The organism is Fructilactobacillus sp. X1R3C1 (genome assembly GCF_059901545.1).
Genome location: NZ_JBWXUT010000001.1, coordinates 344,820 through 402,490 on the forward strand (window position 1 = coordinate 344,820; position 57,671 = coordinate 402,490).

Annotated in this window: 65 protein-coding genes and 1 tRNA gene (2 of these 66 cut by a window edge); 59 read left to right on the forward strand and 7 right to left on the reverse strand. The window is 37.9% G+C overall.

Features of this window, described 5'->3' with window-relative positions:
- The 29 genes from rpsC to AC6UD8_RS01910 form a co-directional block, all read left to right on the forward strand.
- A protein-coding gene (rpsC, locus tag AC6UD8_RS01770) for a 30S ribosomal protein S3 (protein WP_500693548.1) crosses the window boundary here: on the forward strand, positions 1 to 470 show its 3' portion. The gene continues 196 nt to the left of window position 1, outside the view; 470 of the gene's 666 nt are visible here — the last part of the coding sequence; the start codon falls outside the window, past its left edge; the stop codon is at positions 468 to 470.
- A 2-nt stretch (positions 471 to 472) separates the two neighbouring features.
- Positions 473 to 907 (forward strand): 50S ribosomal protein L16, encoded by a 435-nt coding sequence (rplP, locus tag AC6UD8_RS01775; protein ID WP_500693549.1) that lies wholly within the window; start codon positions 473 to 475, stop codon positions 905 to 907.
- On the forward strand, positions 897 to 1,091 hold the full coding sequence (gene rpmC / locus AC6UD8_RS01780) for a 50S ribosomal protein L29 (protein ID WP_500699276.1): 195 nt from the start codon (positions 897 to 899) through the stop codon (positions 1,089 to 1,091). Before rplP ends, rpmC begins: the two co-directional genes overlap by 11 nt.
- Before the next feature lie 29 nt (positions 1,092 to 1,120).
- On the forward strand, positions 1,121 to 1,387 hold the full coding sequence (rpsQ, locus tag AC6UD8_RS01785) for a 30S ribosomal protein S17 (protein WP_039144781.1): 267 nt from the start codon (positions 1,121 to 1,123) through the stop codon (positions 1,385 to 1,387).
- 50 nt (positions 1,388 to 1,437) lie between these two features.
- On the forward strand, positions 1,438 to 1,806 hold the full coding sequence (rplN, locus tag AC6UD8_RS01790; RefSeq protein WP_039144780.1) for a 50S ribosomal protein L14: 369 nt from the start codon (positions 1,438 to 1,440) through the stop codon (positions 1,804 to 1,806).
- 31 nt (positions 1,807 to 1,837) lie between these two features.
- The gene (gene rplX, locus AC6UD8_RS01795) at positions 1,838 to 2,146 is read left to right on the forward strand and encodes a 50S ribosomal protein L24 (protein WP_500693550.1); all 309 of its coding nucleotides are present in this window, start codon (positions 1,838 to 1,840) and stop codon (positions 2,144 to 2,146) included.
- A gap of 29 nt (positions 2,147 to 2,175) precedes the next feature.
- A complete protein-coding gene (gene rplE / locus AC6UD8_RS01800; protein WP_500693551.1) occupies positions 2,176 to 2,718 on the forward strand; it encodes a 50S ribosomal protein L5 in 543 nt (180 codons plus the stop codon).
- 11 nt (positions 2,719 to 2,729) lie between these two features.
- Positions 2,730 to 2,915: a type Z 30S ribosomal protein S14 gene (locus AC6UD8_RS01805; protein WP_010022727.1), complete on the forward strand. Its 186-nt coding sequence runs from the start codon at positions 2,730 to 2,732 to the stop codon at positions 2,913 to 2,915.
- Positions 2,916 to 2,947: 32 nt separating this feature from the next.
- Positions 2,948 to 3,346, forward strand: coding sequence for a 30S ribosomal protein S8 (rpsH, locus tag AC6UD8_RS01810; protein WP_010022729.1), 399 nt, complete (start codon positions 2,948 to 2,950; stop codon positions 3,344 to 3,346).
- A gap of 28 nt (positions 3,347 to 3,374) precedes the next feature.
- Positions 3,375 to 3,914 carry a 50S ribosomal protein L6 gene (gene rplF / locus AC6UD8_RS01815; RefSeq protein WP_500693552.1) on the forward strand — a complete coding sequence of 180 codons (540 nt, stop codon included), beginning with the start codon at positions 3,375 to 3,377 and terminating at the stop codon, positions 3,912 to 3,914.
- Positions 3,915 to 3,946: 32 nt separating this feature from the next.
- A complete protein-coding gene (gene rplR, locus AC6UD8_RS01820; protein WP_500693553.1) occupies positions 3,947 to 4,303 on the forward strand; it encodes a 50S ribosomal protein L18 in 357 nt (118 codons plus the stop codon).
- Between the two features lie 21 nt (positions 4,304 to 4,324).
- Positions 4,325 to 4,828, forward strand: a complete 504-nt coding sequence (rpsE, locus tag AC6UD8_RS01825; protein ID WP_500693554.1) for a 30S ribosomal protein S5 — start codon at positions 4,325 to 4,327, stop codon at positions 4,826 to 4,828.
- Positions 4,829 to 4,845: 17 nt separating this feature from the next.
- Positions 4,846 to 5,028 carry a 50S ribosomal protein L30 gene (gene rpmD / locus AC6UD8_RS01830; RefSeq protein WP_500693555.1) on the forward strand — a complete coding sequence of 61 codons (183 nt, stop codon included), beginning with the start codon at positions 4,846 to 4,848 and terminating at the stop codon, positions 5,026 to 5,028.
- 31 nt (positions 5,029 to 5,059) lie between these two features.
- Positions 5,060 to 5,491, forward strand: a complete 432-nt coding sequence (gene rplO, locus AC6UD8_RS01835; RefSeq protein ID WP_500699278.1) for a 50S ribosomal protein L15 — start codon at positions 5,060 to 5,062, stop codon at positions 5,489 to 5,491.
- Positions 5,491 to 6,807 carry a preprotein translocase subunit SecY gene (gene secY / locus AC6UD8_RS01840; RefSeq protein ID WP_500699280.1) on the forward strand — a complete coding sequence of 439 codons (1,317 nt, stop codon included), beginning with the start codon at positions 5,491 to 5,493 and terminating at the stop codon, positions 6,805 to 6,807. The genes rplO and secY overlap by 1 nt, the downstream gene beginning before the upstream one ends.
- A gap of 13 nt (positions 6,808 to 6,820) precedes the next feature.
- Positions 6,821 to 7,480 carry an adenylate kinase gene (locus tag AC6UD8_RS01845; RefSeq protein ID WP_500693558.1) on the forward strand — a complete coding sequence of 220 codons (660 nt, stop codon included), beginning with the start codon at positions 6,821 to 6,823 and terminating at the stop codon, positions 7,478 to 7,480.
- Between the two features lie 105 nt (positions 7,481 to 7,585).
- On the forward strand, positions 7,586 to 7,804 hold the full coding sequence (infA, locus tag AC6UD8_RS01850) for a translation initiation factor IF-1 (RefSeq protein WP_010022742.1): 219 nt from the start codon (positions 7,586 to 7,588) through the stop codon (positions 7,802 to 7,804).
- A 26-nt stretch (positions 7,805 to 7,830) separates the two neighbouring features.
- Positions 7,831 to 7,950: a 50S ribosomal protein L36 gene (rpmJ, locus tag AC6UD8_RS01855; RefSeq protein ID WP_010022743.1), complete on the forward strand. Its 120-nt coding sequence runs from the start codon at positions 7,831 to 7,833 to the stop codon at positions 7,948 to 7,950.
- A 30-nt stretch (positions 7,951 to 7,980) separates the two neighbouring features.
- Complete coding sequence (gene rpsM / locus AC6UD8_RS01860) at positions 7,981 to 8,343, forward strand: 30S ribosomal protein S13 (protein ID WP_500693559.1); 363 nt, start codon at positions 7,981 to 7,983, stop codon at positions 8,341 to 8,343.
- 24 nt (positions 8,344 to 8,367) lie between these two features.
- Positions 8,368 to 8,757: a 30S ribosomal protein S11 gene (gene rpsK, locus AC6UD8_RS01865; protein WP_010022745.1), complete on the forward strand. Its 390-nt coding sequence runs from the start codon at positions 8,368 to 8,370 to the stop codon at positions 8,755 to 8,757.
- Positions 8,758 to 8,818: 61 nt separating this feature from the next.
- On the forward strand, positions 8,819 to 9,769 hold the full coding sequence (locus tag AC6UD8_RS01870) for a DNA-directed RNA polymerase subunit alpha (protein WP_500693560.1): 951 nt from the start codon (positions 8,819 to 8,821) through the stop codon (positions 9,767 to 9,769).
- Positions 9,770 to 9,787: 18 nt separating this feature from the next.
- Complete coding sequence (gene rplQ, locus AC6UD8_RS01875; RefSeq protein WP_500693561.1) at positions 9,788 to 10,171, forward strand: 50S ribosomal protein L17; 384 nt, start codon at positions 9,788 to 9,790, stop codon at positions 10,169 to 10,171.
- A gap of 175 nt (positions 10,172 to 10,346) precedes the next feature.
- Complete coding sequence (locus tag AC6UD8_RS01880; protein WP_500695228.1) at positions 10,347 to 11,180, forward strand: energy-coupling factor transporter ATPase; 834 nt, start codon at positions 10,347 to 10,349, stop codon at positions 11,178 to 11,180.
- A complete protein-coding gene (locus AC6UD8_RS01885; protein ID WP_500706318.1) occupies positions 11,159 to 12,022 on the forward strand; it encodes an energy-coupling factor transporter ATPase in 864 nt (287 codons plus the stop codon). Before AC6UD8_RS01880 ends, AC6UD8_RS01885 begins: the two co-directional genes overlap by 22 nt.
- A gap of 13 nt (positions 12,023 to 12,035) precedes the next feature.
- Complete coding sequence (locus AC6UD8_RS01890) at positions 12,036 to 12,818, forward strand: energy-coupling factor transporter transmembrane component T family protein (RefSeq protein WP_500699284.1); 783 nt, start codon at positions 12,036 to 12,038, stop codon at positions 12,816 to 12,818.
- On the forward strand, positions 12,819 to 13,619 hold the full coding sequence (gene truA / locus AC6UD8_RS01895; protein ID WP_500699286.1) for a tRNA pseudouridine(38-40) synthase TruA: 801 nt from the start codon (positions 12,819 to 12,821) through the stop codon (positions 13,617 to 13,619).
- A gap of 119 nt (positions 13,620 to 13,738) precedes the next feature.
- Positions 13,739 to 14,182 (forward strand): 50S ribosomal protein L13, encoded by a 444-nt coding sequence (rplM, locus tag AC6UD8_RS01900; protein WP_500693566.1) that lies wholly within the window; start codon positions 13,739 to 13,741, stop codon positions 14,180 to 14,182.
- A 13-nt stretch (positions 14,183 to 14,195) separates the two neighbouring features.
- A complete protein-coding gene (gene rpsI, locus AC6UD8_RS01905) occupies positions 14,196 to 14,588 on the forward strand; it encodes a 30S ribosomal protein S9 (RefSeq protein ID WP_010022758.1) in 393 nt (130 codons plus the stop codon).
- Between the two features lie 66 nt (positions 14,589 to 14,654).
- Positions 14,655 to 15,236 carry an ECF transporter S component gene (locus tag AC6UD8_RS01910; RefSeq protein WP_500699288.1) on the forward strand — a complete coding sequence of 194 codons (582 nt, stop codon included), beginning with the start codon at positions 14,655 to 14,657 and terminating at the stop codon, positions 15,234 to 15,236.
- 28 nt (positions 15,237 to 15,264) lie between these two features.
- On the opposite strand, the gene AC6UD8_RS01915 is transcribed toward AC6UD8_RS01910, so the two are convergent.
- Complete coding sequence (locus tag AC6UD8_RS01915) at positions 15,265 to 15,576, reverse strand: DUF2187 family protein (protein WP_500693568.1); 312 nt, start codon at positions 15,574 to 15,576, stop codon at positions 15,265 to 15,267.
- 119 nt (positions 15,577 to 15,695) lie between these two features.
- On the opposite strand from AC6UD8_RS01915, the gene AC6UD8_RS01920 reads away from it, so the two are divergent.
- The 10 genes from AC6UD8_RS01920 (at position 15,696) to rlmD (ending at position 28,675) form a co-directional block, all read left to right on the forward strand.
- On the forward strand, positions 15,696 to 16,307 hold the full coding sequence (locus tag AC6UD8_RS01920; RefSeq protein WP_500699290.1) for a glycoside hydrolase family 73 protein: 612 nt from the start codon (positions 15,696 to 15,698) through the stop codon (positions 16,305 to 16,307).
- A 30-nt stretch (positions 16,308 to 16,337) separates the two neighbouring features.
- Positions 16,338 to 17,471: an ATP-grasp domain-containing protein gene (locus AC6UD8_RS01925; protein ID WP_500699292.1), complete on the forward strand. Its 1,134-nt coding sequence runs from the start codon at positions 16,338 to 16,340 to the stop codon at positions 17,469 to 17,471.
- Positions 17,472 to 17,559: 88 nt separating this feature from the next.
- Positions 17,560 to 19,824, forward strand: a complete 2,265-nt coding sequence (gene pcrA, locus AC6UD8_RS01930; protein WP_500699294.1) for a DNA helicase PcrA — start codon at positions 17,560 to 17,562, stop codon at positions 19,822 to 19,824.
- Between the two features lie 22 nt (positions 19,825 to 19,846).
- Positions 19,847 to 21,865, forward strand: coding sequence for an NAD-dependent DNA ligase LigA (gene ligA / locus AC6UD8_RS01935; protein ID WP_500699330.1), 2,019 nt, complete (start codon positions 19,847 to 19,849; stop codon positions 21,863 to 21,865).
- Entirely contained in the window at positions 21,846 to 23,003 is a 1,158-nt protein-coding gene (locus AC6UD8_RS01940) for a CamS family sex pheromone protein (RefSeq protein ID WP_500699295.1), read from the forward strand. The genes ligA and AC6UD8_RS01940 overlap by 20 nt, the downstream gene beginning before the upstream one ends.
- Positions 23,004 to 23,034: 31 nt before the next feature.
- A complete protein-coding gene (gene gatC, locus AC6UD8_RS01945; RefSeq protein ID WP_500693573.1) occupies positions 23,035 to 23,343 on the forward strand; it encodes an Asp-tRNA(Asn)/Glu-tRNA(Gln) amidotransferase subunit GatC in 309 nt (102 codons plus the stop codon).
- A gap of 2 nt (positions 23,344 to 23,345) precedes the next feature.
- Positions 23,346 to 24,800, forward strand: coding sequence for an Asp-tRNA(Asn)/Glu-tRNA(Gln) amidotransferase subunit GatA (gene gatA, locus AC6UD8_RS01950; RefSeq protein WP_500693574.1), 1,455 nt, complete (start codon positions 23,346 to 23,348; stop codon positions 24,798 to 24,800).
- 2 nt (positions 24,801 to 24,802) lie between these two features.
- Positions 24,803 to 26,224, forward strand: coding sequence for an Asp-tRNA(Asn)/Glu-tRNA(Gln) amidotransferase subunit GatB (gatB, locus tag AC6UD8_RS01955; protein ID WP_500693575.1), 1,422 nt, complete (start codon positions 24,803 to 24,805; stop codon positions 26,222 to 26,224).
- 12 nt (positions 26,225 to 26,236) lie between these two features.
- Positions 26,237 to 27,256, forward strand: a complete 1,020-nt coding sequence (locus AC6UD8_RS01960) for a diacylglycerol kinase (RefSeq protein ID WP_500696543.1) — start codon at positions 26,237 to 26,239, stop codon at positions 27,254 to 27,256.
- A 42-nt stretch (positions 27,257 to 27,298) separates the two neighbouring features.
- The gene (gene rlmD, locus AC6UD8_RS01965) at positions 27,299 to 28,675 is read left to right on the forward strand and encodes a 23S rRNA (uracil(1939)-C(5))-methyltransferase RlmD (protein ID WP_500699297.1); all 1,377 of its coding nucleotides are present in this window, start codon (positions 27,299 to 27,301) and stop codon (positions 28,673 to 28,675) included.
- Between the two features lie 26 nt (positions 28,676 to 28,701).
- On the opposite strand, the gene AC6UD8_RS01970 is transcribed toward rlmD, so the two are convergent.
- Both AC6UD8_RS01970 and gntK read right to left on the reverse strand, forming a co-directional pair.
- Positions 28,702 to 30,042, reverse strand: coding sequence for an APC family permease (locus AC6UD8_RS01970; RefSeq protein ID WP_500693578.1), 1,341 nt, complete (start codon positions 30,040 to 30,042; stop codon positions 28,702 to 28,704).
- 107 nt (positions 30,043 to 30,149) lie between these two features.
- Positions 30,150 to 31,715: a gluconokinase gene (gntK, locus tag AC6UD8_RS01975; protein WP_500696546.1), complete on the reverse strand. Its 1,566-nt coding sequence runs from the start codon at positions 31,713 to 31,715 to the stop codon at positions 30,150 to 30,152.
- 205 nt (positions 31,716 to 31,920) lie between these two features.
- Between gntK and AC6UD8_RS01980 the strand changes: the two genes are divergently transcribed.
- The 7 genes from AC6UD8_RS01980 to AC6UD8_RS02010 all read left to right on the forward strand — a co-directional run bounded on the left by AC6UD8_RS01980 (position 31,921) and on the right by AC6UD8_RS02010 (position 38,662).
- Positions 31,921 to 32,733, forward strand: a complete 813-nt coding sequence (locus AC6UD8_RS01980; protein ID WP_500693580.1) for a GH25 family lysozyme — start codon at positions 31,921 to 31,923, stop codon at positions 32,731 to 32,733.
- On the forward strand, positions 32,726 to 33,721 hold the full coding sequence (locus tag AC6UD8_RS01985; protein WP_500693581.1) for a Gfo/Idh/MocA family protein: 996 nt from the start codon (positions 32,726 to 32,728) through the stop codon (positions 33,719 to 33,721). The genes AC6UD8_RS01980 and AC6UD8_RS01985 overlap by 8 nt, the downstream gene beginning before the upstream one ends.
- Position 33,722: 1 nt before the next feature.
- Entirely contained in the window at positions 33,723 to 34,991 is a 1,269-nt protein-coding gene (locus AC6UD8_RS01990) for a DEAD/DEAH box helicase (protein WP_500699299.1), read from the forward strand.
- Between the two features lie 50 nt (positions 34,992 to 35,041).
- Positions 35,042 to 35,114 (forward strand) — tRNA-Arg (locus tag AC6UD8_RS01995).
- A 144-nt stretch (positions 35,115 to 35,258) separates the two neighbouring features.
- Positions 35,259 to 36,146 (forward strand): GRP family sugar transporter, encoded by an 888-nt coding sequence (locus AC6UD8_RS02000; RefSeq protein ID WP_500693583.1) that lies wholly within the window; start codon positions 35,259 to 35,261, stop codon positions 36,144 to 36,146.
- A 132-nt stretch (positions 36,147 to 36,278) separates the two neighbouring features.
- Positions 36,279 to 37,166: a GRP family sugar transporter gene (locus tag AC6UD8_RS02005; protein WP_500696550.1), complete on the forward strand. Its 888-nt coding sequence runs from the start codon at positions 36,279 to 36,281 to the stop codon at positions 37,164 to 37,166.
- 134 nt (positions 37,167 to 37,300) lie between these two features.
- Positions 37,301 to 38,662 carry a gluconate:H+ symporter gene (locus tag AC6UD8_RS02010; RefSeq protein WP_500693612.1) on the forward strand — a complete coding sequence of 454 codons (1,362 nt, stop codon included), beginning with the start codon at positions 37,301 to 37,303 and terminating at the stop codon, positions 38,660 to 38,662.
- A 96-nt stretch (positions 38,663 to 38,758) separates the two neighbouring features.
- Here the strand turns inward: AC6UD8_RS02010 and AC6UD8_RS02015 are convergent, their stop codons facing one another.
- Positions 38,759 to 39,697, reverse strand: a complete 939-nt coding sequence (locus tag AC6UD8_RS02015) for a glycosyltransferase family 2 protein (protein WP_500695212.1) — start codon at positions 39,695 to 39,697, stop codon at positions 38,759 to 38,761.
- A gap of 192 nt (positions 39,698 to 39,889) precedes the next feature.
- On the opposite strand from AC6UD8_RS02015, the gene wecB reads away from it, so the two are divergent.
- Entirely contained in the window at positions 39,890 to 40,993 is a 1,104-nt protein-coding gene (wecB, locus tag AC6UD8_RS02020) for a non-hydrolyzing UDP-N-acetylglucosamine 2-epimerase (RefSeq protein WP_500699332.1), read from the forward strand.
- A 3-nt stretch (positions 40,994 to 40,996) separates the two neighbouring features.
- On the forward strand, positions 40,997 to 41,920 hold the full coding sequence (locus AC6UD8_RS02025; protein WP_500696552.1) for a YihY/virulence factor BrkB family protein: 924 nt from the start codon (positions 40,997 to 40,999) through the stop codon (positions 41,918 to 41,920).
- Positions 41,921 to 41,941: 21 nt separating this feature from the next.
- On the opposite strand, the gene AC6UD8_RS02030 is transcribed toward AC6UD8_RS02025, so the two are convergent.
- Positions 41,942 to 42,391: a flavodoxin gene (locus AC6UD8_RS02030; RefSeq protein ID WP_500693587.1), complete on the reverse strand. Its 450-nt coding sequence runs from the start codon at positions 42,389 to 42,391 to the stop codon at positions 41,942 to 41,944.
- An 84-nt stretch (positions 42,392 to 42,475) separates the two neighbouring features.
- Here AC6UD8_RS02030 and recX point away from each other — a divergent pair, with 84 nt between their 5' ends.
- The 7 genes from recX (at position 42,476) to AC6UD8_RS02065 (ending at position 51,088) form a co-directional block, all read left to right on the forward strand.
- Complete coding sequence (recX, locus tag AC6UD8_RS02035) at positions 42,476 to 43,291, forward strand: recombination regulator RecX (RefSeq protein WP_500693588.1); 816 nt, start codon at positions 42,476 to 42,478, stop codon at positions 43,289 to 43,291.
- A 14-nt stretch (positions 43,292 to 43,305) separates the two neighbouring features.
- Positions 43,306 to 44,469, forward strand: coding sequence for an AI-2E family transporter (locus AC6UD8_RS02040; protein WP_500693589.1), 1,164 nt, complete (start codon positions 43,306 to 43,308; stop codon positions 44,467 to 44,469).
- Positions 44,470 to 44,575: 106 nt separating this feature from the next.
- Positions 44,576 to 44,986 carry a glycerol-3-phosphate cytidylyltransferase gene (gene tagD / locus AC6UD8_RS02045; protein WP_500693590.1) on the forward strand — a complete coding sequence of 137 codons (411 nt, stop codon included), beginning with the start codon at positions 44,576 to 44,578 and terminating at the stop codon, positions 44,984 to 44,986.
- Positions 44,987 to 45,045: 59 nt separating this feature from the next.
- Positions 45,046 to 45,921 (forward strand): hypothetical protein, encoded by an 876-nt coding sequence (locus tag AC6UD8_RS02050; RefSeq protein WP_500699301.1) that lies wholly within the window; start codon positions 45,046 to 45,048, stop codon positions 45,919 to 45,921.
- 9 nt (positions 45,922 to 45,930) lie between these two features.
- On the forward strand, positions 45,931 to 47,955 hold the full coding sequence (locus tag AC6UD8_RS02055) for a CDP-glycerol glycerophosphotransferase family protein (RefSeq protein ID WP_500699303.1): 2,025 nt from the start codon (positions 45,931 to 45,933) through the stop codon (positions 47,953 to 47,955).
- Positions 47,956 to 48,030: 75 nt separating this feature from the next.
- Positions 48,031 to 49,608 carry a peptide chain release factor 3 gene (locus AC6UD8_RS02060; protein WP_500699305.1) on the forward strand — a complete coding sequence of 526 codons (1,578 nt, stop codon included), beginning with the start codon at positions 48,031 to 48,033 and terminating at the stop codon, positions 49,606 to 49,608.
- A 58-nt stretch (positions 49,609 to 49,666) separates the two neighbouring features.
- Entirely contained in the window at positions 49,667 to 51,088 is a 1,422-nt protein-coding gene (locus AC6UD8_RS02065; RefSeq protein WP_500699307.1) for a C69 family dipeptidase, read from the forward strand.
- 30 nt (positions 51,089 to 51,118) lie between these two features.
- Here the strand turns inward: AC6UD8_RS02065 and AC6UD8_RS02070 are convergent, their stop codons facing one another.
- Complete coding sequence (locus AC6UD8_RS02070) at positions 51,119 to 51,982, reverse strand: MucBP domain-containing protein (protein ID WP_500699309.1); 864 nt, start codon at positions 51,980 to 51,982, stop codon at positions 51,119 to 51,121.
- Between the two features lie 90 nt (positions 51,983 to 52,072).
- The gene (locus tag AC6UD8_RS02075) at positions 52,073 to 54,088 is read right to left on the reverse strand and encodes an ATP-dependent Clp protease ATP-binding subunit (protein ID WP_500699311.1); all 2,016 of its coding nucleotides are present in this window, start codon (positions 54,086 to 54,088) and stop codon (positions 52,073 to 52,075) included.
- 163 nt (positions 54,089 to 54,251) lie between these two features.
- Here AC6UD8_RS02075 and ykzS point away from each other — a divergent pair, with 163 nt between their 5' ends.
- From ykzS to AC6UD8_RS02095, 4 genes are all read left to right on the forward strand, one after another.
- Positions 54,252 to 54,446: a protein YkzS gene (gene ykzS, locus AC6UD8_RS02080; RefSeq protein WP_500699312.1), complete on the forward strand. Its 195-nt coding sequence runs from the start codon at positions 54,252 to 54,254 to the stop codon at positions 54,444 to 54,446.
- Positions 54,447 to 54,559: 113 nt separating this feature from the next.
- Complete coding sequence (locus tag AC6UD8_RS02085) at positions 54,560 to 54,826, forward strand: phosphocarrier protein HPr (protein WP_500693598.1); 267 nt, start codon at positions 54,560 to 54,562, stop codon at positions 54,824 to 54,826.
- A gap of 1 nt (position 54,827) precedes the next feature.
- The gene (gene ptsP / locus AC6UD8_RS02090; protein WP_500699314.1) at positions 54,828 to 56,558 is read left to right on the forward strand and encodes a phosphoenolpyruvate--protein phosphotransferase; all 1,731 of its coding nucleotides are present in this window, start codon (positions 54,828 to 54,830) and stop codon (positions 56,556 to 56,558) included.
- Positions 56,559 to 56,660: 102 nt separating this feature from the next.
- Positions 56,661 to 57,671, forward strand: the 5' portion of a protein-coding gene (locus AC6UD8_RS02095; protein ID WP_500693600.1) for a glycosyltransferase family 4 protein. The gene runs 174 nt beyond the window's last position; only the first 1,011 of its 1,185 coding nucleotides appear in the window; its start codon is at positions 56,661 to 56,663; the stop codon falls past the right edge of the window.

The following is a 57,671-nucleotide window of genomic DNA, read 5'->3' on the forward strand; positions in this document are numbered from 1 at the left end:
TTTCTATCCATACTGCCAAGCCAGGAATGGTTATCGGTAAAGGTGGAGCAGAAGTTGAAAGTCTTCGTAAAGAATTAAACAAATTGACGGGACGTCGGGTTCATGTCAATATTGTTGAAGTTAAAAAACCTGATTTAGAAGCTGATCTTGTTGGTGAAAACGTTGCAAGTCAGCTTGAAGGTCGGGTAGCATTCCGTCGTGCAATGCGTCAGGCAATGCAAAGAGTTATGCGTTCTGGAGCTAAGGGTGTTAAAGTTCAATCTTCAGGTCGTTTAAATGGTGCTGATATGACACGAATTGAAAGATATTCAGACGGAAGTGTTCCACTTCATACACTTAGAGCTGATATTGACTATTCATGGAATGAAGCAGATACTACTTACGGTAAAATCGGTGTTAAGACTTGGATCAACCGTGGTGAAGTTTTGCCCGATAAACCGGAGGAAAAAACTGAAAAAGGAGGGAAATAAGCATGCTAGTACCTAAACGTGTTAAGTTCAGAAGACAGCACAGAGGTAAGTTGCGTGGTCACTCAAAGGGTGGAAACACTGTTACTTTTGGTGATTATGGTTTGCAAGCACTTGATTCACATTGGATCAGTAACCGACAAATCGAAGCTTGCCGTGTTGCCATGACTCGTTATATGAAACGTGGTGGAAAAGTTTGGATCAAAATTTTCCCTCAAAAATCATATACTGAAAAAGGTATCGGTGTTCGAATGGGTAAAGGTAAAGGTACCCCAGCTGGTTGGGTTTCAACTGTCAAGCGCGGAAAGGTTCTTTTCGAAGTTGGTGGTGTTTCCAAAGAAACTGCTGAAGAAGCTTTACGTTTAGCTTCAATGAAGTTGCCTGTTAGAACCCGAGTTATTAAACGTGAGGAAGTAGGTGGCGAATCAAATGAAGGCTAAAGAAATTAATGAATTAACCACTGATGAAATGCGGGCTAAGGAACAAGATTACAAGAAAGAATTGTTTAATCTTCGTTTTCAATTAGCCACTGGTCAATTGGAAAATACTGCTAGATTGAAGACTGTCAGAAGGACAATCGCTAGAATCAAGACGGCACTTAGACAACAAGAACTGAAGAAATAGAATACGATAGAAAGGAAGGTTAATACTTTATGAGCGAAGAACGTAACGAACGTAAAAGTTACAGAGGTCGTGTGGTTTCAGATAAGATGGACAAAACCATTACTGTTGTCGTTGAAACTTACAAGACTCATCCAACTTACGGGAAACGTATTAAATATTCTAAGAAATATAAAGTTCAAGATGAAAATAACGAAGCAAAAGTTAACGATATTGTTGACATCATGGAAACTCGTCCATTGTCTAAGACTAAGCGCTTCCGTCTAGTAGACGTTGTTGAAAAGGCAGTTATTATCTAGCTTTTTTATCTATCGTATTCTGATTTTAAGTTGAAGGGAGGACACTAACCATGATCCAACAAGAGAGTCGTTTAAAGGTTGCTGACAACTCTGGAGCACGTGAACTTTTGACTATCAAAGTTTTAGGTGGTTCAAGAGTCAGATATGCAGGTATCGGTGATGTGATTGTTGCTACTGTTAAACAAGCAACACCAGGTGGCGTTGTCAAAAAAGGAGACGTCGTTAAAGCCGTTGTAGTCAGAACTAAGTCTGCTGCACATAGAACTGACGGTTCATATATTCGTTTCGACGAAAATGCCGCTGTTTTGATTAACGATGATAAGAGTCCTAAAGGTACCCGTATTTTCGGTCCGGTAGCTCGTGAATTACGTAGTAATAATTTTATGAAGATCGTTTCATTAGCGCCTGAAGTACTTTAATACTATTGGAAAACAAGGAGGTGCCAGGATTATGTTCTTGAAAACTGGTGACAAAGTTCGTGTTATTAGCGGTAAAGACAAGGGTAAAGACGGCAAAGTCGTTAAAACCATTGCTGCTAAGAACCGTGTAGTTGTTGAAGGAATCAACAAGATCAAGAAACATCAAAAAGCTTCACAAGACAATCCCCAAGGTGGAATTGCTGACGTTGATGCTCCAATTGATGCTTCAAATGTAATGTTAATTGATCCATCTACTAACGAACCTACAAAAGTAAGCTTCGTGGTTAAAGATGGTAAAAAAGTTCGTATTTCAAAAAAATCACAAAAACCAATCGATTAGATTGGAACTGAAAGGAGGAAATTAATCGCATGGCAGCTCGCTTAGAAGAAAGATACAAAGAAGATATTCTCCCAACGCTCGTTAAGAAATTTGATTACTCATCAGTTATGGAAGCCCCAAAACTTGACAAGATCGTTTTAAACATGGGTGTTGGTGATGCTGTAACAAATTCTAAAAACCTTGATGAGGCGGTTCATGAATTAAGTTTAATTTCTGGACAAAAGCCTATCGTAACTAAGGCTAAAAAATCAATTGCCGGTTTCCGTCTTAGAGAAGGAATGCCAATTGGTGCCAAAGTTACATTAAGAGGAGAAAGAATGTATGACTTCTTGGATAAGTTAGTTAATGTTTCATTGCCACGTGTTCGAGATTTCCACGGTGTAAGCAACAAATCATTTGATGGTCGTGGAAATTACACATTGGGTATCAAAGAACAACTAATTTTCCCAGAAATTAATTACGATGATGTTAACCGTGTTAGAGGTTTAGATATCGTACTTGTAACAACCGCTAATACGGATGAAGAATCACATGAATTGTTAGCTCAATTCGGAATGCCATTCGCTAAATAGGAGGTTTAATATTGGCTAAAAAATCATTAATTAAAAAAAGTGAACGTCCAGCTAAGTTCTCAACACAGAATTACACTCGTTGTGAACGTTGTGGTCGACCTCGTGCGGTTTACCAAAAGTTTCACTTATGCCGAATTTGTTTAAGACAACTTGCCCATAAGGGTCAAATTCCTGGCATGAAAAAAGCTAGTTGGTAAAATAATAAAACTGAAAAGGAGGTTTCACGTTTATGTCCATGACAGATCCAATTGCAGACTTTTTAACTCGAATTCGTAATGCCAATATGGCAAGACACGATTCAGTTGACGTTCCTGCATCAAAAATCAAAAGAAACATTGCCGAAATTTTGAAGCGTGAAGGCTTTGTACGCGATGTGGAATACATCGATGACGATAAACAAGGTGTTATCCGTGTATACCTTAAGTATGGAAAAGATAATCAACGTGTAATCACTGGTTTGAAGCGAATTTCAAAGCCAGGATTACGTTCATATGTTAAATCAGATGATGTTCCTAAAGTTTTAAACGGTTTAGGAATTGCTATCATTTCAACTTCAGATGGTGTTATTACTGATAAAGAAGCTAGAGACAAAAAAGTCGGTGGCGAAGTATTAGCATACGTTTGGTAAAAATTAAAAAAGAATTGGAGGTGTTAATATGAGTAGAATTGGTTATAAAACTGTTGATCTTCCAGACGGTGTTGAAGTAAATCATAGAGGTACTAACGTAACTGTTAAAGGACCAAAGGGTACTTTAAATGCTACAATTTCACCAGAAATTAAAATGCAAGTTAAAGGTAACGAAGTGAACTTCACTCCAACTGGTAAGTATGACAACAAAGAACGTGCCCTACACGGTACAACACGTGCTAACTTCAATAACATGGTTGAAGGTGTTACAAATGGATTCCACAAGACACTTAAGCTAGTTGGAGTTGGATATCGTGCTCAATTAAAAGGTAGTACTTTGACTCTAAACGTTGGTTACTCAAACCCCGTTGAAGTTCAAGTTCCAGAAGATCTTACCGTAGCTGTTCCAGATAACACTACTATTAACATTAGTGGGATCAACAAGCAACATGTTGGTGATTTTGCTGCCGAAGTTCGTTCATACCGTTCACCAGAACCTTACAAGGGTAAAGGAATTAGATATGAAAATGAACATATTACCCTCAAGGAAGGTAAGACTGGTAAGTAATTTAACAATATAAAAAATAAGAGGTGACTATTTTGATTTCCAAACCAGACAAGAATAAAACACGTAAAGTTCGTCATAATCGTGTTAGAAGTAAAATTTCTGGTACTGCTGAGTGCCCACGTTTGAACGTTTTCCGTTCTAATAAAAACATTTACGCTCAAGTTATTGATGACGTAAAGGGTGTAACGCTAGCTAGTGCCTCAACTGTTGACAAGGAAGTTTCCGGAGACAACAAATCAGAACAAGCCGCAAGCGTTGGTGCTTTAGTTGCTAAGCGTGCAGTTGAAAAGAATGTTAAGAATGTTGTTTTTGATCGTGGTGGATACTTATATCACGGACGTGTACAAGCCCTTGCAGATGCAGCACGTGAAAATGGACTTGAATTTTAAAAAAGGAGGAATATAACGCACATGGCAAAGTTTATTAATCCAGACAAACTGGACTTAGAAGATAACGTTGTTGCTATCAACCGAATTACTAAGGTTGTTAAGGGTGGTCGTCGACTACGTTTTGCTGCATTAGTTGTTGTTGGTGACAAGAATGGCCACGTTGGCTTTGGTACTGGTAAAGCTCAAGAAGTTCCTGAAGCGATCAGAAAAGCCGTTGATAGTGCCCAAAAGAACTTAATTGAAGTTCCAATCGTTGGAACTACTATCCCTCACGAAGTTATCGGTCGTTTCGGCGGTGGAAAGATTATGTTGAAGCCTGCTGAAGAAGGTTCCGGAGTTGCTGCCGGTGGTGCCGTTCGATCAGTTATGGAATTAGCTGGTGTAAACGATGTTACTAGTAAGCGTTTAGGCTCTGATACACCAGTAAACGTAATTCGTGCAACTTTTGAAGGTCTTAAGGAACTTAAGAATGCTGAAGAAATTTCATCATTACGTGGTGTCTCATCAGATCACTTAACCGAATAATAAGGAGGGGTTAGAAGATGGCTCAATTAAAGATTACTTTAGTTCATAGTGCTGCTCACCGTCTCCCTAAACAACGTAAGATTGTTAAGGCCCTTGGATTGGGACGAGTAAATAGTAGTGTTATTAAACCTGATAATGAAGCAACTCGTGGAGCTCTATTCAAGATTGCTCATTTAATTAAGGTTGAACAAGTTGATTAATATTCTTTAAAAGATAGGGAGGTGCAATTTAATGAAGTTAAATGAATTAAAAGCTGCTGACGGTTCACGTTCATCAAGAACTCGTTTAGGTCGTGGTCTTGGTAGTAAAGGTAAGACTTCAGGTCGTGGCCAAAAAGGTCAAAAGGCTCGTGGCAAAACTCGTGTTGGTTTTGAAGGTGGCCAAATGCCTTTATACCGTCAAATTCCAAAACGTGGATTTACCAACTTCAACAGAAAAGTTTTAGCGATCGTTAACTTAGCTGATTTAGATAATTTTGATGATGGCTCAGAAGTAACTCCAGATGTATTGATTCAAGCTGGAATGATTAAGGGCTCAAATGATGGCGTTAAAGTTCTTGCAGATGGCAAGTTAACTAAGAAGCTCACTGTTAAAGCTAACAAATTCTCAAAGAGTGCTGAAAAAGCAATTGAAGATGCCGGCGGTAAAGCTGAGGTGATTTAATGTTCACTACCTTAAAGAATGCCTTTGAAGAAAAAGATATTAGAAAAAGGATTTTATTTACCCTTTTTATATTGGCAGTTTTCCGTTTAGGTGCTTACATTACTGTGCCTGGAATCAATGCGGAAGCTTTGCAAAGTGTTGCATCCTCAGGTTTAGTTAATGTATTGAATATGTTTAGTGGTGGTGGATTAACTAATTACTCATTATTTGCAATGGGAGTTTCACCATACATTACTGCACAAATTGTTGTTCAGTTACTTCAGATGGATATCGTTCCTCGATTCGTTGAATGGGGAAAACAAGGTGAAGTCGGAAGGCAAAAACTGGATCAGGTAACAAGATGGTTAACGATTGTTTTGGCATTTGTCCAATCAATTGGTATTACTGCTGGATTTAATGCTTTGAGTAGTCTTCATTTAGTTAAGAACCCTGGAATGGGAACGTACATTAGTATTGGTTTAATTTTGACTGCTGGTACAATGCTCACTACGTGGATGGGCGACATGATTACTGACAAAGGAATTGGTCAGGGAGTTTCAATGATCATCTTTGCTGGAATTGTTGCTGAAATGCCAAGTGGAATTATGAGTGTTTATCGTCAATACGTTGAAGGTACACCAATGAATGAAATTTGGAAGCCAGCTCTTTTCATTATTGCCTTGATTATTGTAATTTTGATTATTGTTACCTTTGTTACTTGGGTACAACAAGCCGAACGTAGAATTCCAATTCAATATACTAGAAGAACATCAGGTTCACCAGACAGCAGTTACCTTCCCTTGAAGGTTAACGTCGCTGGAGTTATTCCAGTTATTTTCGCAAGTGCATTTATTTCCACTCCTCAAACGATTTTGATGTTTTTCACCAAAAACTTTCAAGGATCCGGATGGTATGAATTTTTAAGTAAGTTGTTTAACATGCAGACCCCACTTGGAGCTGCGTTTTACACCCTCTTAATTGTTGTATTTACTTTCTTCTATGCGTTTGTTCAAGTTAATCCACAGAAATTGTCGGAAAACTTACAAAAACAAGGTAGCTACATTCCGGGAGTATGGCCTGGTCGTGAAACTCAGTTATATATTTCTCGATTGTTGATGAGACTTAGTACCGTTGGTGCTTTGTTCTTGGGTGTTGTTTCTCTAATTCCATTGATTGCACAAAATGTTTGGAACTTAAACGAATCAATTGGACTAGGTGGTACTAACCTCTTGATTATCGTTGGAGTTGCTATTGAAACCATTCAACAAATTAGAGGATTAATGATGAGAAAAGAGTACGTTGGATTTATTCAAAGTACTCCGGATGATAACAAGTAGTGGAGGAATTTAAATGTCAATGAATTTATTACTAATGGGTCTTCCAGGAGCTGGAAAAGGTACTCAAGCTGAATTCATTGTTGAAAAATATGGGATTCCACATATTTCAACTGGAGACATATTTAGGGCAGCAATGAAAAACAAAACTCCCATGGGAATTAAGGCTCAACAATACATCGATAAGGGTGAATTAGTTCCTAATGATGTTACCTGTGGGATTGTTGAGGATCGTCTTAAACAACCTGATACTGACAAAGGTTATTTGTTAGATGGTTTTCCTAGAAACATTGATCAGGCTAAAAGCCTTGAGGAAATGACTAGGAAAATGAGCAAAGAGTTGAATGCAGTTATTAATATTGAAGTCGATCCAAGTGTTTTAATCAAACGTTTGTCGGGTCGTTTCATCTGCAAAAACTGTGGCGCAACTTATCATAAATTATATAAAAAACCTATAGTTGATGGTACTTGTGATGTTTGCGGTGCTCACGTCTTCTATCAAAGAAGTGATGATAAACCTGAAACTGTCAAGAATCGTCTGAAAATCAATGAAAAGAGTAATGCTCCTTTAATTGACTTTTACAAGGATCGCGGCATTTTGCATTCAGTTAAGGGTGATCGAGATATTGCAGACGTTAGTAACGACATTGAGAAAATTCTAAGCAATTTAAATTAGTAAATTGTCGTTTGATTGCTGGAATGTCAGTGATGTGGTATATTATAGTTTGTATGTCTATTTGTAAGTGATACTTACGAGTTTAGTAATTTTGGAGGATTATTCGTGTCTAAAAATAATGTAATTGAAGTTGAGGGTAAGGTTTCAGAGACTTTACCTAATGCAATGTTTAAGGTCGAGCTTGAAAATGGTCATGAAATTTTGGCACACGTTTCTGGCAAGATCAGAATGCATTACATTCGGATCCTACCAGGAGATCGTGTAACCGTTGAAATGTCACCGTATGATTTAACAAAGGGTCGAATTACTTATCGATTTAAGTAAACCCTTCATATAGGAGGTTATAAAAAATGAAAGTACGTCCATCAGTAAAAAAAATGTGTGAACATTGTAAGATTATTAAGAGAAAAGGCCGTGTGATGGTGGTTTGCCCTGTAAACCCTAAGCACAAGCAAAGACAAGGAAAATAAATAAATTAAAATTATAGGAGGTGGACTTTAATGGCTCGTATTGCCGGAGTTGATTTACCACGTGATAAGCGAATTGTTATTGCGTTAACATACATTTATGGTGTTGGAAACACAACTGCTCAGCAAGTTTTGAAAAAAGCTGGGGTATCAGAAGACGTTCGTGTACGTGATTTAACGCCTGATCAAGAAGATAAGATCAGAGAAGCTCTTGATGGTTACACAATCGAAGGTGACTTACGTAGAGAAGTTACTATGAGTATCAAGACTCTTCAAGAAATCGGTTCATATCGTGGGATGCGTCATCGTCGCGGTTTACCTGTTAGAGGTCAACACACGAAAAATAACGCACGTACAAGAAAAGGTAAGAAAACCACAATCGCTGGTAAAAAATAATAAAGAAGGAGGCTATCAGTTTCTATGGCTAAAACTAAAAATACTCGTAAGCGTAAAGCAAGAAAAAACGTTGAGTCTGGTGTAGCACACATTCACTCAACCTTTAATAACACTTTGGTTATGATTACCGATGTTCAAGGGAATGCTATTGCTTGGTCATCAGCTGGTGCATTGGGATTCCGTGGAAGTCGTAAGTCTACCCCATTTGCTGCTCAAATGGCTGCTGAAGCAGCTGCTAAGACTGCAATGGAACATGGAATGAAATCAGTAGAAGTTGCTGTTAAAGGTCCTGGATCTGGTCGTGAGTCAGCTATTCGTGCTTTACAAAGTACTGGTTTGGAAGTTGCTGCAATTCGTGATGTAACTCCAGTTCCACACAATGGTTCTCGTCCTCCAAAACGTCGTAGAGTTTAATATTTAATGAACGTTAAAGTTTTAAATTACTCAATGCGTTTTGAAAGGGGTAGAGACTACAATGATTGAATTTGAAAAGCCAAACATTCACAAAATTGAAGAAACAGACAACTATGGTGAAATAGTTGTAGAACCACTCGAAAGAGGATATGGTACCACTTTAGGCAATTCACTTAGACGTGTCTTGTTGGCTTCATTACCAGGAGCTGCGGTTACTAGCATCCAAATTGATGGTGTTCTACACGAATTTTCAACTGTAAAGGGTGTAGTTGAAGATGTTACTCAAATTATCTTGAACGTTAAAAAGATTAATTTGAAAATTAACTCAGATGACAATGAAACAAAGTCAATGAGTATTAATGTAACTGGACCAGCCGATGTAACCGCAGGTGATATCGTAACTGATAGTGATGTTGAAATTTTAAATCCGGATTTACACATTGCAACGGTTGCTGACGGAACTACATTCCACATGAACATGACTGCCAACAAAGGTCGCGGCTACGTTTCTGCTGAAGAAAACAAAGCCAAAAACGATGGTATGCCAATTGGTGTTCTACCAGTTGATTCTATTTATACCCCAATCGAACGTGTTAATTATCAAGTAGAAGATGCACGTGTTGGTCAACGTGATGATTACGACAAATTGACGTTAGACGTTTGGACTAATGGTTCAATTACACCTTCTGATGCAATTAGTTTGGCAGCTAAGATCTTAAATCAACATTTCCAATTATTTATTGATTTAACTGACAGAGCAAAGAATGCCAATGTTATGGTTGAGAAGGAAGAAAGCCATAAAGAAAAAATGCTTGAAATGTCAATTGAAGAATTGGATCTTTCAGTTCGTTCTTACAATTGTTTGAAACGTGCTGGAATTAATACTGTTCAAGAATTAACTGATAAGTCTGAAGCTGACATGATGAAGGTTAGAAATCTTGGCCGTAAGTCACTCGATGAAGTTAAAGAAAAATTAGCAGCATTAGGACTATCTTTACGTAAAGAAGACTAAAAAGGAGGATATCCGGTTATGAGTTATCGCAAATTACAACGTACGAGTGCTCAACGTCGTGCTTTGCTTCGTAATTTGACTACTGACTTAATTGTTAACGGTCAAATCAAAACAACAGAAGCTCGCGCTAAGGATGTTAGATCATTAGCCGACAAGATGGTTACCTTGGGCAAGAAGGGTGACTTGAATGCTCGTCGTCAAGCTGCAGCTTACTTGCAAAACACCATTGCTGATGTAAAAGAAGACGGAGATAGTATCAAAGTAACTAGTGCATTACAAAAGTTATTTGACGAAGTAGCACCAAAGTATACGGACCGAAACGGTGGTTACACACGTATTCTTAAAACAATGCCTCGTCGTGGTGACGGTGCACCAATGGTAATCTTGCAATTTGTCGAATAATTTCGATATTTGTTAAGAATAATAAATATTTCACTATAGGAATCACTAAGGTTAAAGGTATAAAGTGTTACGATGATGGATTTTCCAAGTCTAGCTTGAATGTGGTTAACTCCATGCGCCTTAATCTTTTAGTGATTTTTTTATACATAATTTTAATAATAGGAGAGCTGATTCCATGAATCCAATCATTAATGTTTCCAATCTTTCTTTTAGGTATAATAATGAAGATGATCATAAGGTATTAGATGATGTCTCTTTTCAGTGCGAACGAGGTGAATATATTTCATTAATCGGTCGCAATGGGAGTGGTAAAAGTACCATTGCCAAACTGGTTGATGGTCTTCTAACTCCTAGTGAGGGAGAAATTGTGGTAGATGGGATCAGGTTGGACTCTCATGGTAATGACCGCGAAACAAGAAAAGCAATTGGCTTAGTTTTTCAAAATCCAGATGATCAATTTGTTGGTGCCACGGTAGCAAGTGACGTTGCGTTTGGACTTGAAAATCGGGCGGTTCCAAGAGAAGCGATGAAGCCAAAAGTTAAATCGGCGTTAGAAAAGGTAGGAATGTGGGAATATCGAGACGAGATTCCTAGTAGTCTTTCTGGTGGACAGAAGCAACGGGTCGCAATTGCAGGAGCAATTGTGCTTGATCCTAAAATTTTAATTCTAGATGAAGCGACAAGTATGCTAGATCCTTTAGCTACTAGACAAATTCATCAAGTTGTCAACAAATTAAATCAAAAACAAAATATGACAATTCTCTCCATTACGCATGATATCAATGTGACGGCTAAATCCGATCGGATATTAGCACTTAATAATAATAAAATTGTATTTGACGGAAAACCAAGTGCTTTCTTTCAGAAGCATCAATTAATTGCTGATATGGATCTAGATCTTCCTTTTAGTGAGAAGTTAAGGCAGAAATTCCTTGATGCAGGATATGACATTACTGACAAGTACATGGATGATGAGGGGATGAGCCAATGGATAAGCACATTATTTTAAGTAACGTTGATTTTGTCTATCAACCCGGTCTGCCATCAGAAAGACAGGCTTTAAGTAATGTCAGTTTAAAGATTAATAAGGGTGAATTTTTGGGTGTTGTTGGAAAAACTGGTAGCGGAAAGTCAACGTTAGTTCAGATGATTAACGGATTATTGAAACCGACTTCAGGGAGTGTTACCGTTGGCAAAATCAAAATTAACAGTGAAACTAACAACCATAACCTAAGTGAGCTCAGAAAAAAAGTCGGGATGATTTTCCAGTTTCCGGAAAAACAACTGTTTGAAGATAATGTTCTAAAAGATGTATCTTTTGGTCCACTTAATTTTGGCGAAAATGAAGCAGTTGCAAAAAAGAGAGCCATTCAGGCGCTTTCAATTGTTGGCATTAGTAAAGAACTGTATTCTCGTTCACCCTTTGAGTTGTCTGGCGGTCAAATGCGTCGGGTCGCAATTGCTGGAACGATTGCATGTGATCCAACCGTTCTCATTTTAGATGAGCCAACGGTGGGATTGGATCCTAGTGGCAAGACTGAGATATTAAAGATCATCAAGCAACTAAACAAAAATGGAGTAACCATCATCATGGTTACTCACGATATGGATGTGGTGGCACAAAATGCTACCCGTGTTGTGGTTATGAATGGTGGAAAAGTGTGTTCTGATTCAACTCCCAGGGAATTATTCAGCAATTACAAGTTAATCGATCAAAATTCATTAGCGCTTCCTGATTCTGTCCAGATATACTATGATTTAATTAATCGAGGCATCAGATTAAAAAAGATTCCGTTAACAGCGGATGAAGTTGTTGACGAAATTACGCAAAAACGAAGTGGAGTGAAGTAGAATCGATCAATTTGTGTTTGGAAAATACTTTCCTGGAAATTCATTCATTCATCGTTTAAATCCAGCGTTTAAGATTTTAGGCTCCGTTATCATTATTACGCTTATTTTGATGTGCAATAATTGGGTCAGTTACGGATGTATGACGTTTTTTACGTTGGTACTGATATATTTATCCCATTCTCGAATTAAGATGCTTCTAAAGGGGATCAAACCCATTCTGTGGCTAATTATTTTTACGGTCTTGATTCAAGTGTTTTTTGGTCATGGCGGAACGGTTTATTTTCATTTATGGTTTATCTCCATCACTTCATCGGGAATTATTAATGCGGTCATGATATTTGTTCGATTGGTCCTTATTATCACGATTGCTACTATTTTGACCATCACGACCAGTCCATCGATGATTGCACTTGGTGTTGAGACGATTCTGAGACCGCTTAAGTGGGTTAAAGTTCCCACTGAAACGATTGGGATGATGGTTTCAATTGCACTTCAATTTATTCCGACTCTAATCGATGAGTTAAATGACATTATGAATGCTCAAAGGGCACGGGGTGTTGATTTTGGTAAAGGCAAATTAATGAAACGAGCTAAAAGCCTAGTGTCGCTGATTATTCCCTTGTTTGTTTCTTCTTTTCGTCATGCTGAACACCTTGCAGATGCCATGGAAGCTCGTGGATATTCTGATGAGGTCAAGCGAACTCATTATCAGCTCGTCTCTTGGACGGTCCTTGATTGGGTTGCTTTAGGGGTCATGATGGTTTTAACGGTTGTAATTATTTTAGTGAGGAATTAGATGAAAACTCGGTATAAAATTACATTTGCATATGATGGGACTAAATTTGCTGGCTTTCAAATGCAGCCGAAGCAGCGAACGGTGGAAGGAACTTTAACTAATATTATTAACAAAATGGCCCAAAAAAGTGGCAAGCATGTTTTACTTTATGGATCTGGCAGAACTGACGCAGGTGTTCATGCCCTAGGTCAGGTTGCCCATTTTGATTTTCCCTATGATTTAGGTGAGGAAAGTATGTTAAAGGGGTTAAACAGTATGTGTCCTTTGGATATTGAAATAATAAGTGTGCAAAAGGTTAATGCTGACTTTCATGCTCGTTATGATGTAACGGGGAAAAAGTACTTGTATCGGTTGGATTTGGGGCGCTTTACCAATCCATTTAAAAGAAATTATACTGCTCATTGGCGTTTTCCCGTTAATTTCAATTGGATCGAAGAGGCCATTCATGATTACGTTGGCAAACATGACTTTTCGTCTTTTGTTGCTTCTGGTGCAAAGGAAGGAAGTCGGGTTCGTACAATTTTCTCGGTTGATGCTAACTTAGATAAAGTTACTAATGAGATGCAGTTCGAGTTTTATGGTGATGGTTTTATGTATAATCAAATTCGGATTATGGTTGGGGTGCTGATGGAGATTGGACGGGGAAAGCGGCCAGTTCATGATATCCAACGATTGTTCAAAGTGAAGGATCGAAACGAAGCACGTTTAACAATGCCAGCTAATGGCTTGTACTTAAAAAGGGTTTATTATCCAGGAGATGATCCAAAACATTCGAAACGAAAACATCATCCAGATGATTAAAATGAATTTGACTTTCAGAAGAAATGTTAGTACTATTGTAACTGGTATTGTTTGCCCCACGATAAGCCCCGGAAACTTATTAGGTGTCGAACAAACACGGAAACATGGAGGAATTAAAAGTGCATACAACATATATGGCTAAACCCGGCGAAGTAGATCGCAAGTGGTACGTTATTGACGCAGATGGCGTTGAATTAGGTCGTCTCTCAAGTGTCGTTGCTTCTATTCTACGCGGAAAAAACAAACCTACATTTACGCCAAACGTAGATACAGGTGACAATGTTATTGTAATCAATGCATCTAAAGTTGCATTGTCTGGTAAGAAGGCTAGTGGCAAGATTTATTATCACCACACATCTTACATTGGTGGACTTAAGTCAATTACTGCTGGTCAAATGAGAGCAGAGAAGCCTGATCGACTTATCGAAACTTCAGTTAAAGGTATGCTTCCTCACGGTACATTAGGTCGTCAAATCGCTAAGAAACTTCACGTTTATGCAGGTGAAGATCACACTCATGAAGCTCAAAAACCAGAAGTTCTTGATATTAAGAACCTAATTTAAGGAGGAAACACAATTGGCTAAAGTACAATATACCGGCACAGGTCGCCGTAAAGATTCAGTTGCTCGTGTACGCTTAGTACCAGGTACTGGAAAAGTTGTAATCAATGACAAAGATGTTGAAGATTACATTCCATTTCCTAATTTAAGAGAAATCATTTTACAACCATACAATGTTACTGAGACACTTGGTAACTATGACACATTAGCTAACGTTAATGGTGGTGGATATTCAGGACAAGCTGGTGCTGTTCGTTTAGGAATTGCACGTGCTTTACTTGAAGTTGATCCAGACTTTAGAGAATCCCTCAAGAAGGCTGGTTTATTAACACGTGACCCTCGTATGAAGGAACGTAAGAAACCCGGCCTTAAGAAAGCTCGTAAGGCTGGTCAATTCTCAAAACGTTAATCAGAAGATTATATTTTGTCGCTCATGTCCGCATGAGCGCTTTTTTATTAAATGGGTGAATTTAAAATGAAAAAGACACGAAATTATCATATTGCAATTTTGTCAGTTTTTATTGCCATTATTTTGATTCAAAATTTTGTTCCTATTTTAGGATATATTCCGGTTGGTCCACTAAGCATTACGTTAATTCCAATTACCGTGATTGTGGCAACCTTAGTGCTTGGTTTAAAGGATGGCTTTATTCTTGGCACGCTCTGGGGTGTAATTGTGTTTGTCAGGGCCTTTACGTGGCCTACTAGTCCAATTGCTCCACTTGTCTTTGAGAATCCGATTACGGCCATTTTACCGCGGGCCCTAATCCCGGTAGTTGCTTGCTTTTCCTACAAATGGTTAAAAAAATTACTTAATAATAAGCTTTCGCTTGTGATTGCATGCGCTTTGGGTTCCATGACCAATACAATTTTAGTGCTGTTATTTATTTATATTTTTAATCGAAAGCAAGCCCCAATCCTATACCATGTGAGTGTTGACAAAATTATCTATGCCTTATTAGGGGTAGTTGGAACCAATGGTCTGATAGAAATGATTATTACAGCAATTGTTTGTCCAATTATCATTATTTCGTTAGATAAAGTAATCCAAAAATAAAAAGCAGATCATTACGATCTGCTTTTTGTTACTTTGATGCGTCCGATGATTTTTTGTCACCATCTTGTTTTGAATCGTCATCTGGTCCCTCATCAGGATCTTTTTGAATTCGTGGAGCTTGCTTAATCATCTTAAGATCTTTGTGATTAATAACGGTCTTGTTATGATACTTATCAATTATTTCTGGATCATCAGATTCAAATGTAATCAAAAAGGCATTATTGTAAGCTTTATCGATATAACCGGTAAAATCATTCTTTTCAAGTTTAAACGATACTTCATCGCCAACTTCAAAGGGTGATTTTTCGGTCTCCGTTTGTTCATCGTGTTTCTTTGCCAAACTGACCACCTCCAATTGTATTCAACTAATGAAATATAAACGAATAATTAACATTTGTCAATTTTTAACATTTTTGTAGTACAATTTAAACAGTAAATTTATTTGTAAGGAGGGTTAGTGTGGCTAGGAAAAAGAAGCAAAAGCAAAATAAGTTAGTTGCTTATGTCCTGACCGTGCTAATCCTGTTAGTCATGTTCGTTGGTGCTGTGATGATTTTAGGCAATTCTCATTTTAACCCGCGGTATGAACAAAATAATGTTAGTGTTCACCATAAGGAATTTATCAACAAGATTCTACCGAAGTCAGTTGAGATGCAACGGAAGTATAAAATTTTGACTAGCATTACCCTTGCTCAGGCTATTTTAGAATCAGATTGGGGCCAGAGTACTTTGGCTTCAAAGTATAATAATCTTTTTGGTGTTAAAGCGGGTGCTGGACAAAAGAGTGTTACTTTGGACACGACTGAATATACGAGTGGATCACCCGCAATGGTTCACGGAAGTTTTCGCGTTTACGATAATTGGGATGAGTCAATTGAAGATCATGCTGTTTTATTAGCTCATGGAACAGACTGGAACCCCATGCAATATAAAGAAGTTGTGTCGGCGGACAATTACGTTGATTCTGCCAAGGCTCTCAGTACCGATGGATATGCAACAGACCCGGCTTATGCAGACAAAATAATTAAAATCATTAAAAAGTATCATCTTAATCAATACGATAAACAATGATGTAGCAAAAGATTTATTGGAGGTTAAACTATGGATTCAGTATTACTCTACCCAGGAAGCACAATTGGAATTATTGGTGACTATTTTAGTAGTACGCAACTAGTTAACGTGGCCCGCGACGCAGGATTGAAAATTGCCACCTATAGTTCCAATTCAGATAGCGAGATCGCTAGACAATCTGATTACGCATTTACAGGTGACGTTAATGATGTTGATACTTTAAGGGAATTTTCTGAGAAGTGTGATTTAGTTACATACGTTTCAAATGACATTGATCCTCAGGTTATTAATGAAATCGAAAAGTATACTTATGTTCCTCAAGGCGAATCCCTTTTAGAGATTAGTCAGGACCGTGTGATGGAAAGGGCCTTTTTTGATCAAATTAACGTCAATACGTCACCATACGTCACTATTATTAACTTGGAAGATATCTATCAAGCAATTGATTCAATTGGATATCCTGCAATTTTAAAGCCAATTCAGCGACACATGACTAATAACCAACAACTGGTTATTAACGAATCAAATGATATTGCACTTGCTTCTGATATGTTAAAAAGGGGTCCATATATACTGGAATCTTACGTTCCTTACCGTTTCGAATACGCAATTATTGCTACTAAATCAGTAAAAGAAGATTTACAACAATTTCCCGCCGTTAAAACCAGTTATTTAGGGAACATGCTCCAAACGGTAAGTACTGATACTTCCAAAACAGATTCTAACGTTATTAACGAAATGATTAGAATTGTTAATCAAATTGGCAAAAATGTTAAATACGTTGGTTCATTTGAGGTATCGTTCGGTGTAACGGCTGATCAAAACATTTACGTTACAAACATTGATCCAACCGTTAATAATGCCGGTTTTTTGTTTAATTTAGCTACTGATATCAGCGAGTATGATCAACATCTTCGGGCCATTTCAGGGTTGCCATTAGCTAAGATTAATAAGATTAGTGATGTGGTTGCTCGTTTGTTTACGAAAAAGCAATATGAACAGGTTCTTAGACAACGAATCCTTCAACCAAACTGGCAATTTTATTTTAATTATCACAGTAATGCACGTGATGATGATGTGGTTGGAGTGATTTTAATTCCAACCAATTCGGTCGAAGAGACGTTTAATCGAATTGTGAATACAGGAATTTGGACCAAAAATTAAATGTTATTAAAATTGAAGAGTCGGCAATTTGTCGGCTCTATTTTGCTATAATTAATGATGGATTTACAAAGCGAGAGGATTGGTTAACGTGTCAAAGACAGACCTACTAAAGACAATGAACGATAAGCAACGAGAGGCGGTAGAACAAACTGAAGGTCCACTTTTGATTATGGCTGGTGCTGGAAGTGGTAAGACCAGGGTGCTCACTCATCGAATTGCTTATCTAATTGAGAAAAAAGGTGTGATGCCATGGAATATTTTGGCGATTACATTTACCAACAAAGCTGCTCGCGAAATGAAGGAACGTGTTAGTAAATTACTTGGCGTCGGTGGTGACGATGTTTGGGTATCAACTTTTCACGCACTTGGCGTGAGAATCTTGAGACGTGACATTGATAAATTAGGTTATAATCGTGCTTTTTCTATCACTGATTCAGGAGAACAAAAGACCCTTGTAAAACGAATTTTAAAAGACTTAGATCTAGACCCGAAAAAGAATGATCCAAGGGCTATTTTAAGTGCCATTTCAAATGCTAAGAATAATTTACAGACTCCACGAGATTATCAAAAGTCACATTCAGCTAACAGTCCATTTGAAGAAGTGGTTTCACAGGTATATTTCGAATATCAAAAGCGACTTCAAGAAAACCAAGCTGTCGATTTTGATGATTTGATTATGCTTACGATTAGATTGTTTAAACAGTATCCAGAGGTTTTGAATTATTATCAAGATAAGTTTCATTACATCCATGTCGATGAATATCAGGATACCAATGAGGCACAGTATAAATTAGTATCAATGCTTGCCAAAAAGTATCAAAATTTGTGTGTAGTGGGTGACGCTGATCAGAGTATTTATGGTTGGCGTGGTGCTAACATGAATAATATCTTGGATTTTGAAAATGACTATAAAAATGCACACGTTGTGAAACTGGAACAGAATTATCGTTCAACTAAGAATATTTTAAGTGCCGCAAACGACGTTATTCAAAACAATGCCGAGAGAAAAGATAAGAATTTGTGGACGGAAAATGATACTGGCGAAAAAGTAACGTACTATCGTGCTCAAAGTGAGGCTAGTGAGGCTCATTACGTGGTGTCTAAGATTAAAGATGAGGTCAGTAAACATCATTATTCTTATAATGATTTTGCGGTCTTGTACCGGACGAATGCCCAGTCTCGTGTAATCGAAGAGACCTTCTTGAAATCAAATATTCCGTACACGATGGTTGGTGGGCATAAATTCTACGACCGTAAGGAAATCCGGGACATTCTTTCGTATTTAACCCTCATTGCTAATCCTAGTGATTCATTAAGTTTTGAACGGGTTGTTAACGTTCCTAAGCGCGGAATTGGTAGTTCAAGTGTGGAAAAGTTGAGAATGTTTGCAGCAGATAATGGATGGAATCTACTAGAAGCAGCTCAAAATGTTGACTTGGCCAATAATATCTCCAGTCGTGCTCGAAATGCCATTGCTAATTTTGCTAATGTCATATCAAACGTTCAAAAAAAGCAAAAGGATATGACCGTTACGGAAATTACCGAAGCCCTTTTGGATCAATCTGGATATATGGCTGATCTAAAGAAAACCAATTCACTGGAGTCACAGACACGGATTGAGAATATTGAAGAATTTCTTTCTGTCACAAAAGATTCTGATTTAAAGTATGATGAACAGACTGGTAGTAGTGATAGTCGTTTGACAGATTTTTTGGCGGATCTGGCCCTTGTATCGGCTCAAGACGATGTTGATGAATCGGCTAAACAGGTGACTTTAATGACTTTGCATGCTGCTAAGGGACTTGAATTTCCAGTCGTCTTTATGGTTGGGATGGAAGAAGGAATTTTTCCTCTTAGTCGAGCTACTGAAAAGGAAAGTGAGTTAGAAGAAGAACGACGGTTAGCCTATGTGGGAATTACGCGGGCTCAGACCAAACTCTATATGACAAATGCATATTCACGAATGTTATATGGTAGAATGCAAAATAATCCCGAGTCACGATTTATGGATGAAATTAATTCGGATGTATTGGATAATGAGAGTTCAATTCCAACGGGACCTAAGACTCCATTTGACACCGGTAGTGAGTATAATAAACGAACCAATCGAGCCTTTAGTGAACCATATCATCGACCTAACAAACGAGTCGAAAAACCCCAAGGAACTGGTGCTGACAAGAAGTCATGGAATATTGGTGATAAAGTCAAACACAAGGCGTGGGGAACTGGAACTGTTGTTAAAATTAATGGAACTGGTGAAGATATGGAACTTGACATTGCCTTTCCAGAAAAAGGAATTAAACGTCTATTAGCTGCATTTGCACCCATAACAAAAATTCAATCGATTAAGTAAGGGAGTGGTAAGATTGTTTAAGATTCCAATGGATCAGGTTAATGAAAGTGAAGCAAAAAAAGAGGCCTCAGAACTAAGACCAAAGTTAATTAAGTGGGGAAAACAGTACTATGAACAGGATCAACCAACCGTAGAAGATGCGGAATATGATCGAAACTATGCTCGCTTGCAGGATCTGGAAGCCAAGTTTCCAGCAATTATCACTCCTGATTCACCGACTCAGCACGTTGGTGGGGCAACTTCGAATGAATTTACAAAGGTCAATCACGAGATTCCAATGCTTTCACTAGGTGACGTATTTTCACCCCAAGAGCTTAAGGATTTTGTGGTTCGACTCAAGCACAACTATCCTCAAGATACTGAGTATAATTGTGAGTTGAAGATCGATGGACTAGCTATTTCACTTCGTTATGAGCATGGGGTGTTCGTGCAGGGATCGACTAGGGGAAATGGACAAATTGGTGAGGATATCACTGAAAATTTAAAAACCATCCCATCAATCCCTAAAAAATTAAGTCGACCCATTGATATTGAAGTACGTGGCGAATGTTATATGGGAAAAGAAGCCTTTTTAAAGTTAAATGAACGACGACAAGATGACGGAAAACCAACGTTTGCTAATCCGAGAAATGCTGCTGCCGGGAGTCTTCGACAATTGGATCCAAAAGTTACTAAGGATCGCCACTTAAGTACTTTTATGTATAACGTTGCTAATTATGACGATTTAAAGGCTACCACTCAAAGTGGACTTTTAGAGGAACTAAAAGAATTAGGCTTTACCATTAATGAGCATTATCAAGTAGCTGATAATATGGATCAGATTGATGCTTACATTAAAAAGTATTCAGCAGCAAGAGATAATCTCACCTTTGGTATCGATGGCATTGTGATTAAGACCAATTCGCTTCCTTTACAAATGGAAATTGGGCATACGGTTAAAGTCCCGAAGTGGGCGATCGCTTACAAGTTTCCGCCAGAAGAAGTTCATACTAAAATTAAAAAGATTGAGTGGACCGTTGGAAGAACGGGAGTGGTAACTCCTACCGCAATCATGGATCCAGTGCAATTGGCCGGTACTACCGTTTCAAGAGCGTCACTTCATAATCCTGATTATATTGAGAAAAAAGATATCCGTGTCGGCGATACAGTGGTTTTGTATAAAGCTGGCGACATTATTCCGGAGGTTGAAAGGTATCTTCCTGATTTAAGGCCAAAAGATTCTAAGCCATATGTTATCCCAGATCGATGTCCTTCATGTGGTGCTAAATTAGTCCACTTAGATGGTGAGGTTGCCTTACGTTGTATTAATCCGAAGTGTCCAGCACAGCTGGTGGAACAAATTAATCATTTTGCTTCTAGAAATGCAATGGATATTGATGGTTTGGGTCCTAAGATTGTGAAGCAGTTGTTTGATAAAAAAATGGTCTCGGATGTGGCCAGCTTGTATCACCTTAGTTATGATGAACTACTCACTCTTGATAAGTTTGGTGACAAGTCTGCTAACAATTTACTTTCTGCCATTGATAATAGTCGGAGCAATTCACTTGAAAGATTGCTTTTTGGATTAGGCATCAGACACGTCGGTGCTAAAGCAGCGCGATTAATTGCTGCCCACTTTAAAACCATGGATGCTCTCATGAAATCAAGTGTCGAAGAAATCGCCTCAATTGACACCATTGGTCAAGTTATTGCTGATAGTGTTCATACTTATTTTGAAAACGCTGATAGTAGAGAATTAATTGGCGAACTCGTTGATGTTGGTGTTAATATGGACTATGTAAATAATGAAGAGATAGTACAACCAGATAACTTTTTCAATGGTAAACGAGTTGTATTGACCGGAAAGTTGGTTGATTTAACTAGGGGTCAAGCCAGTGAATGGCTTGAAAACCATGGAGCGGATGTCACAAGTAGTGTTTCTAAAAATACCGACCTAGTAATTGCGGGAGAGGATGCAGGTAGTAAGCTAACCAAAGCTCAATCTCTTTCGGTTCCGGTTTGGGATGAAGATCATTTTAAAAATGAAATGCAAAAAGAATGATAAGAAGTCGGAGGAATTTAAGTTGAGACGCTTAAAAGTAATTTTAATGGTGGCGGCTAGCGCGTTAATGTTAGTAGCTTGTGGGAGTACTAACAAGAGTACCACTAATACAAATAATAAGAATACACAATTAACCGGGGAAACTGGTGGTAAGAATTATCAGAGTGTTATTAAGGATGGACATTATCAAACCAGTAAATCGCGTGGAGTTGATATTCAACAAAATGATAATCAGTTTAACTTGAAGGGGTTTCAGAACGGTTTGCTTGGAATTTCCAAGCAGAATTTTTCGACTGATAAGTATGTTTTTCAGGAGGGACAATACATCTCTACTGACACTGCCGAGAAGTGGCTTGACCGTAAGTCAAAGCAAAACCCGGAGGGACTAAATCCATCGCAACAAAAGGGAAAAGTAACCCCAATGTACTTGCAACAAATGGATGAACAAGACTTCTTAGTTCCAAATGGTAATAAAATGACCATGAAGGGTATGACCATTGGCCTTGGGATCAATTCAGTGTACTACTACACTAAACAGAAGTATGGGAGCCAGTATCAACAGAAGATCCCCGATGATGTGGTTGAGAAACAAGGTAAGGAGATGGCTAACACGATCCTTAAACGATTGAGACAGAATAAAGAATTAAAGAATATCCCAATCGTGATTGCATTGTACAAGCAAGCTCCAAACGATAGTTTGACTGGTGGTAATTTCTTTGCCTCATCGGTTAACAATCCGGGCACGACGTCTGTAAACTCATGGAAACCAATTAATGAAAAATCATATGTGTTCCCGATTGCCAATGGTTCTAAGGGACCTAATACGAATGATTTATCTGCGTTTAATCAATTTAAGTCACAGGTTCAAAATTTCTTCCCTAACTTGAGTGGGATTACTGCACAGGCTCAATACAAGGGTAAGCAACTTCAAGGCATGCACATTAACATTACAACTCAATTTTATAGTCAAACTGAAATCATCAGTTTTACTCAATACCTACAGAATGCTGCTCAAAAATATCTTCCTGGCAGTGTACCAATTGATATTACCGTAAAATCAACTGATGGAATTCAAAGTTATTTGAACCGAAATGCGGGAGGAAAGTCCTTCAGTTCGCATGTGTTTAATAGCTATTAAGATTTAGTGATTTAATAAAAGAGGGGATAAAATGGCTGATAAGATTACGGAAGAACAAACCCAACATATTGCTGGGTTAGCTAAGCTTGAATTAAAAAAAGATGAATTACCTGAATTCACCCAACAATTAAATGATTTGTTGAAAATGTTGGATACACTTGAAAAAGTTGATACATCGGGTGTTGAGCCCACTTATACGGTAACGGATCGAATTGACGTTACTAGAAAAGACGTGGCAGAAGATTGGCACGAACAAGATGCTTTGTTAAAGAATGCTCCTGATATTCAAGATGACTTAATTAAAGTTCCAGTAATTATTGACGAAAGTGAGGATGAATAATAATGAACTATTTAGATAAGGATTTGCGTTCACTTCACCAGATGTTAGTAAATAAGGAAATTTCGGCCGTTGACTTAGTAAAAGAGACCATGGACAACATCAAAACTACTGACCAAAACATTGATGCTTTTAATAATCTAAATGATAAAGCGCTTGAAAATGCTAAAGCCATTGATGAACGTGGGATTGATCCTAATAATATTTTAGATGGGATTCCGTTGGCTTTGAAAGATAACATCGTTACTAAAGAATTACCAACTACTGCATCTTCAAAAATGCTAGAAAATTTCACTTCAATTTATGATGCAACGGTGGCCAAGAAACTTTCTAATGCTGGTACCATTAACGTTGGTAAAACCAACATGGATGAATTTGCAATGGGAAGTTCAACTGAAAATTCAGCCCTTAAAACCACTCACAATCCATGGGATTATAGCAAAGTTCCTGGCGGTTCGTCCGGTGGTTCGGCTGCCGCAGTTGCTTCCGGTGAAGTTCCAGTTGCACTTGGATCAGATACCGGAGGTTCAATTAGACAACCAGCTTCATTCACGGGAATTGTTGGAATGAAGCCAACCTATGGTCGAGTATCACGTTTTGGACTTATTGCGATGGCTTCAAGTTTTGATCAAATTGGACCTCTTACTAGAAGTGTCTTTGACAATGCTCTGGTTTTAAACGCAATTTCAGGTCATGACGAACACGATTCAACTAGTTCAAAACAGGAAGTTCCTGATTTCACCGAACACATTAAAGATGGGGTCGAGGGGATGAGAATTGGCATTCCCAAGGAATACGTTAATAAGTTATCTCCTGATGTTTCAAAAGCAATCAAAAATGCCGCAGAAACGTTTAAAAAATTAGGTGCAAAGGTTGACTGGGTTTCGATGCCTAATTCTAAATATGGTGTTATTGCTTATAATGCGCTTCAAACCGCTGAAGCATCTTCTAACCTAGAAAGATTCGATGGAATTCGTTATGGATATCGAGCATCAGATGCTCAAACACTTGATGAATTGTACGTTAAATCACGATCAGAAGGGTTTGGGGATGAGGTTAAGCGACGGATTATGCTAGGGACATTATCGCTTTCTTACGATAATGTTGATAAATATTACAAACAGGCTGCTAAAATTCGGACTTTAATCATCAATGATTTTAAAAAGGTTTTTGCTGACCATGATTTAATTTTGAGTCCAACATCTCGAGTTACTGCCTTTACAATTGGAGTAGAAGATCAAGATCCCATTGAAATGTATATGAATGATATTTTGACGATCCCAGCCAATATGGCTGGAGTTCCTGCTATGTCTCAAATTGCTGGATCCAGTAATGGTTTGCCAATCGGAATGCAATTAATGGGGAAACCGTTTGATGAGAGTACCATTTATAAAGCAGGATACGCTTTTGAACAGAATACTGATTTTCACAAGCAAACACCAAAGATGGGAGGTAAATAGTCATGAATTTTGAAACGACCATTGGTCTAGAAGTCCACGTTGAGCTTAAAACTAATTCAAAAATTTATAGTCCATCTGCTGCACAGTTTGGGGACAAGCCCAATAGTAATACTAACGTGATTGACTGGGGTTATCCTGGAACGCTCCCAGTCGTTAACAAACAGGTCGTTGCGGATGGTATCACCGCGGCTCTAGCTTTACATGCTCATATTGAAAAGCACCCTCATTTTGATCGTAAAAATTATTTCTACCCGGATAATCCGAAGGGGTATCAGATTACTCAAAACGAGAGACCCACTGCTAGAAACGGATGGATTGAAGTCGAGACCGAAAATGGTAAGAAAAAAATTGGAATCGAAGAGATGCATATTGAAGAAGACGCTGGTAAGAATACCCATGAACAAAAATATTCTTACGTTGACTTAAACCGTCAGGGGACTCCGCTTATTGAAATTGTCTCTAAGCCCGAGATGACAACTCCGCAACAAGCATATGATTATCTGGAAGGATTAAGACAACGGATTCAATTTACCGGAATTTCTGATGTCAAGATGGAAGAAGGGTCAATGCGGGTTGATGTTAATATCTCAGTTCGACCCATTGGTAGTAAAGAATTAGGTCAAAAGATTGAATTAAAGAACTTGAATTCATTTAATCATGTTAGAAAATCACTTGAGTACGAAGAACAACGTCAACAACAGGTGTTGATGTCCGGCGGTCAGATTAATTCTGAGAGTCGTCGTTTTGATGAATCTACTGGTAAAACTGAGTTAATGCGTGTCAAAGAGGGAAAAGATGATTATCGTTACTTCCCAGAACCAGATCTTCCAACTTTGAGTATTTCTGATGAATGGATTAATGAATTAAAAGAATCCATGCCTGAGATGCCTATCAAACGTCGTAATCGTTACGTTAATGAATTAGGGATCACTGATTATGATGCAATGGTTATCACTCAGACCAAAGAAATGTCTGATTTTTATGATAAAATGGTTAAATTAGGTGCTGATCCTAAATTAGCCGCTAACTACCTTCAAGATAACGTCAATGCGTACTTGAACGATAATCAAGCTAACTTGGAAGACACCAAAATCACGCCTGAAGCGATGGCTACCATGATTAAAATGATTATGGACGATACCATCTCAAGTAAAATGGCTAAAAAAGTATTTAAGGCAGTTACTAAGGGGCAAGATCCAAAGAAATTCGTTGAAGAAAAAGGACTGGTCCAATTATCTGATCCTAAAAAACTGCAACCAATTATTGATGGGGTCTTAAAAGATAATCAACAGTCAGTTGATGATTATCATAATGGTAAAGATCGAGCTGTTGGGTATTTGGTTGGACAAATTATGAAACAAACTCATGGACAAGCTAATCCGCAAGTTGTAAACAAATTATTGAAAGGTTCTTTAGATAAATAGGGTGATGTAAGAATGGTCAAAAAAGCACGAGTAATTTACAATCCAACGTCTGGACGTGAAATGTTAAAACCGCAGTTGGTTAATATTTTGGATGTTTTGGAGAATGGTGGATATGAAGCCAGTGCTTTTGCGACCACTCCCAAACCACATTCAGCACGTGATGAAGCCGCCCGTGCATCTGAAGAGGGATTTGATCTCATCGTTGCGGCAGGTGGAGATGGGACCATCAATGAAGTAATTAATGGCATTGCTCCACGTGATTATCGACCACAATTAGGAATCATTCCCGCTGGAACTACCAATGATTTTGCGCGTGCATTGCACATTCCTCGAGATGATTACGTTGAAGCTGCTAAAGTGATCACTAAGGGCAATGTTTCAAAGATGGACGTTGGTAAAGCATACAATGATGAAGTGACTAATTATTTCATTAATATTGCGGCTGGTGGGTTTATGACAGAATTAACTTACAATGTTCCTTCTGATTTAAAGACTATTTTTGGGTATCTTGCATACCTGGTAAAGGGAGCAGAAATGTTGCCAAATGTGAAGCCAGTTCCGATGTTATTAAAGTATGATGGTGGAGAATATCGTGGGAAGGCTTCAATGTTTTTTTTAGCCATGACTAATTCAGTGGGTGGTTTTGAACAAATTGTTCCAAACGCAACCATGGATGATGGTAAATTTACCATGATTATTGTTAAAACCGGTAATTTAGTTGAAATGTTGCAATTAATTGCTAAAGCGTTTAATGGCGGTCGGCACATTGATGATCCTAGGATTATATACAAAAAGACCAATACATTTGAGGCTTTTCCTGGGGATGATAGTCGCTTACAGATTAATCTTGATGGCGAATACGGTGGTGATGCTCCGATGAAGTTTGTCGATCTAAAGCAGCGAATTAGTATTTATTCCAACCTTAAGACTGATGATATCAGTGAGTCGGCTAGTGTCGCTCCTCAGGTCAAAAATGTTGAAAAGAAGTTTGTCAGAAAAGTCGATGAACTTCCATCTGATAGTAAAAAATAAGTTTTGCCGTGTAACGGCAAAACTTTTTAGTAAGGAGAACAAATGAGCGCTAAAAAAGAAGCTCCAGTACAGAAAAACCAAGACCTCACGGTAAACGTGATTGATTTGACTTACCAGGGAATGGGGGTTGGTAAGGTTTCCGATTTTCCGATTTTCATTGAGGATGCTCTTCCAGGTGAGAAAGTCCAGATCAGGGTGATTAAAGTTAAAAAGAACTTCGCCTTTGGAAAATTAGAAAAGATTATCGAACCAAGTCCCAATCGAGTTCAAGCAATTGATCGACGGTATACGCAGTCTGGGATTGCTCCATTACAACACCTTGCATATCCAAAACAATTAGAGTTTAAACAACATCAGATTGAGGAATTGTTTAAGAAGGCTCATTTAAACGTTGCTGTTGCTCAAACAATTGGAATGGATAATCCATCAAAATACCGAAATAAGGCTCAGATTCCGGTTAGGAAGATGAATGGTCAATTGGAAACGGGTTTTTATCGGCGCCACAGTCATGATTTAATTCCAATTGAAGACTTTTACATTCAAGATCCTCACATCGATGAAGCTATTATTAAGGTTCGGGATGTTTTACGAGCTTATCATGTTAGTGCTTACAATGAGGCAACTCACAAGGGTTGTATCAGGAATATTATGGTCCGTTATGGAAAAGCAACCGGCGAGATGATGGTAGTTTTGGTTACCAATGGTAAAAACTTGCCACATAAAGATGAAATTATTAAATCCATTAATGATCAGTTGCCTGATTTAGATAGTTTAATTCAAAATGTTAATGATTCTCACGGGAATCGACTGATGGGGGACACGAACATCCTGTTATCAGGTAAAGCTTACATCAAGGATGAACTCTTAAACACCAAGTTTTTGATTTCACCAATGTCGTTTTACCAGGTTAATCCAGTTCAGACTGAAAAACTTTATTCTTTGGGGATCGATAAGGCGCAATTATCGAAAAATGATGTGGTGGTTGATGCGTATTGCGGGATTGGGACAATTTCACTGGCAATGGCACCAAAAGTTAAGCATGTGTACGGAGTTGATGTGGTTGCTGAGGCAATTGAAGATGCCCGAAAGAACGCTAAATTAAATCATATTGATAATGTTAGCTTTGTGGTTGCAAAGGCTGAGGACCAGATGAAGAAGTGGGCAGAGCAGGACATTCGACCAGATGTCGTGGTAGTTGATCCGCCAAGAAAGGGCCTTGATCCAACCTTTATTGCTAGTGTCTTAGAGATGAAGCCAGAACGATTAGTATATGTTTCATGTAATCCTGCTACTCTTGTACGGGATTGTCAGGCTTTAATTGATGGTGGCTATGAAATTAAACAACCAATTCAACCAGTGGATCAATTTCCGCAAACACCGCATGTTGAAAGTGTAACGGTGTTGGAAAAGAGTAAATAAAAAGAATCTAGCTCGCTAGATTCTTTTTATTTTTCAGTTGAAGTTTTGTTTTTCATCATTTTATGCCAGTAATAAACTGGAATTCCGATTAAAGTGGCTATGATACCAATGATAGCCAAAACGGTTTGGGTCAGGATCGTTGAAACTAAGATAAAGATTCCCCCGGCTAGTGCGAGAATTGGGACAATTGGATACCAAGGTACTTTGTATGGGCGAACCAACTCCGGTTCACGTTTTCTTAAAATGAATAAAGCAACGAACAAAAGGCAGTTAAATATCCACATCACGAAAACTAACATGTCAGTTAGCATATCAAAACTACCCATGAAAATCATAATGACAGCGATCATAAACATAAATAATCCCGAAATATAGGGAGTAGCAGTGTGTTTAGAAAGTTTTGCAAAGTATTTACTAAATGGTAATTGATCGTCTTTACCCATTGCATACGGAACTCTGATCCCGGTTAAGATGTAACCATTCATAGCGCCATAAACGGAAATTAAGATGCCAATGGTCACTAGTTTTCCGCCAATGCCACCAAATAGTTTCATGGCAACTTCATAGGCGGTGTTTTGGTTTCCTGCAATTTGATCAAGTGGCATATTTTTTAAGAAAACCCAGTTTACCAAAACGTAGATGATCATAATAAAAGTTAAACCCAAAATAATGGCCTTAGGAAGGTCCTTTTGGGGATTTTTCATTTCGCCAGCGATGCTTCCGATGTTGATCCATCCATCGTAGGCAAACATTGTGGCCAGTAATCCGCCACCAAAAGCAGTTAATAGGTTAGTGGAGCCATGGTTCTGGATTGGAGGCCAAAAAGATACGTCAACGTGACCCGGGAGTAATAGTCCAGCAATTACAATGATAAAGATAGGAATTAATTTGACAATTAGTGTCAAAGATTGGACTCTTCCGGCTACTTTTGATCCTAAAAGGTTAATTAACGTAACACTTAATGCACAAATAATTGCAATGGTAATTGAGAGTGATGTTGATAAGTGAAACAAATTAATTAGTTGAGTGGAGAAAACAATTGAGAGAGCCGCTAAGTTGGCCGGAAAATACACAAGAATTTCGGCCCATCCCAGTAGGAATCCAGTTAGCGGTCCATAAGTATATTTTAAGTATTGAATGGTTCCTCCAGTTTTAGGAATGGCCGCAGCCAATTCTGAAACCGTTAGTCCACCACAAATTGTTAAAAGACCACCAATGATCCATGCTAGGATGGTGAGAGTAACAGAATGAGTATTAGATACGACACTGGCAGTTTTGAAAAAGACTCCAGCACCGATCACGGTTCCCATGACAGTTGACAGGGCAGCACCGATTCCAATGTTTTTCTTTAAGTTGCTTTGAGGCATTTGATCCACTCCTTTTTGCGTAATGGTTAATTATAGCATGGGGCCAAATCGAAGTCAGTACATAAAATAAAAAAGCATCCAATTGGATGCTTTTTAGTGATATTGATTTAGTCTTCGTCTTTTGGACCGGTTTTCCAATCATTTTCATGTTCACGTTGGTAATTAGCAATGTTCTTGTATTCTGGTTGAAGATGACGACTTAGACGAATGTAAATTGGGATCAATTCACGATAAGCTTGGTAATTCTTTGGATTTGGTTTATGAGTATTGGTAACCCCAACAAACTTGCTGACGTCGTAAAGGCTGTCAATCATGCCTAAACTGTACATTCCAAGGGTAGCAGCTCCAAGAGCCGTACCTTCGAAGCTTTCTGGAATGTTGACGTCTTGTTCAAAGATGTCGGCTAACATTTGGCGCCAAAGTTCTGAACGAGCAAAACCACCAGTTGCTTGAATACTCTTTGGTTCGCCAACAACTTCTTCAAGGGCTAACATAACGGTGTAGAGGTTATACACGATTCCTTCAAGAGCAGATCGAATCATGTGGGCACGAGTGTGTTTTCTGGTCAAACCGAAGTATGTTCCACGAGCGTCGGCATCCCAGATTGGAGCTCTTTCACCACCCAAGAATGGTAAGAAAATTAATCCTTCGGATCCTGCCGGAATCTTAGAAGCAATCTCAGTTAGAAGATCGTAAGCATCAATATTCATCTGTTCGGCAGTGACTTTTTCTGGCAAGCAAAGTTGATCACGAACCCAACGGAAGACAATTCCGCCGTTATTAACGGGTCCACCGACAACCCACATATTCTTAGCTAGGTAGTAACAGAATACACGGCCTTTAGGATCAATCGTTGGCTTGTCGTTAACGACACGAACGGCACCAGAAGTTCCAATTGTGACAGCTACTACACCAGGTTTGATGGCGTCCACCCCTAAGTTAGCCAGAGGACCGTCAGAAGCACCAATGATAAATGGTGTATCTTTATCAATTCCAATTTTATTTGCGTATTCTTCGTTTAAGCCCTTTAATTGATAAGTGGTGTCTACTAATTCAGGCAGTTGATCACGCTTGATGCCAGCAACTTTTAAGGCTTCATCGTCCCAGTCCATGTCAAAAATATTGAATAGGCCAGTTGCATTAGCGATCGAATAGTCTTCTTTTAGAACCCCAAATAATTTATAGTTGATGTATTCTTTAACACCAACAAAATAACGGGCTTTTTTAAACAATTCAGGCTTTTCATTTCTGAGCCACATGGCCTTTACAAGTGGTGTCATTGGATGAGTTGGAACACCAGTCTTTTTGTAAAGTTCCATTCCAATGCCGTTTTCTTTTAATTTATCTGCGTATTCAACGGCACGATTATCTGCCCAAGTGATTGCGCGGGTGAGCGGTTTGTGATTCTCATCCAAGAGGATCAAACTGTGCATCGCACACGAATATGAAACTCCCTTGATGGTGTCTTTTTTAGGGTCTACTTTTTTAAGAACATTTTGTAGACCTTGAATCATCGCTGAGAAAATCTCCTCTGGATCTTCTTCTGCCATGTCGGCAGTGTCTTGATACAAAGTATATCCATCGTTTGAATAACCCTTAACTTCACCTTTGTCATCGTATAAAACGGTTTTGACACTTGTAGTTCCGATGTCGACCCCAATTACGTTTTCCATTATAATCTTTCCCTTCCATGCTAGTTGATGCACTCTATGACAGATTTCATGCCAACTTTATTAAGTGATCGAGTAAAAAAATTATACTACTTATAACGCTTTCATTATATTGAAATCAACGTTTGAATTCAAGCGAATATCAATAAATAGTGATAATATTGATTTATAATTATACTAATTATAAGAAATGATTGAGGAGGTCCAAATGACTGAGATTAACCGGTCCAACCTTCGAAAAAAAGCAAGAAAAGAAAAATTAACTAGGTGGGCATTAATTGGACTGGTTAGTGTACTGCTACTAGTTATCGTTATTTCCATTTGGATGTACTTTGCCCATAAAAATCGTGATCGCGAATTACTTTTGAAAAAGTATCCAGTTCAGGGTGTGACGGTAAATCAAGACGATGGGTACATCGATTTTACGGCACTTAAACAGAAAGGCCAAAAGTTCGTGTACATTCGTTCTACTCAAGGAGCAAGTTTTGCTGACGATAATTTTGACAATAATTACAATCGCAGTCAGGGATCTGGTTTAAAGATTGGGGTTTATCATACCTATGGATTTAAGAGTAGTATTGAAGACCAAGAGAGTAATTTTATAACTCAAGTCAAAGATAATACCGGGACGCTTCCAATCGTCATTCAAGTTCAATATTACTATCCGTATGATGAAAACAACGTGAATTTAAAGCAACAAAAGAAACGGATTAATGAATTCGTTCAGTTTTTGTACCAGAGATACGATCGACCTGTTATTATTAATACTAACGAGAAGATGTATCGAGAATTTAGATCAATTCCACACGCCGCTTTTTGGTTAAATAGTGAAAGCGATGCAAAGAAACCGCACGTGCGCTTTATCAACATGAATTCTTCCGATCATTTAAACATTGATGGGCAGAAGGGAAGCTTTGATTCCGTAGCTTTTAATGGGAACCAGAAGCAGTGGAATCAGTATCTAGGTCAGGTAAATATTGTGAATAATGAAGAAGTACAATGGGAGAATTACAATGATTAAATTAGGAATAATTGGAACTAACTGGATCACACAAAAGTTTGTTGATGCTGCTGTTAGTACTGGCAAGTATAAGTTGAACGCTGTTTATTCAAGAAAATTAGATACGGCGCGGAAATTTGCTCAGCCAAATGATTGTGACAACATTTTTGATGATTTACAGGTTTTCTTTGAATCTGACAAATTCGACACCGTTTATATTGCTTCACCAAATGCCATTCACTATCAACAAGTCATTGAAGCACTTAAGCATGACAAGAATGTCATTGTTGAAAAGCCTGCTTTTATTGGACCATATCAATTCCAGTCTGCCATCGACACGTTAAAGCAACATCCCAAAGCTCGCTTAATGGAAGCAGCACGGAACATTCACATGCCCGCTTTTAAAGCGGTTCAAGATCAAATTGATGATATTAAAATTGATGGGGCAGAATTTACTTTTAGCAAATATTCTTCTCGCTACGATAAGGTTCTTAAGGGTGAAGTTCCGAATGTCTTTAACCTTCAATTTGGTGGCGGAGCCTTGGAAGACCTCGGAGTTTATCCTGTGTATGATGCCGTTGCTCTATTTGGATTACCAAGAACACAGATGTACTATCCTAAATTCATTGAAACCGGAGCAGATGGTGGAGGGGTTGCAGTTTTAAACTATGGTACATTTGATGTTACTTTAAACTTTAGTAAGGTGACTACTTCGTATCAACAATCAGAGATCTACTGTGGAAAGCAAACGGTCTTAATTGATAATGCTGGTGAGTTTACGGCAGCTAAATTAATGAATGAGGGTAAAGAAAGTGAGATTTCTCCTCTTTATACCGACAATCCGATGATTCCAGAAGCAAATGATTTTGCTGAAGTCATAAATCATCCAGGGAATCCTGTTTACGAAAATCGATACGTTGGAGGACTGAATTTAATGCAGAAAGTTAATGCTTTAATGGGACGTCTTGCTGATAGTGCTGGAATTCATTATTTACAAATAGGAGAATAGTGTGCTCGAACAATTTGTTAAGCGTTTTGAAAAATTAGGATATGAAAAACAGACCCCAATCCAAAAAGCAGTCTATGCACCGATGATTGAGGGTGAAAATGACATTGTCGCACTATCACCAACTGGTTCTGGCAAGACCGTGGCGTTTACAATGCCGATTTTGGCTAATTCGATGCCAGGGGTTGGCACACAGGTCATTGTGATCGAACCTACTCAAGAACTGGCGATGCAAGTGGCAGGTGTGATTAGAGATTGGGCGGTTTCTTTTAAAGTGAAAATTTTGCCATTGATTGGTGGAGCAAACGTTAAACGGCAACAAGAACAGTTAAAAAAACATCCAGAGATTGTTGTGGGAACTCCCGGAAGAATTCTTAGCTTGATTAATGAACGAAAATTAAAGGTTAATGACGTTGAAACAGTGGTCATTGACGAAGCTGATGATTTGCTCAACGATACTTCTTTAGATCAGGTTAAAAATATTATTGCTGCAGTTCCAAGAGATGCTCAGGCTGCCTACTTTTCTGCTACAGACACTGATGTTTTGTATCATCTAAAGGAAAAAATGGGTAAAAGTGCCGACATAATTGACGTTAGGGATGTTGATCAAACCAGGGGTAAGGTAACCCATGGCCTCTTTCAAATTTCGCGTGCCAAACGAAATGAGATGTTAAACCGGTTATCTAAAATGCAAGGTTTTAAAGCATTAGTATTTTTTAATCAGACTGATACGCTTAATCGGGCTTTTAATTTCTTCAAACACGAGGGAAATGGCAAGGTACAAAAATTAGCCGCAGGTGAAAGTAAACAGAGCCGCAAAAAGGCGCTGGATGATTTTCGTTTGGGAAGAATTAAATTATTATTAACGACTGACGTGGCTGCAAGGGGACTTGACATTGCAAAATTACCAGCTGTGATTAATTATGATTTGCCAAATGAATCGAATACCTACATTCATCGTGTTGGTCGAACGGGCCGAATGGGTGAGCCAGGGTTAGTAATTAATTTTGGAGATGACCATGATCTTCGCGATTTAAAGCACGTTTTAGATAATAGTGAATATGAATTAAAACCAATTTATTATTTCAATGGGGAGATCGTTGATCACATTGATGATTCACAGTTAGAACATCAAAAAGAAATCAAACAACAGGCACTGACTAAAAAAAGACAGGTGCACGAAGCTATCCAGGCTAAACCAAAAAAGAATAAACACCGAAAACGAAAACAAAAAGATAAGGGTAAACCAAGTAGTCATAAAAATCACCATTAGTTTGGTTCTTTACTAAATTTTTTATTCGTGAGAGAATAGAAAATGTTTTTGGCCCCATAGCACAACTGGATAGGGCAACCGCCTCCTAAGCGGTCGATCTCAGTTCGAGTCTGAGTGGGGTCATCTATAAGCGTTAAAACACTTCATTTAAATGAGGTGTTTTTTATTTGGGCAAATGTTGGTGATGACAATTAATTAATTGATTTTTGGGCTTATGGGCGATTATAATGGGTTCTACACGGATTTACATTTTAGGAGGAAATTATATTGAATATTTTAATTGCTTTACTCCCAGCGTTAGGGTGGGGGCTCCTTCCTATTGCAACTGGGTTAATCGGTGGTAAACCAGTTAATCAGTTGATGGGAACTACATATGGAGCGTTAATTATTGCCATCCTTGTGTTTATTTTTAAACAGCCAGTGATCACCATGCAGGACTTTTGGTGGTGTTTACTTTCAGGGATGGCTTGGGCAGTTGGTCAAATGACTCAGTACATGGCCTTTACTCAAATTGGTGTATCACGAACGATGCCAATTTCAACTGGTTTGCAGTTAGTTGGTACTTCAGTTACCGGAGTGATTTTCTTTGGTGAATGGGCTGGCTTAATTCCCAAGCTAGCTGGTTTTGGATCAATTATTTTGATTATCATTGGGGTCTTACTAACAACTTTGAAAGACAATGGCAGTAATGAACCCAAGACGGCTGAAGAGAATGCCGCTCAGCATACTCGGAATGGTTTAATTCTGTTAGTAATTGGCATGTTTGGCTATATTGGATACTCTGATTTTCCAAGGATTGCTAATACCAATGGTTGGTCAGCATTTCTGCCCCAGACGATCGGAATGGTCATTATGGGAACGATCTTTGTTATTATTAGTGCTTATAAAACCAAGGTTAATCCGTTTAAACAAGCTGTTTCATATAAAAACATTATTACCGGATTTTTGTTCGGATTTGGTGCCTTCTTCTATCTAATTTCGACTGAATTAAACGGAGTGGCCACTGGATTTACGATTTCACAGATGTGTGTTGTCATTTCAACCTTTGGTGGAATTATAATTCTTCACGAACACAAGACAAAGAAAGAACTAGTATTTGTCACACTTGGAATGATTTGTGTCATTCTTGGTGGTGTCATTACAAGTTTTATTTAAAATTTTATCTTTTCAAAAAAGGACACATTTAGTGTCCTTTTTTTGTGAATTTGAATATCGGTTTGATTTAAAAGGGAGTATATTGAACTTGAAGAGAATGGTTAGAAATTATTTTAATTCGGGGGATTAAGTTTGAATATTTTAATTGCATTATTACCAGCGATTGCTTGGGGTATCTTACCAATTTCAATCGGTTTGCTAGGTGGAAAGCCAATTAATCAACTAATGGGTTCTACATATGGAGCCATTTTAATTGCTGTTATTGTCTATTTCATTAAGCAACCAGTGATTTCAAAAGAAGTTTTTTGGCTTTGTCTTCTGTCTGGGATGGCATGGGCAATTGGACAATATACTCAGTACACTGCATTTTCACTGATGGGAGTTTCGTTGTCCATGCCAGTGTCAACTGGTCTTCAGTTGATTGGCAATTCATTAACTGGAGTAATTGTTTTTGGTGAATGGGCGGGTTTGATTCCAAAGTTAGCTGGATTCGGATCGATTATTTTAATCATTTTGGGTGTTTTACTAACTACCAAAAAAGACAGAACGTTAGCACCAAAAACTGAGGAAGAAAAGCAACAGGTTAATATTAGAAAGGGTGTTTTAGTTTTAATCATCGGAACTTTTGGGTATGTTGGCTATTCGGCATTCCCAAAAGTTGCTAATACGAATGGATGGGCAGCGTTTCTCCCTCAAACCATTGGAATGGTCGTGATGGGAACTATCTTTGCCTGCTTTATAATATTTAAAACCAAGGTTAATCCGTTTAAAGAAGTGGCTACCTATAAAAATATTATCAGTGGTTTCTTGTTTGGATTTGGTGCTTTAACCTATTTGATTTCAACCGAATTAAATGGAGTAGCAACTGGATTTACGATTTCGCAAATGTGTGTTGTCATATCAACCTTTGGTGGAATCATCTTTTTACACGAACACAAAACTAAAAGAGAACTTTTATATATTACCATTGGAATGATTTTCGTCATTATTGGAGGAGTCATTACTAGTTTTATTAAGTAAAAGAAGAGGTGGCTGATGCTATTTTGAAGCTTAATTTTAAAAGATGGTGTTGAAAACTGGCATGAAACCGTATACAATTAATTTATAGCGTTGTTTTAATTTAATAATTGGAAAGAGGAAAAGAAATGTCATACATGCCCTTCATAGTGTTGATTTTAGGAATCGCACTTCTCCTTTTCATGATCATCAAACTTAAGCTAAATACTTTTGTTTCCTTGATCATCACAGCTATTTTAGTTGCGCTTGGATTAGGAATGAACCCAGCATCAATTGCCGATGCCATTAAGACTGGTATTGGTAGTACATTAGGTGAATTGGCCATCGTCTTCGGATTCGGTGCCATGATCGGTCGTTTGGTTTCTGATTCTGGTGGTTCGTATCGAATCGCCAAGACGCTGATCGACAAATTTGGAAAGAAGCGATTACAGATTGCAATCGTAATTGCTTCGTTCATTATCGGAATGTCATTGTTCTTCGAAGTTGGATTGGTATTACTTACCCCAATCGTCTTCGCGGTTGCCCTTGAAGCCGATGTACCATTTGTTTATCTAGGAATTCCAATGGCTGCTGCATTGTCAGCAACCCAGGGATTCTTACCACCACAACCTGCTCCAACTGCTGTTGCCACAGCCTTGGGCGCTAATATTGGTGAGGTATTGCTCTTTGGTATCATTGTTGCAATTCCAGCTGTTTTAATTGCTGGTCCTGTCTTTACGAAGTTTGCTGAGAAGTTTGTTCCGAGCGCGTTCGTAGTCAAGAAGAGCCTGCCAGCTTTTGGTGAAGTTAAAGAATACAAGTTAGATGAAACTCCTAGTTTTGGTCTTTCGGTTTTAACTTCATTATTACCAGCTATTTTCATGGCGGTTAATACCATTTACCAGTTAGTTTTCCATGGCGGGAAAGCAGTTGCTAAGCCATCAGGATTTGATGCTATTATCTCGATGTTAGGTAACCCAATGATTGCCATGGTAATTGCTTTAGTATTTGCTATCTGGTCAATGGGCTTCCATCGTGGTAAGAAAATGAGTGACGTTTCTAAGAGTATTGAAGCCTCCGTTAAATCAATTGCCATGCTTCTATTGGTTATTGGTGGTGGTGGTGCCTTCAAGCAAGTCTTGATTGATGGTGGTGTTGGTGATGCCGTTAAGAACATCATGATGCACTCATCACTATCTCCAATCATCCTTGGCTGGTTAGTTGCCGTTATTCTTCGTGTATCGCTAGGTTCAGCTACGGTGGCTGGAATGACTGCTGCCGGACTTGTTATGCCACTGATGTCTTCATTGAACGTTAACCCAGTAATGATGGCCTTAGCCATTGGTGCTGGATCACTTGCCGCATCACACGTTAATGATGCCGGATTCTGGATGTTCAAAGAATACTTTGACTTAACTATGAAACAAACTTTCTCAATTTGGACGGTGTTAGAAACCGTGATTTCAGTTGTGGGGCTAATAATGGTCTTGATTCTGAATGGAATTCTTGGAATGTTCTAAGTTAGTTAATAAATTCAAAAAGACTTCACTTTATGATGTGAAGTCTTTTTTGTATAAAAAAGCCACCTATAATTTTATAGGTGGCTACCGGTTAAACTATGCTTCGTCCTTAATGATGTACTGAGGACGGTGTTTCGTTTCTAAATAAATTTTTCCAATGTATTTTCCTAGAATGCCCAAACAGAAGAGTTGGATTCCACCGATTAGGAGAATAATTGATACTAAAGAAGGCCAACCAGATACGGCTCCTCCAAAGAATAATGCCCTGATAACGACAAAAGCAATCCCAACGAGTGAGAGTAAAAATGAGATTATCCCAACGTAAGTGGCAAAGGTTAGTGGAGCATCAGAGAAATCAATAATTCCTTCCATCGAGTATTCTACCAATTGTGAGAAAGACCAATGAGTTTCTCCAGCAGCCCGAGGGACCCCCTGATACTCTAAATATTTGGTGTTAAAACCAACCCAAGCAAAGATTCCTTTTGAGAATCGATTGTATTCTGTTAGTTCATTTACTGCATCGACGTAACGTCGAGACATTAAACGATAATCTCGAACGTTAGGTTTAATTTTAACGTCTGACATTTTATCGATGACCTTATAAAACATCGAAGAACAGAAAGCTCGAACTGGATTCTGCTTTCTGCTTGTTTGGACACACCCAACGCAATCATAGTCCTGGGTCTGAATAATTTTGAGCATTTTAGGAAGTAGTTCCGGCGGATCTTGGAGATCAACGTCCATTAATGCAATGTAATTGCCTTTGGCATTTCTTAGCCCAGCAGCCATTCCAGCTTCTTTCCCGAAGTTTCTTGAAAATGAGATGAAGTGAACGGTGTCAGGATGTTTTTCGTGAAGATTTTTAATGATCTTAAAGGTATTGTCACTTGATCCATCATTTATAAAAAGGTAATCAGGCTCATACTTTTCACCGTCTTTATTCATTTGTGCAAAAACCTTTTCCACAGTTTTGTAGAAAAGTTCAATTGATTCCTGTTCATTATAACAAGGAACAATCAGACTAATTTTTTCCAAAATTAATTACTCCTTAGTACTTGGCAATTAAACTTTTAAATTCAAAAATACATTACCAATTATTTACAGATTGTTTAATATCATTTTATCATTATTTAAAGTGGTTTGGCATCGGAATTGGGTAAATCTTTTGATATACTTAAGGTACTAGGCAAATGGGAGGGATTAAATGTGACCAAACCAATTAAAGTTATGACTGTTTTTGGAACTCGACCGGAGGCCATTAAGATGGCTCCAATTATTTTAGAGATGAAGCGAAATCGAAACAAGTTTAAACCAATCACAGTGGTCACGGGTCAACATCGTGAAATGCTGCAGCAGGTTCTCGATATTTTCAAAATCACTCCCGATTATAATTTAAACATTATGAAGAATGATCAAACACTTGGAGATATTACTGTTTCTGTGATCACTAAGTTAGGTCCAATTATTTCTAAAACTAATCCAGATATTATTCTAGTTCATGGTGATACTACGAGTACGTTTGCCGCTTCAGTGGTTGCTTTTTATCATAAAAAAATGTTAGGTCACGTTGAAGCAGGGCTGCGTACTCATAATAAATATTCCCCATATCCAGAGGAAATGAATCGTCAATTAACGGATGTTTTAGCTGACTTGTACTTTGCACCCACAGAGTTAAGTAAGCAAAATTTAATAAAAGAGAATCATCTGGGGTCAAACATCTTTGTTACCGGGAATACAGCAATTGATGCCCTTCATCAAACGGTTAGTGATGATTATCATCATTCGATCCTAAATGATATTGAACCTGATCATCGGATCATCTTACTTACAATGCACCGACGTGAAAATTTAGGTGAACCGATGAGGCGAACGTTTCAGGCAATTAAACAGGTGGTTGATTCACATCCTGATGTGGACGTGGTTTATCCAGTTCATCTTAATCCAGTGGTTCAAAAGATGGCCCAACAGATTTTTAAGGGTGATTCTCGTATCCATTTGATTGCACCTTTAGATGTGGTTGATTTTCATAATATGGCTGCTCGGAGTTATTTTATTATGTCTGACTCTGGTGGGGTTCAAGAAGAAGCTCCTTCACTTGGAAAGCCCGTTTTGGTTCTTAGAGAATCGACTGAACGCCCCGAAGGAGTTAAAGCGGGCACTTTGAGATTAGTTGGGACTGATCCTAAGGCCATTAAAGATGCGATGGAGGACTTACTTGATAATCCAGATGAATACCGAAAGATGGCTGATGCTCATAATCCTTATGGGGATGGAACGGCAGCTAAGCAAATTTTATCTGCAATTGAGGCAACTTTTAAAGGAGAGTCCTAGCTTGTGGAACTAAAAACAAATCAAAAAGTAATTTCATTTGTTAAGTTAGTTATGAAACATTTTAAGATGGGAAACGTTTCTGATTCTGCCATCGTCTTGGCGTATTATTCCCTCTTATCACTGTTTCCAATTTTAATTATGATTGGTAGCATCATTAAACTTTTACATGGAGATCCTAATGATATCTTAATGTATATCAGAACCGCGGTTCCGTCATCGATTTATACGATGCTTTTGCCCATGATTAAGTCAGCTTTTGATAATAATAATAGTGGTGGTAGCTTATCGATTGGGTTGTTGCTGGTAATTTGGTCAGCTAGTCAGGCGATGGCAGCATTTCAACGAACGGTTAACCGAACTTACGGAGTAGCTGACACTCAGAATGCCATCACGAATCGTTTAATTTCATTTGTGTGGATGCTTTTACTGGTACTCTTATTGATTGTTTTAATGATTTTGCAAGGGTTTGGTCAAGAAATTATCACGTACTTGAGACCAATTCTGCATCTTTCAACCATTGCAACGCAAGTGGTGGCATCCATTCGAATTCCATTTATTATTTCTGGGTCTTTCATAGTTGTGATGCTTTTGTACTATTTTGTGCCAAGTGTTAAGACCAAGATTCGTTATACAATTCTAGGATCAGCGATATCTGTGCTTGGTTTAATGATTTTGTCACAAGCTTTTTCGCTAATCATTGAGTACTTTTTTAGAAATATTACCGCTTATAAGACGTTAGGAACTTTTATAGTAGTGATGTTGTGGTTATATTTTATTGGACTCGTGCTGATGTTTGGTGCCGTTATTAATGCCAGTATACAAGAGTACTTTACTGGTAACATTGAATCAACAAACGGATCCGTTCGGTCTATTATTTCTAGTGCACGTAAATTTCGTTCCAAAAAGAAAAACACCACCCAGGATTAGGTGGTGATGTTTTTTGCTAAATTATTTTTCGGTGGATTTCACCAGTTCACGAGAAAACTGGTCAAGAACTTTGATGTCATCTTCATCAGGTTCAAGATTGATTTTGACGCTTTTAGCTCCTTGAGTAGCGTTAGTTTTCCTTAAAGCTTTGGTAAATGCGTCGACGGCAACGTTATAATATTCTTGATAAAAAACGTCTCCAGAACCAGCCACTCCAAAAACTTTTCCTTTTAGGTTCAGTGAATCTAAATCTTCAAAAAAGTCCATCCCTTCTTCAGGGAGAGCTCCTTCGTCGTAGGTGTATGGACATATAACAATAATATCGGTATCTTTAAGTTCGTCCGCGTCGGTTTGAGAAATTTCAGATTCTTCGACATCTACGCCAAGGTCCTCAAGTCCCTCGGTGACGATATCAGCAACGTCTTCGTTATTACCAGTAATGGTGGCGTAAATCACGTGTGCTTTTGGCATGAGTGAAACCACTTCCTTTGTAGTGTTTTCAAATAAGTATATCAGAATAGTTTCAAATTGTTAATTTGATGGGAGTTAGCGCTGATGGATAAGCAAAATGCAAATAAATTAAAGGTCACAAAAATTGCTTCGCAAAAAAGACCGGGAAGATATAATGTATACGTCAATGATCATTATGCTTTTCCTGTGAGTGAAGAAGTGATGATTCAGTTTGGGATCTTCAAGGGATCTGAGTTAAGCCAAGGTGAGATTGACAAAATTAAGGCGGCGGACGATGTTTCAAAGTTATATAATAAGGCTATTGATTTTATTTCGTATCAGACTCGTTCAAAAAAAGAGGTTAGAGATAAGTTAAAATCATATTCAGACAACCTTGAAGCAGTCGATGAAGCGGTTGAAAAACTAGAACAGATTAATCTACTTAATGATGAACATTATGCTGACACCTACGTCAAAGGAATTGTTGAACAACAGAATAAGGGTCCCATGGCTGTTTCAAGGTATTTAAAACAAAAGGGAATTGCAGATGAATACATAAATGAGGCAATTTCAGTTAATTATTCGAGCGAAATGACGCTTAAAAATGGTAAAAAGCAGGCCCAAAAAATCTTTGCTCATAATCAGCGATATCCCTTTAACAAACGGATGCAAAAAACTAAGACGGCTTTGTACCGAAAGGGATACTCATTTGATTATATTGATACAATCATTAGTGAATTAGACTTTCAAAGTGATGTCGATCATCAAAATGAGTTACTTGCTAAAGAGGGTAACAAGGCTTGGAATAAGTATAAGAAGTATAATGATATGAGTCGACGTCAGAAAGCCAAGCAGTTGTTATATCGAAAGGGCTTTGATCTTGATGATATTGATCAATTTTTGGACACAAAAGAAAATTAATTGGAGTGAATCAAATGAATAGATTTAAAAATTCGGCTTTATTTTTTTGGACGGTTGAGATTTTGATTGCAGTTGGAATCGTTTATTTATGTTCCAAAATTAGTTTTGTTTTTTCGCCGATTGTAATTTTTGTGTCAACGATCTTCGTTCCACTCTTGTTAGCGGGATTCTTGTATTACATGTTAAATCCGATCGTTAACCTCCTAATGAAAATAAAAATCACAAAAACAAAACACATTAATCGTACCTGGGCCACCGCCATCGTATTTTTGATTGTGATTGGGGTTATTGTTTACATGGCGTTTTCATTTGTACCACGGTTGATTACTCAGGTGGCTAACATGGTAGGGGCAGCGCCTGAATTTGCTAAACAAGGGCAGACATTACTAACTAAAATCACACGTTATGGATTTTTAAAAAAAGTGGACTGGCGTCCCATTGTTGACAAGATTCAGTCCTCATATTCATCGTATTTGAAAACAGTTTTGGCTAATTTGACGAATAGTGCGGGAACGATTATTTCGATGGCAACGAACGTGGTTATCACGGCAATTACTGTTCCTGTCATTCTGTTTTACATGTTAAAGGATGGAAACAAACTACTTCCAAGCATTGAAAAGTTAACTCCAGGACTTTCCAAACACCACAGGAAACAAACGGTAACGCTACTTAAAAAAATGAATCATACCCTCTCACGTTACATCGGTGGCCAAGTCATTGAGTGTCTGTTTGTTGGAACGTTTACCACTTTAGGATACTTTCTGATCGGCCAAAAGTATGCTCTTTTGCTCGGGGTCTTTGCTGGATTATGTAATATCATCCCGTACGTTGGTCCCTACATTGGAATTATTCCATCACTTTTTGTTGCTTTTTCAGATAATATTATGCAAGTTATCTGGGTAATTGTGGTAGTCATTATTGTTCAACAAATTGATGGAAACTTGGTGTACCCGAATGTGATTGGGAAATCATTAAAGATTCATCCACTAACTATTATTATCATTTTACTTGCAGCTGGCCACATTGCTGGGTTGTTTGGGATGATTCTAGCCATTCCAGTTTATGCGATTGCGAAGGTTGTGATTGAATATTGTTACAATATTTGGTTAGTTCAACATGACGATTCGAATTCCACTAATTCAGCAAAAACTAATTCATCTGAAAATGAGCCAAATTAAACTTTAGTTATGGATCGTGAATTTTATTGACGATAATGGAAGATATGCTAACATTTAATTGTTGATAAGTAGGAGTATTAATTATGGTCTTCTGACAGGAGATATTATGACGAAAGTAATTACGTATGGCACATTTGATCTGCTTCACAAGGGTCATGTGCGTTTATTAAAACGTGCTCGTGAATTAGGTGATTCATTGACGGTCGGTCTTTCGACGGATGAGTTTAATGCCGTAAAGGGGAAACGTGCTTATAATTCTTATGAGGATCGTAAGTACATTTTAGACGCTATCCGCTACGTTGACGAAGTAATTCCTGAAAAGGGATGGAACCAGAAGATTCAAGATATTAAAGATCATAAGATTGATATCTTTGTTATGGGTGACGATTGGAAGGGTAAGTTTGACTTTCTTAAAGAGTATTGTAAAGTAATTTATTTGCCGCGAACCCAAGGAATTTCAACGTCTAAGATCAAGTCTGATTTAGGCGTCACGAGCCAAAAGGATTGGAAAGATTAGTTTAAGTCCCAGGATTCTTCGTTTTATTTCTTAGAATGTTTTAGTTTAAGGGGAGCAAAATGAAACAAGCACTTTTTTTGGTAACTTCAGTTCATGGAGCTGAAAAGCCCCGATTTAAAGAACGATTGGAAAGAATGATCGATGACGGGAATTCAATTAAAGTTGTAATTTCCATTTTAAACTACGATCAATCACAGTATGTGGCCACTTTAATTAGAAAATTATCTGATTCTTTTCATCAGCAAGTGCAATTAGAAATCATCCAATTGTTTGACGTTTTTAGTAAACAACGTGGGATTTTTGATCAAAATCATGATTTAAATAACGATTTAACCCAATTTGACGTTCACGACAGAGTGGTTAAGGGTCAATCCGTTCAAGTCTACAGTGACCATAATGGGGTGGTTCGAGCTGAACGAAAGGAAATTTTGGCTGGGTCAGGTTTATTCAAAGTGATCTTTTATGACGGAGATAACGTTAGCAAAACGATTTATTATGACAATCATGATAAGGCTACTGCCGTTTTCAAACGGATTAATGATGAACATCAAGTAATTAAATTTTTAAATCAACGTGGTGACGTGGCATGTCGGGTGGATCAAAGTAACGGTGGAGCAGCTCAGATTTTTTATCTTAGTAAAACCTCGGTTGTTTCACCTCCAGAAACAAGTTTAAAGATTGCTAGACCAACTAGTGATTTAATCGATTATGATGTTAATCTTGGTAATTTGAAGTATTTGTCTAAAGGTTCAGATGCTCGATCATATGTCATTTCAGACTATGGCAATGCAAGCCGTTATAGTGATATTTCAGCATTTAACGTTGCTTTAGTTAATAAGTATGCTGAAGGTAAGGAGACTACCATTTTTATCGATTTGGATGATATGGTTAACTTTTCTAAATATCTTGGTCAAAACGTGATTTTCAACTATTAAGGAGAAATAATGCGAGCAATACTTTCTAACGTTATACCAAAACAAACAAAGTTGAAAATTGAATTTGAATTAATTAATCCTAGTTACGCTGATGAAGATGCAACTGTTACTTTGATTGAAAAAGAAAGCTTAGCTTCAATCACCGTTCCCATTCTTAAAGGGGACGTAAGTGGCAATGAAGCAGCAATTATAATTGATCCAAATAAATTTCATTTTGACTCCGTGGGACAGGATGAATTTGAATGGCAACTCTATTATTCGTGTGGTAATAGTGACCATCGAACCCTTATTCAAGTTGAAAGTGAATACGTGAGTGCCGTTCGGCGGATCGGGTTAAATGCTTATTATCAATATGAGATTGACCCGTCTGGCATGGCAGTCTTTTATGTCAGAACAAACCGATCTAAAAAGCAATTTGTGATGAACTCGGTTAATTTGCTTGGTGGCGGTAATTTACGATTAACGGGGTTTAACCACATTGACGGTAAAAAACTTGATCAGATGGCAATTGTAATTAAACAAGCAAGTGATCAAAGCAAACGACTTTATCCGATTACCGATTCACCTTTTCAAGGGATTTTTGCGATTACCATTCCGCTTAAAGAGCTAAAGGATGAAGATACATATCGTTTGTATATCAGGTATGACTATCATGGTAAGCATTTTCAGCAAAGATTGGTGATGGATGTTTCGCTTTCATCGTTTAAAACCGTTTCTCACTTAGGTGATAATCGTGAATTAGTATTAAAAGCGGGGAAGCAAGGTCAACTTCGTGTTATTAAAAGAAGACGGCCGTCTCCTACAAAAAGACTTACTAAGTTTTACGGAAAAGCTAAGCATTTGTGGAAATCGTTTAAAATCTTATTAAGTAAAGTTAATCGTTTGCGCTTACGAAAGTTGTTTAAACGGGGGCATACACCATTTGCTACTACGACGATCGTGTTTGAGAGCTTTGGTGGACGTCAAGTGAGTGATAGTCCTTATGCTATCTATCAGGTGTTTAAAAAATTACATCCTAAGATTAACTTTGTGTGGTCCATTCAAAAGTCACAAAAGCAATTTTGTAAAGACCATAACATTAACTATGTAATTAAAAATACGGGACGTTGGGTTCGTACCATGGGAAAGGCTAAGGTATGGATTAGCAATGCTAGATTTCCTGCCTGGGTCGTTAAACCAGACTATGTAACGTATGTTCAAACTTGGCATGGCACACCATTAAAGAAGTTAGGGTTAGATATTGAACGAGTTTCAATGCCTGGTACGACAACCAATAAGTACCATGATAACTTTGTTAAAGAAGCTAATCGTTGGGATGCATTGATTTCACCAAATGATTTTTCAACCAAGGTCTTTAGAAGTGCCTTCGGGTATGAAAGCAAGATTTTAAAGGTGGGATATCCAAGAAATGATGAATTGATTAACGGGAATAATCCTACTGAGATTAATAAGATTAAGGATCGATTGGGAATCCCACGGGACAAGAAAGTTGTCCTATATGCTCCTACTTACCGAGATAATCAGTTTGAGAGTAAGGGGAAATATACCTTTAAGCTACCGTTTAGTTTGGAAGAGTTCAAACAACACTTTGGAAGTGATACTGTCCTAATTCTACGGATGCACTACTTGATTTCGAATGCATTAGACGTCTCTGATTACAAAGGGTTCGTCTATGACCTATCGAACTATTCCAACATTTCTGATTTATATTTAATTTCAGATTTGCTGGTAACCGACTATTCCTCAGTCTTTTTTGACTACGCCTACCTTAAACGGCCAATTTTGTTCTATCCTTATGACTATCACGTGTATAAGGATGAGTTGCGTGGCTTTTACTTGAATTATGAACGAGATTTGCCTGGAAGGATCGTCTATGATTCTGATGAGTTAATGAAGGGAATCTCAACTGATTTAAAAGACGAAAACGTTGAAAACGATCCTAAATTTATGCAATTTTACAATCGCTTCTGTCGGATTAACGATGGACTTAGTTCGATTAAGACGATTGATTATGTGATGCAACAAATTCGTTAAAAATAATCCGGAGTTTTCCGGATTTTTTGTTTGTTTGATGGTATACAATTAATCTATAACAGAAAGGAAGTAAAGATGAAAAAATCAGACCTAGAAAAAGAAGTCGATAAACGAAGAACGTTTGCCATTATTTCCCATCCTGATGCTGGGAAAACCACTATCACCGAACAGCTACTCCTCTTTGGTGGGATTGTTCGGGAAGCTGGAACCGTTAAGGCTAAAAAAAGTGGAAATTTTGCTAAGTCAGATTGGATGGAAATTGAACAGAAGCGTGGAATTTCAGTTACTAGTTCGGTTATGCAGTTCGATTATCAGGGAAAAAAGATTAACATTCTTGATACACCGGGACATGAAGATTTTTCAGAAGACACTTACCGGACTCTTATGGCAGTGGATTCTGCCGTGATGGTGATTGACGCCGCTAAGGGAATTGAACCGCAAACTAAAAAGTTATTTAAAATTTGTAAAATGCGTGGAATTCCAATTTTTACTTTCATGAATAAGCTTGATCGTGATAGCAAGGATCCCATGGAATTAATCGATCAATTGGAAGATGTACTGGGAATTGAGGCTTATCCGATGAACTGGCCCATTGGCTCTGGTCGAATTTTAAAGGGGCTGTACGACCGTTATGATCATCGAGTTGAACTTTATAAACCAGAAGCGGATGGTCAGAACTTTATTAAACTAGATGATGATGGCAATCTTATTGGAGATAACTCACTAGCAGACGATAGCATTTATCAAGATGCTAGAAGTGAAATGGATTTAATCTCTGAAGCTGGGAATCAATTTAGCAGAGAAAAAATTGCCAAGGGTGATCAAACACCAGTCTTCTTTGGCTCAGCGTTGGTTAACTTTGGGGTTAAAACTTTTTTAGACGCTTATTTGAAGCTCTCACCAGCTCCAGGTCCTCACAAAACTCTTCAAGGAAATGAAATTGAACCAACGGCACCAGAATTTTCTGGATTCGTGTTTAAGATTCAGGCTAATATGAATCCACGTCATCGTGATCGAATTGCCTTTGTACGAATTTGCTCTGGTGAATTTCAAAAGGGCATGGATGTTACCCTTGATCGTACCCAGAAGCCGATCCGTTTATCAAACGTTACTGAATTTATGGCTAATACGCGTGAAAACGTTCAAACAGCGGTTGCTGGAGATATTATTGGTCTTTATGATACTGGTAATTTTCAGATTGGCGACACCATTTATACTGGCAAAAAACCGATTGCGTTTGAAAAGCTGCCACAGTTCACTCCAGAACTATTTATGAGAGTTTCAGCCAAAAACGTTATGAAGCAGAAGTCGTTTCATAAGGGCATTCAACAATTAGTACAAGAGGGAGCCATTCAGCTCTACACTAATTACAGCACGGGACAGTATATCTTGGGAGCAGTTGGTCAGCTTCAGTTTGAAGTATTTCAGTTTCGAATGAAAAATGAATATAACTCAGATGTTGTGATGGAACCAATGGGGCATAAAATTGCCCGGTGGATTGACCCTGACCAGCTGGACGAAAAGATGTCTTCGTCTAGAAATATTTTAGTACGGGATCAAAAGGGGGATCCGTTATTCCTTTTTGAAAATGAGTTTGCAGAACGCTGGTTTAAAGATAAATATCCTGATGTCAAGTTAACTGCCAAGCTTTAGGATTGAATTGACGTAATATTCGATATAAACTAGTTTTTGTGAAAGGTGGATATGAATTATGAAAAAGTTAAGTGCTTGTACCAGTGTGATGGTTGGTAAAGACGCTAGTGTTGATGGGTCAACGATGATTTCTAGAAATGATGATACCTTTTTACCATTAACTCCTCAACGTTTTTATGTTCAACCTGCATATCATAACGAGGACAAAGTTTGGAAATCCAACCAAAACGGCTTTACTGCTCCAATGCCAAAGTCGGGTTACCGAATTTTGATGACACCGAACGCTGACGTTAAAAAAGAAGGCGTTTATGCTGAAAGTGGATTTAATGAAAAGAATGTTGCAATGAGTGCCACTGAAAGTGTTTATGGAAACGAGCATGCTTTAGCTCATGATCCGCTTGTTCAGCATGGATTAGCTGAAGATTCTTTACAATCAATGGTTCTCCCTTACATTAATTCCGCGAGGGATGGAGTTGCTTATCTGGGAAATTTAATCAAAAAGTCTGGTTCACCAGAGGGAAATGGGGTCCTTTTTAGTGACAAGAACGAAGTCTGGTACATGGAGATCGTTACTGGTCACCACTGGGTTGCACAGCGAATTCCTGACGATTGTTATGCGGTCGTAGCAAATGAGGTTGCGATTCAACAGGTTGATTTTGATGATCCAGAGAACTTTATGTATTCCGATGGGTTACAAGAGTTTGTTGAAAAGTACCAGTTAAATCCTGATAAAGAGGGATTTAACTTTCGACATATCTTTGGAACTCATAATGAATTTGATCACCATTACAACACACCTCGAGTTTGGTATGGTCAAAGGATGCTGAATCCCGAGATTGAGCAGGAGCCAACCTCAAATGATCTCCCGTTTATTAGAAAAGCAAGCCGTAAAATTGAAGTTAGTGACGTTCAGTTTATTTTGAGTTCTCATTATAACGAGACCAAATATGATCCATTGGCTAAAGATCCAAAAGAATCGAATACTCAGTTTAGACCAATTTCAATGAATCGAACCCAAAATTCACATGTTCTGCAAATTAGAAATGATGTAAGTGATAAATGTTCGGCAATTATGTGGCTAAATTTTGGAATTCCCGCCTTTAGTCCATATGTTCCTTTTTTTGCTAACGTTGACGAGACTGATCCAAGTTATGAGGTTACCCCTCTAACGATGGATGATAAGAGCGCATACTGGATGTATCGTAAACTATCGATGATCGTTGAATCTCATTACAGTAATTTTATTCAACAGGATCGTGATTTTAAGAAACATGCTAACGAGTTATTTTTAGGGCATATATCAGATACGATGGGTCAAGCTGCTAATATGAATGATCAGGACGCATCTGAATTTTTGAAAGATCAGAATCAGCAATTGGTCAAAGAAATGAGGAGTCGAACCTATCAATTTATGCATGAATTGATGGAAAAGGGTCTTACACTCTCTAAATTGACGTATAACATGGATAAAAATTTGTAAAAAATCCCACTCTTATTGAGTGGGATTTTTTTAGGTTAGACGTTTGTCATTGTTATGGGTACGAATCGTGGATCGCTTTTTGATCCATTGTGATCCGCCGAGATTTAACCAATCATCTTGATTAGTTCGAATTTCTGTAAAGACACGCCAAGTTGATCCAGCTGGCAAAATTTGATCGTATTTTTGCTTTCGCACCGGTGAATCATAAACGGAAGTGGGGATTTTCATTTTGACTAAATAATTGACTGACTGAACCACTTTCCAGTTAGAACGTCGGTAATATAAGATGATATTTTTGGTTTTATTTGTGAATTGACCGGTTAAGTCACCAACCGATAGGTGAAGCTGGTAGTTAGGAATCACAGGAGCCTTTAGTGTAAACTGCTGGTTTAATGGACCATTCACGATTTTGGGAGGGAGAAGCAAGCGAAATGAATCAAAATCAAAGCAGTAAACGCTAACTGGTTGGCCTAACTTAGGGATGTAATGAAACTTGATTAGTTGCTTTTTTGCTTGCATTTTTTTAGTCATTCCATCAACACTAACTAATATGTAGTTTTTTATTTTGGGAACGATGAAATTAATTGGATCGCCAACTGAACCACTAATGATTTCAGTTGATTTTAATTGATTCCCGTTTTGATTGACAAATTCCATAAAAACTGTACTTGGGGTTCTGATAACCTCTTTTTTAGGAGTTGATTGATGATTTTCGGCAGGTAATGGGGTGGTGGTATGAATTGATTTTGGTTTGTTTAAAGAAATTTCGGATGGATCTATGGAGGTTGTCGTCTTTTTAACGTTGTTTTGTCTGATTGGTCTTTTCATCCGATGTTTTGAATGCTTGTAGTTATGATTATTTTTTGAAAAGATTTTTTTCATCCAATTAAACATAATTTTCCTCCAAAGATGGTTTATATTGATTTTACCATTTCTGGAAATAAAAAAAGACCTAGATTAGAATTCTAATCTAAGTCTCTTTCACTACTTAGTACTAATAACGATATTGTTGTTCTTGTCTGTATCAGCAACAAGATTGTTAGTTTCTGGATGATTCAAGAAGTAGTCGGCCGTTTGGTCTTCTAACTGTTCTTGAATTACTCGTCGAAGCGGACGGGCACCCATTGACGGATTGTAACCGAGTTCGACAATTTTTGCTTTGGCCGATTTGGAAACATCAATGTGAACGTTTCTTGACGCTAACATGTTATTCATATCTTTAATCATCAGATCGACAATTTGATTTAAGTTATCCTTAGAAAGCTGGTTGAATTCAACGATGTCATCAAAACGATTGAGAAATTCAGGTTTGAAATAAAGTCCTAATTTATCCATCACAGAATGAGTTTTACCAGTTGCTTCTGGTGTAAACCCAACGCTTGCTTCGGCATCGCTTCCGGCGTTACTAGTCATAATGATGACAGTGTCCTTAAAGGAAACCGTTCGACCTTGTGAGTCAGTCAAACGACCGTCATCTAAGATTTGTAAGAATGTGTGAAGAACGTCTGGATGAGCTTTTTCAACTTCATCTAACAGAATCAAGCTGTAAGGATTACGACGGACTTTTTCGGTTAATTGGCCAGCTTCATCGTATCCAACGTAGCCAGGCGGTGAACCAATCAATTTAGCAACTGATTGTGGTTCACGATACTCTGACATGTCAAATCGAATCATTGAATCTTCGGATCCAAATAATTCTTTGGCAAGTTGTTTAGCCATCTCAGTCTTACCAATCCCAGTGGATCCAACGAATAGGAATGAACCAATCGGACGACCGCTACCATTAAAACCAATTCGATTTCGTTTAATGGCTTTAGCAACAGAATCAACAGCCTTGTCCTGTCCGATCACATGTTGCTTTAAATTTGGAGCTAAGTCCTTTAATTGTTGTTGTTCTTTGGTTTGTAGTTCTCCAACTGGGATATTGGTCATTTCTTCAACAACTTGTTGCATATCCTTTTCGGTAACGGTGTTGTGTTTCTCACTTGTAGCACCCTTATCCTTATTTTGATGAAGTCGTTTGATCTTATCACGGTAGTAAGCGGCTTGTTCATAGTCTTCTTTATCTAAAGCCGTCTTCTTTTCGTTTTCAGCACTGTCAATCTCTTTGTCAATTGTTTTTGGATCAACAATGTTTAAAGTTAAATTCTTTCTGGAACCAGTTTCATCAAGTAAATCAATTGCCTTGTCCGGAAGGTAACGATCACTGATATAACGATCGGAAAGGGTAGCTGCCGCTTTCACTGCTTGATCGGTATACTTGACTAGATGATAGTTTTCATAACGATTTTGTAGACCCTTTAGAATCTTGATGGACTGATCAACCGTTGGTTCTTTGACCATGATTGGTTGAAGTCGTCTTGAAAGAGCAGAGTCTTTTTCAATGTCACGGTATTCTTTTAGAGTGGTTGCTCCAATTAATTGAAAGTCCCCACGAGCAAGAGCGGGTTTTAAGACGTTACCTGCGTCCATGCCACCTTCAGCATTACCTGCACCCATGATTTCATGAATTTCATCAATGAATAAGATGATGTTACGGTTTGACTGAACCTCTTTAATTAATTGTTGCATTCGCTTTTCAAATTGACCACGAATACCTGTGCCTTGAACCATTGAAACCATGTCTAATTGAATTACCTGTTTGTTTTGAAGTTTTTCTGGAACAGTACCATCAGCAATTTTTTGAGCGAGGCCCTCAACGATTGCTGTTTTTCCAACTCCGGCTTCACCAATCAAGACCGGGTTATTCTTGCCTCTACGATTTAAAACTTCGATTGCTCGAGCCGTTTCTTTATCACGACCGATTACTGGGTCAAGTTTTCCGGCTTTAGCTTTTTTAGTTAAATCAGTTCCGTAAGTTGAAAGAATTGATTTTGAACCATTTCGGCCGTTGCCGCGTCCACTTTGTGGTGGAACTTGATAATCATTGACTTGGCCATTTTGCATGGCACGAAGAAAGTCATCTAGACTACCAAATCCGTATGAACCTTGTCCTTCCATAGTTTAAGCCTCCTTTTGCTTAACTAAATTGTCAGACGAAAGTCTGACCTTTATTGACCATTCATGAATATTATACGCACTAATAACATTCAATCAAGTATTTTGACTGATCTAGAAATTATTTTAATGTGGTAATATTGAAACCGATTAGGAGGCAATAATTATGGATAAAAACGAAAATGATTTTACCGAACTCTTAAACCAATTAAAGGATGGAAAAATCAAAGATTTGACGGTTGAACCAAAGGATTTTCCGAAATTTCAGCAGGCTTTTATGAGCTTTCCAACACGGAAAAGAATCGTAGGGAAAGCCAGCGAAAAGGGCATTTTGACCTATCATTATTCGTCTGAAAATTAGCGTCATAACAATTATGTAAGCGATTTATGATAATTACTTGTTTTTTAGATGATAAATTGATATTCTTAAACTGTAAATAGAGTTAAATAAACGATTAAAGGAGTGCGTTCATTATGGAGAAACGTCAATTCAAAATCACGGCAGAAACTGGCATTCATGCTCGTCCAGCAACTTTGTTAGTTCAGACCGCTAGCAAATTTGATTCAAATATTAGTCTTGAATATGGTGATAAATCTGTAAACTTAAAATCAATCATGGGTGTTATGTCATTAGGAGTTGGTCAAGGTGCTGATATTACTATTTCAGCCGATGGTGACGATGCTAAAGAAGCCCTTGATGCAATTGCTAAAACCATGAAAGATGAAGGATTGATCGACTAATATGACTACCTTTAAGGGTATTGGTGTTAGTGATGGGATCGCATTTGGAAAAGCTTATTGTTTAACTAAACCAGATTTAACTTTTAATAAAGAAGCCTTTTTGGGTATAGACGAAGAAAAAGCACGCCTTAAAAAAACGTTTCAAGATACCAAAACTACTATTATAAAAATCAAACAAAGTAATAGAGTTGAAATGGCTAAAAAATATCTTGATATTTTAGATTTTTATTTAGAAGTTTTATCTGATCCAGAGTTGATTAATGAGGTTAAAAGAGTCATAACAGAAGAAAAAAAGAATGCTGCATTTGCATTGAATCGTGTATTCAATCAATATGCAGCTATTTTTTTGAATATGAATGATCCGTATTTAAGGGAACGGGTTCATGATATTGAAGATATAAGAGATCAGCTTTTGGGACGTCTACTTGGCGTCGATACTCCCGATCTATCACTTATTAACCAGCCAGTTATTATTGTTGCTAATTCCATTTCTCCAACTCAGATTGCACAAGTTCAAAAGAAAAATATTAAAGGGATTGTTACAGCTGTTGGAACCAAGAATTCTCATGCAGCCATTATATCTAGAAGTATGGACGTTCCAGCTGTACTAGGATTGCAGGACAGCCTAAATCATTTAAAAAATGATGAACAATTGATTGTTGACGGAAGTAATGGAAACGTTATTGAAAGTCCCAATTCAGATGAAATCGAGAAATTCCAGACAAAGCTTGAAAAATTTAGAAAACAAAAAAGGTCATGGGAAAAGTTCAAGGGCCAATCGACCAAGACATTAGATGAGCACCCTCTGCTATTGGGGGCTAATGTTAGTAACGAAAATGAAGTTGATAATGCTTTAGAAGTTGGGGCGGATTCAATTGGATTATTTCGTACCGAATACATTTACATGGATTCTGACCATCTCCCGAGCGAAGACGAACAATTTTTGATGTACAAAAACATTGTTTCAAAAGTAAAAGGAAAGCAGTTAACTTTTAGGACAATGGATGTTGGTGGAGATAAACTGGTTAATTATTTGCCTAATATTTCCCATAATGAGACGAATCCCTTTCTTGGCTATCGTGCCATTCGTTATAGTTTAGGTGAAAGCAAGGTTTTTCGCACTCAAATCAGGGCACTCCTTAGATCTTCAGCTTATGGACCAATTCGGATCATGTTTCCTATGATATCAACGGTCTCAGAGCTGGATCAGGTTCTTTCGATTTACACTGAAGAACGCCAGAATTTGATTGATAGAGGAGTTAAACTTGGAGATGTTCAATTAGGAACGATGATTGAAGTTCCGGCGGCAGCAATTATGATTGATAAGATCATTTCAAGAGTAGATTTTGTAAGTATTGGCACTAATGATCTAGTTCAGTACACGGTTGCCGTTGATCGTTTAAATGAGCGTGTCTCCTATTTGTACCAAACTTGTGATCCAGCCGTGCTTCGTTTAATTGAAAGGGTCGTTAGGATCGTTCATAGCGCTTCTAAGACCGTGGGTGTTTGTGGTGAGGTTGCGTGTGATCCACAGGTGATTCCTTTTTTGATTGGGTTAGGAGTGGATGAATTATCAGCCACTCCAACTCAAATTTTAAAAACTAAAGCATACATTAGTAAAATTAATTCGAAATCAGCAAGTAAGTTAGCTGATAGTGTTGTTAAAAATGCAGATGCCACTAGTGACGTTAATAAGATGATTGATGACTTTATCTCTAAGATGCCAGAGTAGATGGTTTACTTAGGTTTGAGTAGTTAGGCACAAAGTTGCAAACCATGCGGGAAACCCATATAATTACATTTGTTTAACGTTAAAGAGAAAGGGGAAAACAACGTGAATATTGGTTTGTTTACAGATACTTATTTTCCACAAGTTAGCGGAGTTGCTACGTCAATCAAAACGTTAAAAGATGAGTTAGAAAGGCGTGGAAATCATGTCTATATTTTTACTACAACTGATCCTAACGTTGAAAAAAATGATGACGATGAAAAAGACATTTACCGTTTTTCAAGTGTTCCCTTTATTTCTTTTACCGAAAGAAGAATCGCCGTCAGAGGAATATTTCAGGCTTATCAAATTGCTAAGCAATTAAAATTAGATATCGTTCATACCCAAACTGAATTTTCACTTGGAATTATCGGAAAGTTCGTTGCTAAAAATTTGAATATTCCTTGTATTCACACTTATCACACGATGTATGAAGATTATTTGCACTATGTTGCCAACGGCAAATTATTAAAACCAGTACACGTAAAAGAAATGATGTTAGCGTTTTGCCATCACATGGACGGTGTGGTGGCACCAAGTAAGCGTGTCTTGGACAAGCTTACTGATTATGGGGTTAAGAGTCCCATTCGAATTATTCCAACTGGGATTGACGTTAAGCATTATGAAGAAAATGACCATGTTGATATTAGAAAAAAATTAGGCATTAGTGATGAGACCCCATTGATGGTTTCCGTTAGTCGAGTTGCGTATGAAAAAAACATCTCCGAAATGATCGATGCACTACCTAAAATTTTGGATCAAGTTCCAAATGCTATGCTTGTAATTGTGGGTGAAGGACCTGCCGAAGATGATTTAATGAAGCAAGTGTCTGACATGAAACTTAACGACCATGTTATTTTCACCGGAGAAATTAATAATAATCATGTCAATGATTATTATCGAATGGCAGATGTTTTTGTTTCTACGTCTAATTCTGAGTCTCAGGGGTTAACGTACATTGAAGCAGTTGCTGCTGGCACCAAAGTTGTCGTTGCAAGAAGTCCGTACACCGATGACTTAATTGATGATAAATCAATTGGAATGACGTTTGAGTCAGAAGAAAGGTTTGTTTCTGAA

Bases quoted from the DNA above. Each gene is read 5' to 3' on its own strand.
- AC6UD8_RS01885 (WP_500706318.1), top strand. From the start codon at position 11,159: ATGGATAAGCACATTATTTTAAGTAACGTTGATTTTGTCTATCAACCC.
- AC6UD8_RS01870 (WP_500693560.1), top strand. From the start codon at position 8,819: ATGATTGAATTTGAAAAGCCAAACATTCACAAAATTGAAGAAACAGAC.
- AC6UD8_RS01970 (WP_500693578.1), bottom strand. From the start codon at position 30,042: ATGCCTCAAAGCAACTTAAAGAAAAACATTGGAATCGGTGCTGCCCTG.
- AC6UD8_RS01940 (WP_500699295.1), top strand. From the start codon at position 21,846: ATGAAATGCAAAAAGAATGATAAGAAGTCGGAGGAATTTAAGTTGAGA.
- rpsQ (WP_039144781.1), top strand. From the start codon at position 1,121: ATGAGCGAAGAACGTAACGAACGTAAAAGTTACAGAGGTCGTGTGGTT.
- AC6UD8_RS02030 (WP_500693587.1), bottom strand. From the start codon at position 42,391: ATGCCAAAAGCACACGTGATTTACGCCACCATTACTGGTAATAACGAA.
- gatA (WP_500693574.1), top strand. From the start codon at position 23,346: ATGAACTATTTAGATAAGGATTTGCGTTCACTTCACCAGATGTTAGTA.
- rplX (WP_500693550.1), top strand. From the start codon at position 1,838: ATGTTCTTGAAAACTGGTGACAAAGTTCGTGTTATTAGCGGTAAAGAC.
- rpsK (WP_010022745.1), top strand. From the start codon at position 8,368: ATGGCTAAAACTAAAAATACTCGTAAGCGTAAAGCAAGAAAAAACGTT.
- recX (WP_500693588.1), top strand. From the start codon at position 42,476: ATGGATAAGCAAAATGCAAATAAATTAAAGGTCACAAAAATTGCTTCG.
- AC6UD8_RS02010 (WP_500693612.1), top strand. From the start codon at position 37,301: ATGCCCTTCATAGTGTTGATTTTAGGAATCGCACTTCTCCTTTTCATG.
- rpmJ (WP_010022743.1), top strand. From the start codon at position 7,831: ATGAAAGTACGTCCATCAGTAAAAAAAATGTGTGAACATTGTAAGATT.
- AC6UD8_RS02040 (WP_500693589.1), top strand. From the start codon at position 43,306: ATGAATAGATTTAAAAATTCGGCTTTATTTTTTTGGACGGTTGAGATT.
- AC6UD8_RS02075 (WP_500699311.1), bottom strand. From the start codon at position 54,088: ATGGAAGGACAAGGTTCATACGGATTTGGTAGTCTAGATGACTTTCTT.
- rplE (WP_500693551.1), top strand. From the start codon at position 2,176: ATGGCAGCTCGCTTAGAAGAAAGATACAAAGAAGATATTCTCCCAACG.
- rpsH (WP_010022729.1), top strand. From the start codon at position 2,948: ATGTCCATGACAGATCCAATTGCAGACTTTTTAACTCGAATTCGTAAT.
- gntK (WP_500696546.1), bottom strand. From the start codon at position 31,715: ATGGAAAACGTAATTGGGGTCGACATCGGAACTACAAGTGTCAAAACC.
- truA (WP_500699286.1), top strand. From the start codon at position 12,819: ATGAAAACTCGGTATAAAATTACATTTGCATATGATGGGACTAAATTT.
- gatB (WP_500693575.1), top strand. From the start codon at position 24,803: ATGAATTTTGAAACGACCATTGGTCTAGAAGTCCACGTTGAGCTTAAA.
- AC6UD8_RS01910 (WP_500699288.1), top strand. From the start codon at position 14,655: ATGAAAAAGACACGAAATTATCATATTGCAATTTTGTCAGTTTTTATT.
- AC6UD8_RS01845 (WP_500693558.1), top strand. From the start codon at position 6,821: ATGTCAATGAATTTATTACTAATGGGTCTTCCAGGAGCTGGAAAAGGT.
- wecB (WP_500699332.1), top strand. From the start codon at position 39,890: ATGACTGTTTTTGGAACTCGACCGGAGGCCATTAAGATGGCTCCAATT.
- rlmD (WP_500699297.1), top strand. From the start codon at position 27,299: ATGAGCGCTAAAAAAGAAGCTCCAGTACAGAAAAACCAAGACCTCACG.
- rpmC (WP_500699276.1), top strand. From the start codon at position 897: ATGAAGGCTAAAGAAATTAATGAATTAACCACTGATGAAATGCGGGCT.
- AC6UD8_RS02060 (WP_500699305.1), top strand. From the start codon at position 48,031: ATGAAAAAATCAGACCTAGAAAAAGAAGTCGATAAACGAAGAACGTTT.
- rplQ (WP_500693561.1), top strand. From the start codon at position 9,788: ATGAGTTATCGCAAATTACAACGTACGAGTGCTCAACGTCGTGCTTTG.
- AC6UD8_RS01925 (WP_500699292.1), top strand. From the start codon at position 16,338: ATGGATTCAGTATTACTCTACCCAGGAAGCACAATTGGAATTATTGGT.
- rplO (WP_500699278.1), top strand. From the start codon at position 5,060: ATGAAGTTAAATGAATTAAAAGCTGCTGACGGTTCACGTTCATCAAGA.
- AC6UD8_RS01985 (WP_500693581.1), top strand. From the start codon at position 32,726: ATGATTAAATTAGGAATAATTGGAACTAACTGGATCACACAAAAGTTT.
- rpmD (WP_500693555.1), top strand. From the start codon at position 4,846: ATGGCTCAATTAAAGATTACTTTAGTTCATAGTGCTGCTCACCGTCTC.
- AC6UD8_RS02065 (WP_500699307.1), top strand. From the start codon at position 49,667: ATGAAAAAGTTAAGTGCTTGTACCAGTGTGATGGTTGGTAAAGACGCT.
- secY (WP_500699280.1), top strand. From the start codon at position 5,491: ATGTTCACTACCTTAAAGAATGCCTTTGAAGAAAAAGATATTAGAAAA.
- AC6UD8_RS02055 (WP_500699303.1), top strand. From the start codon at position 45,931: ATGCGAGCAATACTTTCTAACGTTATACCAAAACAAACAAAGTTGAAA.
- rpsM (WP_500693559.1), top strand. From the start codon at position 7,981: ATGGCTCGTATTGCCGGAGTTGATTTACCACGTGATAAGCGAATTGTT.
- AC6UD8_RS01980 (WP_500693580.1), top strand. From the start codon at position 31,921: ATGACTGAGATTAACCGGTCCAACCTTCGAAAAAAAGCAAGAAAAGAA.
- AC6UD8_RS02085 (WP_500693598.1), top strand. From the start codon at position 54,560: ATGGAGAAACGTCAATTCAAAATCACGGCAGAAACTGGCATTCATGCT.
- AC6UD8_RS01960 (WP_500696543.1), top strand. From the start codon at position 26,237: ATGGTCAAAAAAGCACGAGTAATTTACAATCCAACGTCTGGACGTGAA.
- AC6UD8_RS02050 (WP_500699301.1), top strand. From the start codon at position 45,046: ATGAAACAAGCACTTTTTTTGGTAACTTCAGTTCATGGAGCTGAAAAG.
- AC6UD8_RS02070 (WP_500699309.1), bottom strand. From the start codon at position 51,982: ATGTTTAATTGGATGAAAAAAATCTTTTCAAAAAATAATCATAACTAC.
- rplN (WP_039144780.1), top strand. From the start codon at position 1,438: ATGATCCAACAAGAGAGTCGTTTAAAGGTTGCTGACAACTCTGGAGCA.
- rplF (WP_500693552.1), top strand. From the start codon at position 3,375: ATGAGTAGAATTGGTTATAAAACTGTTGATCTTCCAGACGGTGTTGAA.
- ptsP (WP_500699314.1), top strand. From the start codon at position 54,828: ATGACTACCTTTAAGGGTATTGGTGTTAGTGATGGGATCGCATTTGGA.
- AC6UD8_RS01880 (WP_500695228.1), top strand. From the start codon at position 10,347: ATGAATCCAATCATTAATGTTTCCAATCTTTCTTTTAGGTATAATAAT.
- rplP (WP_500693549.1), top strand. From the start codon at position 473: ATGCTAGTACCTAAACGTGTTAAGTTCAGAAGACAGCACAGAGGTAAG.
- tagD (WP_500693590.1), top strand. From the start codon at position 44,576: ATGACGAAAGTAATTACGTATGGCACATTTGATCTGCTTCACAAGGGT.
- gatC (WP_500693573.1), top strand. From the start codon at position 23,035: ATGGCTGATAAGATTACGGAAGAACAAACCCAACATATTGCTGGGTTA.
- rpsE (WP_500693554.1), top strand. From the start codon at position 4,325: ATGGCAAAGTTTATTAATCCAGACAAACTGGACTTAGAAGATAACGTT.
- ykzS (WP_500699312.1), top strand. From the start codon at position 54,252: ATGGATAAAAACGAAAATGATTTTACCGAACTCTTAAACCAATTAAAG.